Here is a 57,671-nt window from a genome sequence, read left to right on the forward strand (position 1 = left end):
GCCGGCATGGAGGAAAACCCCGTCAACCTCGACCCGCGCATGGCCAAGCTCGCCGGCGGCGTGCATCGCCTCGACGGCCAGCTCATGGTCGTCCTCGACATCGACCGTGTCCTCGATCTCGAAACCAGAGTGCAAATGGCGGCGTGAACTGACACCAAAGAACAACGAAGTCGGAGAGAAAAAATGAAGACTTGCTTGGTTGTTGACGATTCCAGCATCGTCCGAAAAGTTGCCCGCCGGATCGTCGAGGCGCTCGGCTTTCAGGTGATCGAAGCTGAAGATGGCGTCGAGGCTCTGGTTCACTGCAAGAAGGCGATGCCGGAGGCCATCCTGCTCGACTGGAACATGCCCGTCATGGACGGATTCCAGTTTCTAGGCACGCTGCGCCGCATGCCCGGCGGCGACGAGCCCATGGTCGTGTTCTGCACCACGGAAACCGGAATCGATCACATCACGAAGGCAATGGGCGGCGGCGCCAACGAGTACATCATGAAGCCCTTCGACAAGGACATCGTGATGGCGAAATTCCAGGAAGTCGGTCTGATCGCGCGGGACGAACAAACCGCCGCTTGAGACGCCTTCGTTAACTTCAAGAGGTCTTCCGTGAATCCGACCGAGTATGAGTATCTGCGTAAGTTCTTGAAGGACAATTCCGGTCTCGACCTGTCCGCAGACAAGCAATATCTGATCGAAAGCCGCCTGCTGCCGCTGGCCCGCAAGGCCGGGCTCTCCGGCATCGGTGAGCTCGTGCAGAAGCTGCAAGGCGGCGCGCGCACGGTGATCACAGACGTGGTCGAAGCCATGACCACCAACGAGACCTTCTTCTTCCGCGACAAGGTCCCGTTCGATCATTTCCGCGACCACATCATGCCGGAGATCATCAAGGCACGGGCAGCCAAACGCAGCATCCGGATCTGGTGCGCCGCCGGCTCGACCGGGCAGGAGCCCTATTCGCTGGCGATGTGCCTGAAGGACATGGGTGCGGCCCTCACCGGCTGGCGCATCGAGATCATCGCGACCGATCTGTCGCAGGAGGTGCTGGAGAAGGCCAAGGCCGGAATCTACAGCCAGTTCGAGGTGCAGCGCGGCCTGCCGATCCAGATGCTGATGAAATATTTCAAGCAGACCGGCGAGACCTGGCAGGTCAATCCCGAACTGCGGGCGATGATCCAGCACCGGCAGCTCAACCTGCTGCACGATTTCGCGCAGCTCGGCACCTTCGACGTCATCTTCTGCCGCAACGTGCTGATCTATTTCGACCAGGACACCAAGATCAACATCTTCAACCGGCTGGCGCGCCAGATCGAGCCCGACGGCTTCCTGGTGCTGGGCGCGGCCGAAACCGTGGTCGGCCTGACCGATACGTTCCGGCCGATTCCGGAGCGGCGCGGCCTCTACAAGCCGAACGATCCGCGTGCCGTAGCCGCCAAGCCGGCTCTCGCCGGCGCGACGCCGCGACTGGCGGTCATGGCAGGACGATAGAGATGGCCGAGGATGGCAAGGGTACGGAACGCGTGACTTTCAGTCGCGGCTATGATGTCTGCATCATGGCCATCGACGGCACCTGGCGCCGCGACTGCAAGCTCAACGCGATCTCCGATACCGACGCCATCCTCACGGTGGAAGGCTCGATCCAGGGGTTGAACCTGAAGGAGTTCTTCCTGCTGTTGTCGTCCACGGGACTCGCCTATCGCCGCTGCGAGCTGGTCCGCGTCAACGGCGCCGAAATGGACATCCAGTTCCTGCGCGGAAAGAACCGGAAGAAGCGCGGCGCGGCCGGCGGCCGTGACGAAGCGGCGTGATCCGCTCGTGTCCTTTCCGCTCCATTGCTTCACATTTTCTGAAAACATCCGAATGAATTCGCGATCGCGGCTTTACGTGGCCTAAGCGCGAACCGTGTATCCGTTGATGATCCCAATCTCAGGATACTGAAATGCCCAGAAGTTCTCTTTCCCCCATCTCCTCGAACCTGCCCGACGGCGCCGAGCGGCGCGCGCTTCAGCTCCTGGTGGTCGATGACGACGCCACGCAGCGCAGCCTGATCACGGTCGCCGCCAAGCAGGCCGGCCACGAAGTCACCGTGGCGCCGTCCGTGGCGGATGCGATCGAGAAGCTCCGCGCCGCGCGCTTCGACTGCGTGACGCTCGATCTCGTGCTGGAGGATGGGGACGGCATCGACGTGCTGCGCGAGATGGCGGCGGCGAAGTTCGGTGGCGCCGTGATCGTCATCAGCGGCATGGACGGCAAGCGCCGCAGCGCCGCGCGCAGCTTCGCCCGGTCTGTCGGGATCGAACTCCAGAGCCTGCCGAAGCCGCTCGACCTCGCGGCCCTGCGCATCAGCCTCGCCAATCTCGGCAAGACCGCGATGGGGCTTCCTGCGATTCACACCTGGGGCGGCGTCGCCACCGACGCGATCGTGGAACGGCACCGCGCTTAAGGCGTGCGGAGCTGCCATGCGATCGGGCGCGGCTGCTGCGCCGCGCCGATCTATGCTGCGTTGCCGGATTCCGATAGCGATTGCAGGGCGCGGCCAAGGCCCGCCCGGCAGGCATTGAGGGCGGCGCTCGCCGTGGCATAACGCGGCGTGACATCGTCCAGCACGAAAATTTCTGCGGAACCCGCGATAGCGCTATCGGGTACGGGCTCGTCGTCTTCCGGTTTCATCGCCGCGTCGATCAGACGCACACTGATGTCGATGCGCGCGATCAGCGAGCGAAGTTCGGCTTCGATCAACTGACGGCTGTCCGCGTCGGCCATCGCGGCGAGCGGGGGTGTGCCTGCGTAATTTAGCATGGATATTCTCCGTCCCCCGCAATAAGGCACTTCGTCGCTACTTGTGCGTTAAGTCCATGTCCCGTACAAATACGGGTGGGCCGAATCCGCGCCGAACGCCATAAAGGGAGGCGCGGACGCGAGTCCTTCATGCCAACTGGATGTGGCACATGGCCGAACAAAGTTCTCGCGGTGAAATCTTCGTGGTCGACGACGACCCTGCCGTTCGCGACACCCTGTCGATGGTGTTGAAAGCGGCGGGCTATGACGTGATCTGTTTTGCCGACGGCGCAGCGCTGCTTGCCGTCGCACGAAACCGCACACCGGCTGCGATCCTGCTCGACGTGCACATTCCCGGAAAGTCGGGCCTCGACATTCTGGAGGAGCTGCAGGGCGAGGACTATCCGGCGCCGATCTTCATGATCTCCGGACAGGGCGACATCGCGATGGCGGTTGGCGCGATCAAGAGCGGCGCGCTCGACTTCATCGAGAAGCCGTTCCGCGGCAGCGAGATCGTCGGCCGGCTCGACGAGGCGATCGGCGCCTATGCGCGCAGGCAGGCGGAGAACGCCTCGCCGAAATTCAACTCGCTGCATTTTCCCGGACGTGAGCCGCTGACGCGCAGGGAGCGCGAGGTGCTCGAGCAGTTCGCCTCCGGTGCGTCCAATAAGGAGGCTGGTCGCACCCTCGGCATCAGCCCGCGCACCATCGAGGATCACCGCGCCAACATCATGAAGAAGCTCGGTGCGCGCAACGCCGCCGATCTGATCCGCATCGTGATGACCGCGGCGCAGCGCGCGTCGTAAAATGGTCCTCGTGCCCCGGACGCAGTAATTCCGTCCCGGCTACGGGGACCTCAAGCGCTCAGCGCCTTGCGGATGATCCGCGCGAGATCCGATTTGCGGTAGGGCTTGGCCAGCAGCGTCACGCCGGAATCCAGCCGGCCGTGATGGATGATCGCATTCTCGGTATAGCCTGACGTGTAGACTACCCTGAGATCGGGCCGCGTCTTCATCAGCTCGTCGGCGAGCTGCCGTCCGTTCATCTTGCCGGGCATGATGACGTCGGTGAACAGCAGGTCGAACGGCTTGCCGGAGGCAACGATTGCCAGCGCCTCCGCCGCGTTCGCGGCCTGCAGGGTGACGTAACCCAGCGAGTGCAGCTGCGCCAGCACGTAGTCGCGCACCAGCCGGTCGTCCTCGACCACCAGGATCGTCTCGTGTCCGCCCTCGATCGTCGCGGGCGTCACGCCCTCGCTGACGGCTGTCGGCGTCTTGCCGGGCGGCAGGTACATCTTGATCGTGCTGCCGTGGCCTTCCTCGCTGTAGATCTTGATATGGCCCGCCGACTGCTTGATGAAGCCGTAGACCATCGACAGCCCGAGTCCGGTGCCCTTGCCCGGTCCCTTCGAGGTGAAGAAGGGGTCGAACACCCGGGTCAGCAGGTTCGCGGGGATCCCGGTGCCGGTGTCGCTCACGGCGATCAGCACGTAACGGCCGGGGCGGATGTCGTTGCCGCTGGCATAGACCTCGTCGAGATAGGCGGCGCCGGTCTCCACGATCAGCTTGCCGCCGCCGGGCATGGCGTCGCGGGCGTTGAGCGCGAGGTTGAGGATCGCGGTGGTGAGCTGGTTGGGATCGACGATCGCGACGCAACTCTCCTCCTCGAACACCGATTCGATCTGGATCTGCTCGCCCAGCGTCGGTCGCAGCAGCTTCGTAGTGTCGACGATCAGCGAGTTGATGTCGATCTCGCGCGGCTGGAGCGGCTGCTTGCGCGCGAAGGCGAGCAAATGCTGGGTCAGCTCGGCACCGCGCGCGGCGGCCTCGTCGATCATCTTCGTGATGGCCGCGAGCTGCGGCTCCTTCTCGACGGCCTCCGCGAGGATCTCGATCGTGCCGGTTATGACGGTGAGGATGTTGTTGAAATCGTGTGCCACGCCGCCGGTGAGCTGGCCGACGGCCTCCATCTTCTCGGCATGGCGGATGCGCTCATCGGCGGCGATCTTGTCGGTGAGGTCGCGATAGAACACGTTGAACAGCAGGCCCTCGCGGCGTTTCAGCGCGGTCAGGCTGACCTCGGCCCTGAATTCCTTGCCGTCGCGGCGGCGGCACATCAGCTCGCGGCGGCGGTTCAGTGTCCTGTCGTCCTCGTTCTCCAGGAAATCCTTCAGGCCTGCCTTGACCCTCTCGCGTTCGCTCTCGGCCACGATGAGGTCGATCGTACTCTTGCCGAGCACTTCGTCGCGCCGCCAGCCGAACAGCTGCTCGGCCTGCGAGTTCCAGTTCAGGATGCTGCTGGTCTCGTCGGTCTGGACGAAGGCGTCGAGCGAGGTCTCGACGATGTTGCGGGCGAGCCGTTCGCTCTCGCGCAGCGATTCCTGAGCGAGCCGAGCCTCCGTCATGTCGCGCCCGACGAAGAAGTAGCGTTGCGCCTGCTCGGACCAGCTGCCGAGCCAGGACAGCCAGACCTCGTGTCCATTGCGGTGGAAGCAGCGCGTGTCGGCGAGCTTGACGCGCTCGCCGCGGCGCAGCGCGCGCATCTCGACGCGGGCGTGCTCGAGATGATCCAGGTGAATGAAGTCGGTGCCGCTGCGGCCGATCATCTCATCCGGCCGATAGCCGAGAATGGTCTCGCTGCTCGGGCTGATCTGAGCGATGTTGCCTCGAGAGTTCATGACCATGATCAGGTCTTGCGAAGTGTCGAAGATCTGCCGGCGCTCTTCGAGCTGTTGCTGCACCTGCCGCTCGGCCCGCCGCGCCTCGGTCAGGCTGTGCGCGGTCCCGGAGACGCCTACGATTTCGCCCGACGACCCCCTGATCGGCGAAAGGCTGAGTGAGATCTCGATCGGCGTGCCGTCCTTGCGCAGGCGCACCGTCTCGAACCGTTCGATCGGCTCGCCTCGCGCGATCCGCCCCAGGATTTCCTTGCCCTGCACGCGGCGGTCGGGCGGGACGATGATCGCGGTGGATTTCCCGATCGCCTCACTCGCCGTATAGCCATAGAGCCGCTCGGCGGCCGGATTCCAGCCTGTGATGATGGCGTCGAGCGTCTGCATCACGATCGCATCGTCGGATGATTCGACGGCGGCGCTGAACAAGTGCTCGCGTGCCGCATGATGGTTTCGCGCCGCCTCGGTGCGGCGGTGCTCCCGGACCTCCTGCTCGAGAGCGGCTGTCTTCGCCCGCGTCTCTTCGACCATCCGGGCGAATGCCCGCGCCAGCACGCCCGTCTCGCCACCGGCGTCGACGGGGATGTCCGCTTGCCGTCCGCGGCCGATCGCCTCCACGGCCGCGGTCAGGCGGCCGATCGGGCGGGTCAGCGAGCGCGCCAACAGCACTGCGAGCGATGCCGCAGCGAGGATGGCCAGCACGCCGACCAGCAGGGAGGTCTTTTGAATGGCGGCCGGCACCCGGCCGAACACGGCCGGGGGGATGGTCATGATGATTGCTGTCCATTCCTTGCCGGCCAGCAGTGCCGGCGCGATCGCCGCGCCGTTCGGCTGGCCCGCCCCGTCGGTCATGAGCCGCGTGGATACCTCCGAGGTGCCGGCCAGGCCTGCGAAGAACGGAAAATCATTGCGCCAGTTGGTGGGGCGGCCGTGCAAGGAGCCGAATTCTTGCGTGCGATCGGGATGAACGAGATAATCGCCGCGCGAATTGACGACGTAGATCTCGCCACCCGCGTTCGCCGTCCCGCGCACGCGGTCCAGGGCCGGGCGCATGTCGATATTGGCGATGATGATGCCGAACGGCTTGCCATCCGGTGTGAACAGCGGCACCGCGACCCGCAGCGTCGGAACGTGCAGGGTCGTGGTGCCTCCCTGGCGGGTGGCGAGATCGATGGGCGAAACGTAAATCTCGCCCGGAGCCAGCCCTATCGTGTCCTGAAAGTAGGCTCGTTCGCCCTTGCGCTGGAGCTCGCTGTTGGGGGCGATCCGCACCGCCCCGTTCGGGCCGGAGCGGTCGACCCGAACCAGCTCGCGCTGATCGTCGTCGATGCCGATGATGCGAAACTGCGCGTAGCTGGGCTTGGCCTCGATCTCGGCCGCGAGCCGCGTCGCGATGCGGTCGCGCCAGGTTTGCTCCGAGACGCCGTCTGCGGGGTCAACACCGCCGGCGAGGTGAGCGCGGATCAGACCGTTGATGGCCGCGGCGGAGCGATAGCCGACCAGATCGCCGCGAGCGCCGGCAACATAGGATTCCAGACCGGTCGCGAGCAGGCGTGACTGGGCCTCGACCCGTTCGAGGACGCGCGGAATCACCGCTTGCGTGGTGTTGCGGAAACCCAGCCATCCGACTGCGGCCACGGTGACCGCCACCAGCAGGATCATCGCAATCGCCAACCGCGTTGCGAGCGTCATGCGGATGTTCGCAGGGCTTCCCGGACGACCGCGCATGGTCGGACCTGGAGCGGAGGCACCCCCGTCACCGGCGGCCGGAGCTGACATCGGACCCCTCGCCTGCTTTCAGGCAGCCATCGACCGCGGCGAGCAGGGCGTCGGGTCGGAACGGCTTCTGCAAACTTGCCACCGCTCCGAGCTTGGTCGCCATCTTCAGGAAGTCCGGCTCCGCATAGGCATCCGGCGTGACCGAGCGGCCGGAAATCACGATGATCGGAATGGCCGGAGCCAGCACCCGAATGTGACGCATCGTCTCCAGCCCGTCCATGCCGGGCATGAAGATATCGAGAAACAGGAGGTCGAACCGGTTGGCCTCGAACAGTGCAAGTCCCCTGCGGCCGTCGCCGGCGACGGTGACGTGATGACCGGCCCTCTCCAGGAGCAGCCGGATCGTGATCTGAACGGCCGGGTCGTCATCCACAATCAGGATGTTGGCCACGTCTGAATTCCTCCGGGCCGGATGGGGGGCCCCGCCGGCTGCAAATCAAACCATCAAAAATGAAATTGTTGCGCGGATTCCGTCCAGCCTGCAAGCACTTCGCGAGCGCCATCACCCCGTTCGAGCTAACCGATTGCGGCCAATATCATATGTCTGCCTTCGGGCATAAGGCGGGCCAGCCCGGGTTCCCTCTTAATCGGTCAGATACTCCGGGTAATGGCTTCGGATCGTGCCGAGTTCGCTCAACGTGCCCGACAGATGCTTGCGCAGATGCTGTCGCGCTGCGTCGGAATCGCCGGCCTCGATCGCGCGGGTGATCAGCCGGTGGTGACGGACGATATTCTGGGCCTTGCCGGGCGAGGGCAAATGCAGCCGTCGCAGCCGGTCGATATGTCCGCTGCGGCTGCGTACCAGCGTCCACAGCTCCTGCTTGCCGGCCGCGGCATAAAGCTGCGCGTGAAAATCATTGTCGGCGGCGATGAAGCTCTCGAAGTCTCCGGCCTTGGCGAATTGCTGCTGAAGCACCATCGCATGGTCGAGGCGGAGGACCAGGGCCTGGTCGTGCTGTTCCGCGAGCAGCCGAACGATTTCGAGTTCGAGTGCCTGGCGCAGGAAATGCGCCTGCTCGGCGCGGCCGACATCGACCCTGCTGACCACGGTCGCGTGCTGCGGAAACACGTCCACGAGCCCTTCTTCCTCGAGCCGCATCAGGGCGTCGCGGATCGGCGTCGAGCTGACGCCGAATTGCGTAGCGAGATCGGTCCTCGACAGCGGCGATCCCGGGGGCAATTCGAGCGCGAGAATGGCGTTGCGCAGCCGCTCGAACACCTGCGGCGCGGCCTGCCGGGCCCGGTCGAGCCGCGCGCCGGGGCGGACCGCGCGCGGCGCGGGATGGGCTGTTTCCATGGCGAGGGCTCCCGGCGGACTTGCCATTGATGCACTAATACATTAGTGCATCAACAGGATCGCTCGTCAATGGCGGCCGGAGGAAACGAACAACTATGATCAAGCAATTTCAGCGTGGCGTTGCCGCCATCGCCCTGGTCGCCACAACAATGCTGTCGGGTTCACCGGCCTTTGCGCAGCAGAAGTCGGAAATCTCGCTGTCGCGCCAGCCCGGCATTTTCTACATGCCGAGCCACATCATGGAAAAGCAGAAGCTGATCGAGAAGCACGCGGCTGCTCTCGGCGTTGCCGGCGTCACCACCAAATGGGTCACCTTCTCCGGCGGCGGGGCGCAGACCGATGCGTTGCTCGCGGGCGGCGTCGACATTCTCAATACCGGCACCGGCAACCTCCTGCTGCTGTGGGATCGCACCCGCGGCGGCGTGAAGGGCATCGTCGCCACGTCAGCCCAGCCGATGACGCTGATCAGCCGTGACGCCAACATCAAGTCGATCAGGGATTTCGGCCCCTCGGACAAGATCGCGGTGCCGACCGTGAAGGTCTCGACCCAGGCGATCGTGCTCCAGATCGCGGCGGCCGAGGCTTTTGGCGCCGACCAATGGTCGAAGCTCGATTCCAACACCGTGCAGCTTGGCCATCCCGACGCCTATGCGGCGTTGTCCAACCCCAAGCACGAGGTGCACACGCATTTCTCGATCCCGCCCTTCACCTTCCTGGAGCTCAAGAACGTGCCGGGCGCGCATGTCGTGCTGTCGTCGCCGGACGTGATGGGCGGGCCGCTCAGCCAGGCGCAATTCTTCACCACGACGAAGTTTGCGGACGCCAACCCAAAGATCATTCAGGCGGTCCGCGACGCGACCAAGGAGGCGCAGGACCTGATCCGCAGCGACACCAAGCAGGCGGTCGAGATCTACAAGGAGATCACCGGCGACAAGACCTCGGTCGAGGAGCTGCTCGCTCTCCTGAAGGAGCCCGGCATGATGGAGTGGAATCTGGAGCCGCAGGGCACGATGAAATTCGCCGCGCATCTGTTCAAGACCGGCACGCTGAAGAACCAGCCCAAGGCCTGGACGGATTACTATCTGCCCGTCGCGCACGATCTGAAGGGTAACTGATGGCGCTGCTCGACGTCAGCTCCGTGACGCTGCGCTACAAGACCTCCAGCGCCGTCGTCACCGCCACTGAGAGGGTGAGCTTCACGGTCGACAAGTCCGACCGCTTCGTGCTGCTAGGTCCCTCCGGCTGCGGCAAGTCGACCTTGCTCAAGGCCGTCGGGGGCTATATGAGCCCGAGCGAAGGCCGCATGACGATCGGCGACCGCGAAATCCGCGGTCCGGGTGCCGATCGCATGATGATCTTCCAGGAGTTTGATCAGCTACTGCCCTGGAAGAGCGTGCTCGCCAACGTGATGTTTCCGCTGCTGACCGCGCGAAAGCTCTCGCGCAAGGACGCCGAGGCGAAGGCGCGGTCTTACATCGAGAAGGTAGGCCTCACCCGCGTGGTCGATGCTTATCCGCATACGCTGTCCGGCGGGATGAAGCAGCGCGTCGCGATCGCGCGCGGCATGGCGATGGAGCCCGACATCCTCTTGATGGATGAGCCGTTCGCCGCGCTCGACGCGCTGACGCGGCGAACCTGCCAGGACGAATTGCTCCAGCTCTGGAGCGAGACAAAGTTTACCGTGCTGTTCGTGACCCATTCGATCGCGGAAGCGATCCGGATCGGCAACCGCATCCTCTTGCTGTCGCCGCATCCCGGCCGCGTCAAGGCCGAGGTGATCGACGTCGACAAGGTCGGCAACGAGGACGGCAGCGCCGGCCGGCTGGAGAAGGACATCCACGATCTCCTGTTCGCCGGCGAAGCCACCGCGCATTGAAGGAGCCGCCATGGGCGAGGCAAGGATTTTGTTGCGTGACGCGCCGGCCGCCGCCACGGGGGCGGCCGAAGTCGAGCGCAAGCTGAGCGTTCCCGAAATGTTGTGGAACGATGGCTTCGTCCGCAAGTCGGTCATCATTCTGTTCCTGGCGGCGGTCTGGGAAACCTACGGCGTCGCTCTCGACAATCCGCTGTTGTTCCCCACGCTGCACGATACGGCGATCACGCTGTTCGACCGCGTCAAGGACGGCACCATCCCGATGCGGGCCTGGGCTTCGCTGAAAGTGCTGTTCATGGGCTATTCCGCGGGCATCGTGCTCGCCGCGATCTTCACGGTGCTTGCGATCTCCACCCGTATCGGCACCGATTTCCTCGAGACCGTGACGGCGATGTTCAATCCGCTGCCGGCGATCGCGCTGCTGCCGCTGGCCTTGATCTGGTTCGGGCTCGGCAATGGCAGTCTCGTCTTCGTGTTGATCCATTCGGTGCTGTGGCCGGTCGCGCTCAACACCCATTCCGGCTTCAAGAGCGTGTCCAACACGCTGCGCATGGTCGGCCGCAATTACGGCCTGCGCGGACTGCCTTACGTGGCAAAGATCCTGATCCCTGCGGCCTTCGGCTCGATCCTCACCGGCCTCAAGATCGGCTGGGCGTTTGCATGGCGCACGCTGATCGCGGCCGAACTGGTGTTCGGTGTGTCCTCGGGGCAGGGCGGGCTCGGCTGGTTCATTTTCGAGAACCGCAACCTGCTCGACATACCCGGCGTGTTCGCGGGCCTCTTGACGGTGATTATCATCGGGCTTTTTGTCGAGAACCTGATCTTCCGCGCCATCGAGCGGAACACCGTGCAGAAATGGGGCACCCAATCATGACCAAGAAGAAAATAACGCCCGACCAGCTCCGCAGTGCGCGCTGGTTCGCGCCTGACGATCTGCGCTCGTTCGGCCATCGCTCCCGCGCCATGCAGATGGGTTACGCGCCGGAGGAGTGGAAGGACCGCCCGATCATCGCGATCCTCAACACTTGGTCGGATGCGCAGCCCTGCCACATGCATTTCAAGTCGCGCGTCGACGACGTCAAGCGCGGTATCCTGATGGCTGGCGGCCTGCCGATCGAACTGCCGGCGCTGTCGCTGTCGGAATCGCTGCTCAAGCCGACCACCATGCTCTATCGCAACCTGCTGGCGATGGACGCGGAAGAACTGCTGCGCAGCCATCCCGTCGACGGCGTGGTGCTGATGGGCGGCTGCGACAAGACGACGCCGGCGCTGCTGCTGGGCGCGACCTCGATGAACATTCCGGCGATCTATCTGCCGGCGGGTCCGATGCTGCGCGGCAACTGGAAGGGCAAGACGCTCGGCTCCGGCTCGGACGGCTGGAAATACTGGGACGAGCGCCGCGCCGGGAAGATCTCCGACAAGGATTGGCTCGACATCGAAGCCGGCATCGCCCGCAGCTACGGCACCTGCATGACCATGGGCACCGCCTCGACCATGACCGCGATCGCCGAGGCGATCGGCATGACACTGCCGGGTGCCTCCTCGATTCCCGCCGCTGACGCCAACCACATCCGCATGGCCAGCGAGTGCGGCCGCCGCATCGTCGAGATGGTGTGGGAGGATCTGACGCCGAAGGTGATCCAGACCCGGAAAGCTTTCGAGAACGCGATTGCGGTCGCGATGGCGATGGGCTGCTCGACCAACGCGATCATCCATCTGATCGCGCAGGCCCGCCGCGCCGGCCAGAACATCGGCCTCGACGATTTCGAGATCGCAAGCCGCAAGGTGCCCGTGATCGCCAATGTCCGTCCTAGCGGCGATGCGTACCTGATGGAGGACTTCTTCTACGCCGGCGGCCTGCCGGCGCTGATGGGCCAGATCAAGCCGCACCTGCATCTCGACTGCGTTACGGTCACCGGAAGGACCATCGGCGAGAATATAGAGGGTGCCGAAGTTCACAACGGCGACGTGATCCGCGGCATCGACAATCCCATCTACAAGGAGGGCGCGCTCGCCGTGCTCAAGGGCAATCTCGCGCCCGATGGCTGCGTCATCAAGCCTTCCGCCTGCGCGCCGCGCTTCCTCAAGCACACCGGGCCTGCGCTGGTGTTCGACGACTATCCCTCGATGAAGAAGGCGGTCGACGATCCCAACCTGGATGTCACCGAGGATCATATTCTCATTTTGCGCAATGCGGGGCCGCAGGGCGGACCGGGCATGCCGGAATGGGGCATGCTGCCGATTCCGACCAAGCTCGTGAAGCAGGGCGTGCGCGACATGGTGCGGATCTCGGACGCACGCATGAGCGGCACCAGCTACGGCGCCTGCATCCTGCACGTCTCGCCTGAATCCTATATCGGCGGCCCGCTGGCGCTGGTGCAGAACGGCGACCGCATCTCGCTCGACATCGCCGCGCGCACCATCAATCTCGACGTCAGCGAAGCCGAACTGGAAAAACGCCGCGCCGCCTGGAAGCAGCCCGAGCGCCGCTTCGAGCGCGGCTATGGCTGGATGTTCACCAAGCACATCAAGCAGGCCAACGAGGGCTGCGACTTCGACTTCCTCGAGACTGATTTCGGCGCGCCGATTGGTGAGCCGTCGATCTATTAGCCAGCTGTCATTCCGGGGCGCGCCACTTGGTGCGAGCCCGGAATCCATACTCCCGATCGTGGTTATGGATTCTCAGGTGCGCAATTGCGCACCATAGATCATCGCTTCGCGATGCCCCGGAATGACGATAAGAGAGAGCACGACATGACCAAACTTTCCGAACCCACCCGTACCAAGCTCAAATCCGTCTCCACCGCGACCGTCGCCACCGCCCTGTTCAAGCGCGGCCTGCGTATCCAGATGATCCAGGACGTGCATCCGCTCGGCGCGGATCAGCCGACCATGGTCGGCGAAGCCTTCACGCTGCGCTACATGCCGGCGCGTGAGGATCTCAACACCATCGACGTCTTCAAGGACCGTTCCCACCCGCAGCGCAAGGCGATCGAGGACTGCCCGCCGGGCGCGGTGCTGGTGATGGACAGCCGCAAGGACGCGCGCGCGGCGTCGGCCGGCGCGATCCTGGTGACGCGGTTGATGAAGCGTGGCGTTGCCGGCGTCGTCACCGACGGCGGCTTTCGTGATTCCGCCGAGATCGCAAAACTCGGCATTCCCGCCTACCACCATCGCCCGTCGGCGCCGACCAATCTGACGCTGCACCAGGCGATCGAGATCAACGTTCCGATCGGCTGTGGCGATGCCCCGGTGTTTCCCGGCGACATCGTCCTCGGCGATGCCGACGGCGTGATCGTGATCCCCGCCCATCTCGCCGACGAGATCGCCAACGAGACCTTCGAGATGACCGCGTTCGAGGATTTCGTCACCGATGAGGTCGGCAAGGGGCGCGGTATCTTCGGTCTCTATCCCGCCACCGATCCGCAGACGCTCACCGACTTTGCGGAATGGCGGAAGATCAACGGGCGCTGATAGATCCTGGGATCGCGCCAAACTCTGTCGTCCCGGACAAGCGAAGCGCAGATCCGGGACCCATAACCACAGGGAGTAGTTTGGCCAAGATTTGCAGTCAGGAAGCTGGCGTTGGTGCTGCTGCCTGCGTTTCTTCGATAGATCACGCGGTATGGGTCCCCGCCTTCGCGGGGACGACGAACTGAGGTGTAGCTGCGCGGGAGCCTTACACCCCGGCCTCCGCCATGCCCACCGCCCACAGCGCGAACGCATAAACGATTGCGACTTCATCCAGCCGGTCGAACCGACCCGACGCGCCGCCGTGCCCGGCGCCCATGTTGGTGCGCAGGAGAACAGGACCTCCGCCGCTCATGGTGGCGCGAAGGCGCGCGATCCACTTGGCCGGCTCCCAATAAGTAACGCGTGGATCGGTCAGGCCGCCCATCGCCAGGATCGCGGGATACTCCTTCGCCGCGACGTTGTCGTAAGGCGAGTAGGACAGGATCGTGCGAAAATCCTTCTCGCTCTCGATCGGGTTGCCCCATTCCGGCCATTCCGGCGGCGTCAGCGGCAGCGTGTCGTCGAGCATGGTGTTGAGCACGTCGACGAACGGCACTTCCGCTACGATGCCCGCGAATAATTCGCCGGCGCGGTTCGCCACCGCGCCCATCAGCATACCGCCGGCCGAGCCGCCATGGCCGACGATGCGCCTGGCGCTGGTGTAGTTCGCATCGATCAGCGCGCGGGCGCTGGCTGAGAAATCATCGAACGAATTCGTCTTCTTCTCGCGCTTGCCGTCGAGATACCAGCCCCAGCCCTTGTCGGCGCCGCCGCGGATATGGGCGATAGCGTAGACGAAGCCGCGGTCGACCAACGACAGGCGATTGGCGTTGAACGAGGCCGGCATCGCCATGCCGTAGGAGCCGTAGCCGTAGAGCAGCAGCGGCGCCGAGCCGTCGAGCTCCAGCCCGCGGCGATGAAGGATCGACACCGGCACCTCGGCGCCGTCCTGCGCCTTCGCCATAATGCGCGTGGTGACGTAATCGGCCGCGTCATGGCCGGACGGAATTTCCTGGCGCTTGCGCAAGGTGCGGGTGCGCTTGACCATGTCGTAATCGTAGACTTCCGACGGCGTCGTCATCGACGAATAGGCAAAGCGCAAATTCGTCGTCTCGAACTCGTAGGAGCCCATCGTATCAAGCGAATAGGCGGTCTCGTCGAAGGCGATGGCATGTTCCTCGTTCGAGACGAGATCGCGGATCACGATCGACGGCAGCGCATTGGCGCGCTCCAGCCGCACCAGATGGCCGGCGTAGAGATCGAGGTCGATGATGTAGATGCCGGGACGATACGGGATCAGATCGCGCCAATTCGAGCGGTCGGGCGCGGCAAGCGGCGCGGTAACGATCTTGAAATCGATGGCATCATCCGCATTGGTGAGGATGAAGAGCTGATCGCCGCGGTCGGTCAGTGAATATTGCACGCCCTCCTCGCGCGCCGCGACCAGACGCGGCGGCGCATTGGGATTGGCGAGATCGATCAGGCGCTGCTCTGAGGTCTCGTGGTCACCGCCCGAGATCACGCAGAAGCGGCCGCTGGTGCTCTCGTGCAGATGGGTGAACCAGCCGGCATCCTGCTCTTCAAAGACGAGCGTGTCGTCGGCCTGTTTGGTGCCGAGCCTGTGGCGCCACACCTGCATCGGCCGGTGGTTGTCGTCGAGCCGCACATAGAAGAAGCTCTTGCAATCCGCGGCCCAGACCACGCCGCCGTCGGTCTCCTCGACGAGGTCGTCGAAATCCTTGCCGCTCGCCCAGTCTCGGACGCGGATCGAGAAATATTCGGAACCCTTGGTGTCTGCGCTCCAGGCCTGCATCTTGTGATCGTGCGAATGGCGGCTGCCGCCGAACTTGAAATATTTTTGGTCCTCGGCGAGCGCATCGCCGTCGAGCACGATCTCACCGTCGCCGCCGTCGCGTGGCATGCGGCCAAACAGCTCGTGCTGTCCACCCTCGCGGAACCGGCGGAAATAAGCGTACGGCCCGTCCGGCGATGGTACGCTGGAATCGTCCTCTTTGATCCGTCCGCGCATCTCGCGCACCAGCGTCTTCTGGAGCGGCGCAGTATGGCCGAGCAGGCTCTCGGTGTAGACGTTCTCCTCGTCGAGATATCTGCGGATGTCAGGATCCAGCACTTTGGGATCGCGCAGCACCTCCTGCCATTTCGCGTCCTTCAACCAGGCATAGTCGTCGGTCACGGTGATACCGTGGCGCGTGAAGCTATGCGGGCGGCGCGGGGCGATTGGCTGCTTGGAAGGTGTCTTGGCTTGTGTCACTCGATCCTCGTTCGTCTCACAGAAACTCAACTCGTCATGCGCGGGCTTGACCCGCGCATCCATCAAAGATGAAATCTTTAGCGATGGATTGCCGGGTCAAGCCCGGCAATGACGGCCATAGAAGGCGGCGGGTCGCCCATCATATGGCGACAAGCGCACGAATTGCCAGCGCGGCAGTTCCGCGGACTGCGCCAAGGCGCCGGGTTGTTGATCCGCCCCTTGTGTGCTTTGAGGGACCAAATCCCCGCCGCCGGTCCAGCCTGATGCTGTTCAATTCCTACCCGTTCATCCTGCTGTTCCTCCCGGTCGTGCTGGCCGGATATTTCTGGCTCGGCCAGCGCAGCAATCGCGCCCCTGTGATCTGGCTGGCGCTGGCCTCGATCGCCTTCTACGCGATCGGCAGCTGGCAGTTCGTGGCGCTGCTGCTGCTGTCGATCGCGTTCAATTACGGCATCGGCCATCTCCTGATCGTGGCGAAGCTTGGCCCGTCACAACGCAAGGCCGCACTCGCCGCTGGCGTCGTTGGCGATCTGCTCGTGCTCGGCATCTTCAAATATGCCGGCTTTGCCACCGAGAACGTCAACGCGCTGCTCGGCACGCATTTTGCGGTCCACATCCTGCTGCCGGTCGGCATCTCCTTCTACACGTTCACGCAGATCGCGTTCCTGGTCGATGCCTATCGCGGCCAGGTCGCGGCCTATGCGCTGCCGCATTACGCGCTGTTCGTGACCTATTTTCCGCATCTGATCGCGGGGCCGATCCTCCACCACAAGGACATGATCCCGCAATTCGAGCGGGAGGCGACCAAGCGTCCGGACGGACATCTCATCTTGTGCGGGGTCATCATCTTCGCCATCGGCCTGTTCAAGAAGACCTGCCTTGCCGACGGAATCCAGCCGCTGGTCGCGCTCGCCTTCGAGGCGCGCTCGCCGAGCTTCGACCAGGCCTGGTGTGGCGCACTCGCCTACACCTTCCAGCTCTATTTCGATTTCTCCGGCTATTCCGACATGGCGATCGGGATCTCGCTGATGTTCGGCATCTTCCTGCCGGTAAATTTCAACTCGCCCTACAAGGCCACCAGCATCGTCGAGTTCTGGCGCCGCTGGCACATGACGCTGTCGCAATTCCTCCGCGACTATCTCTACATCCCGCTCGGCGGCAACCGCCACGGCCGCGTGCTGCGCTACGTCAATTTGCTGATCACGATGCTGCTCGGCGGGCTCTGGCACGGCGCGGCCTGGACTTTTGTCATTTGGGGCGCACTGCACGGGGCCTATCTCTGCGTCAATCACGCCTTCATTGCGGTGGTGCCAACCATCCCGTCGGCTCTTGCGCGCCCGGCTCGCATCGGCGGGGCCGTGCTGACGTTCCTCGCCGTCGTTGTCGCCTGGGTCTTTTTCCGCGCCGAGAGCGTTGCGTGGGCGCTGCGTGTTCTCCACGCCATGGCGGATCCCTCGAATATCGTGTTCGGCCGCGAGGAGATCGCGGCGCTGGTGATGATCGCCGTCTACGCCGCATTGGTCTGGCTGGCGCCGAACACGCAAACGCTCCTGGGATACGATCACGCCAACCGCAGGGTCGGCGAGAATTTGCGGGCAGGGCGCATGCGGCCGCTGTTTCTCTATGGCGCATCGCTGGTGCTTGCGTTCGGAATCCTGGGCATCCAGAGCCACAGCGAATTCATCTATTTCCGGTTCTGATGCGCGCTACGTTCACCAGTCTCAAGCGTCTTCTGCTCGCGAGCATCGCGTTCGTGCTCGGTGCGGCCGGGCTCACTTTTTTCGTCGATCCCCTGCAGCTGTTCCGCCCCTCGCGCTCCGCGTTCTATTCCGACGACACGCGCGTGCAGAATGCCGGGCTGATCCGCAGCCAGTCGTTCGACACCGCCTTCATGGGCACCTCGCTCGCGATTCACTTCCGCCAGAGCGACATCGACCGTGCGCTCGGCGTTCGCTCGCTGAAGCTGGCGATGACCGGCTCCAACTCGCGACAGCAGGGCTTCGTGCTGGAGCAGGCGATCGCGCGCGGCGCAAGGCGTGTGATCTGGGAGATGGACGATTTCATCTTCGTCGATGCCGCCGACATCGAGGCCGATCCTTATCTCTCGGTCGATCTCTATCGCGGGACGGCAAAGGGCATCGCGTCCTATCTGTTCAGCGCCGCGATGGCGAAAGAGTCCCTGTTCGCACTGCTGCGTTCGGTCCCGCCGCTACAGGGGCCGCTGACCCGCGCGGCGCCGTATCTCCCCGTCAAGTTCGCGCTGGCTGATGTCGACGACATCTACGCGCTGCCTCGGGATTTCGACATTGCTCGCGAGTACAATGCGAAGAAGGCGCTCGCCGCCTTTGCCTACATCACCAGCCCCGTGCGCAGCCGCTTTCTCGGCGAAGGCTATGGCTATGACGCCATGGTCAGGCATTTCGAGCGCGATGCCGTCGGCCTGATCGCGCGCTATCCGGACGTGACCTTCGACATCTACTTCCCGCCCTATTCGATCCTGCAGTTCGTCGCCATGCGCGATGCCTCGCCCGGGACGCTGAAGATCGTCACGGATCTGACAGCGGTCATCGCGCAGCGCCTGACGCAGCTTCCGAACGTCCGCCTGCACGATTTCCGCGCGATCAAGGCGGTGACGCATGATCTCGACAATTACGGCGACGTCATCCACCATTCGCCGGTGGTGGACGCGATGGTGCTGCAATGGCTGGCGAGCCGGGGGTATCGGGTCGATCCGAAGGCGCCGACGGCATCGCTGGAGGAGCTGAAGGCGCAGGTGGAAGCGTATCGCGTCGAGCACTGATCTTCCCCACTCCCCTTGCGGGAGAGGGTGGCTCGCCGCGAAGCGGCGAGACGGGTGAGGGTTCTCTCCGCGAGTCCATCTCGCAGTATGGATTGCGGAGACAACCCCTCATCCGGCGCTACGCGCCACCTTCTCCCACAAGGGGAGAAGGAAGAAACAAGCCCTGCGTTCGCGGGGACGACGGCGGTGTTTGCGGCTTGCGCCTACGCCGCCACCTCGTCGCCGAGATACGCCACCGCTGCCTCCAGCCCGCCTTTGCCGTGCGGGATCTTCAGCGCGTTGAGGCCGATCTCGATCACCCCGAGCGTGCCCAGCAGCATCGGTGCGTTGATATGGCCCATATGGGCGATGCGGAAGGCCTGGCCCGAGAGGTCGCCGATGCCGGTGCCGAGCACGACGCCGCACTTCTCCTTGCAATAGCGCTGCAGGATTGCCGGATCGTGGCCGTTGCTCATCGTCACCGTGGTCACGGTGTTGGAGCGCTCGCTGGCCTCCGCCACGTTGAAGCCGAGCACCTGGCCTTCCGACCATGCGCCGACCGCGCGTCGCGTGGCTTCGCCGAGCAGGCTGTGGCGGCGGAAGGCGTTCTCCAGGCCTTCCTCGTGCAGCAGGTCGATCGCCTGGCGCAAAGCGAACAAGAGATGCACCGGCGCGGTGCCGGCATATTTGCGATAATGCTCGCTGCCCTCGCGCTCGCTCCAGCTCCAATAGGGCGTCGACATGTTCGCCTTCTTGTGCACCTCGAGCGCACGCGCATTGGCGGCGACGAAGCCGAGGCCGGGCGGCGTCATCAGGCCCTTCTGCGAGCCGGACATCGCGACGTCGATGCCCCATTTGTCCATTTCAAATGTCATGCAACCGAGCGAGGCAACGGTGTCGACCATGTACAGCGCCGGATGGCCGGCCGCCTTGATCGCCTTGCCGATCGCCTCGATGTCGTTCTGCACGCCCGAGGCGGTGTCGACCTGGACCACGACGACGGCCTTGATGGTGTGCTCCTTGTCGCGGCGCAGGCGCTCCTCGACCTCGCTTGGCCGGACCGCGCGGCGCCAGTCGCCCTTGAGCACCTCGACCTCGGCGCCCATCAGCGCTGCCGCATTGCCCCAGCCGATCGCAAAGCGCCCGCTCTCCAGCACCAGCACCTTGTCGCCGCGCGACAGCACGTTGCTGAGCGCCGCTTCCCAGGCGCCGTGACCGTTGGCGATGTAGATGTAGGACTTGCCCTTGGTCGCAAACAGTTTCGAGATGTCGCTGAGCAGGCTCTCGGTCAGATCGGTCATCTGCTTGGAATAGATGTCGATCGCCGGACGGTGCATTGCCCGCAGCACTTCGTCGGGCATCGTGGTGGGCCCGGGGATGGCCAGAAATTCCCGGCCCGCGCGAACGGTCATTGCTTTTGGTCCTTATTGCTTGAGAGCGGACTGGTGGGTCGTTGATTCACTTTTACGCGGGGCGATGGCCTTGGAAAAGCGTCCAAAATGCAGGTCTGGTTATCGCTTGGTCTCGCGGCAGCCGGCGGCTTCCGCCTCCTCGACCGAGCAGAACCAGCGGGTGCCCTTGCTGATCTTCATCTTGATCTGGGTGTACCAGCGGCTGGTCGGCTGGTGAAAGATGCACTCTCCGGCGCTGTTGACGTTGCCCTTGATGGTGCAGTCCGGGGAGGGCGCCACCGGTCCCGAGGCCGAGGCGAGCAGCACCGCATGCGCCCCGTCGGGTGGCTTGGTCGCGCCCAGGATGTGAGTCTTCTTGTTGCGGACGCGCCAGTCCCAGGGCGCGATGAAGGCGCCCTGCCACATTCCGGCTTTTGCCTCGCGCGCAGCCGCCTCGTCGGACTCGTAGTCCTTGGAGATGCGGGTGTAGGCCAGCGCCCAGCCGCCGCGCACCAGCCATTTCTGGACGTCCTCGCCGCCGACCTCGCAGCGCGCCACGGTGCGGCCGCGCCGGTCGATCGAGCGGGTGTGGCAGACCCAGCTCTTGCCGTCGGCGTATTTGGCGAGCTCGTCGCGCGCCGCGATACCGCAGGTCCAGCGCTCGGTCTTGTTGTTGAGGCAGAGCTGGTCGACCGCGGGCGCGTCGATGCCGCCGAGGCGGATTCGCGTGTTGCCGATCACGACGGCATCGCCGGAGCGGACTTTTGCCGTGCCGGTGATGTCGGCGGCCTCGGCCAGCGAAGGCAGAGCGAGGAAAGACAGCGCAATCAGGACTTTTCGCAACATGCCGGCCCGTATGTTCAGGACAATTTCGATAGATCGCGCAATTGTGGTCGGCTTTTGGCCTGTCGGCCAGCTTATGCCTCACAGAGAGGCTTTCAACTTCCCGTCATTGATCGGCATCGGCCTCTCGTCTCGTGTCCCGGACGCGGTGCTGCTTGCAGCGCCGCTCCGCAGAGCCGGGCCCCAGAAACTCGCGGACACAATTCTTGGCGGCCTGGGCCCCGGCTCGGCAGCGCACCGCTGAAGAAGCGCTGCGCTGCGTCCGGGGCACGAGACCATCTCACCCCCGCGCCATCGCCCGCTTCGCCAATGCCAGCCCCATCAGCACGAACGCCGACGTCACCTCGGAACCGCCCACCAAGATCCGCGTCGGCGTCTTCATCTTGTTCCACTCATAGGCGCGGAACGGTCCGCGGCGGCCGCCCTCGCCGATGGCGCCGACGATCACGTTCAGCGCCGGTGCAAAGGCGCGCGGGTCGGCGCCGAGATGGCCGAGCGCGATCAGCGCCAGCGCCGCGTCGAACACGTTCATTTCCGCCGCCATCAGCTCGCCCTTGACGTAGGACAGCACGCGATGGCGGATGAAGTCGAAATCGCCGTTCGGGTCGATCGCGGCCTGCGCCGCCAGCGGCAGCGCCAGGAAGGCCGCATAGCAGCGGCCGAAATAGGCGCTGTAGAGCTCCGGCAGGTAATAGATGTGCGAGCGCGGATTGGCGAAGGCACCGCTCGCCGCCAGCCGCTTCTGGAAGCCGATGATACGGTGCACGGTGGCGAGCCGCGCCGGCGTCTCCAGGATTTTCCAGCGCGCCAAATTGCGGAAGCTCACCTCGAGAATGTCGAGATTGAGCGTCGGATCGAGATCGTTGCCGTAGGGACGCTCGCCCTTGAGGTTGTCGATCCAGGTCGCGACGCCGCCCTCGTAGTCGATATTGTCGTTGAGCGGCACGGTCACGCGCGGTTCGTTGACGCCGGCACGCACCTGGTAGCCGGCGTAGAAATCCAGCAGCGGCTGATCGATGATCGGATCGGTGCAGCCGGCCTGCGTCGCGGCCGAGATCGAGCAGGCCGTGGTGTCGCAATCCGGCACGTATATGCCGAAGCCGAGGTCCTGCTTGATCTGCGCGAAGTAGCGCGAAAAGCGCGGATGCGGCGGCGGCGCCAGCGCGGTGACGACGTTGAAGCGCGCGCCGTCGATGCCCTCGACCTCCTCGCGGCTGGTGTTGACGCAGAAATCCACCATGTCGGCGATGGCCCGCTCGGCCGCGATCTTGTCGGCCGGCGAGGCGAGCCCGGTCTCGCCATAGCTCAGCAGCGCTTCGATGAAGAACGCATCGTAATAGGCCGAGCGGTGCCGGATCTGCACCGGCTCCCACATCGGCTCGGCGATCCCGCGCCAGGGCGGATTGACCACGGCATGCGCGGGCGAGCGCGCGATGAAGACACGGGCAAGGTTGAACAGCAGCGAGGAATTCTTGTAGCCGCGGGCGTTCAGCCCCGTGAGCGCCATGATCAGCTCGCGGCCGCGGAAATCCGGATCGCCGATCAGGTTGAAGGCGGCGTAGGTCGGAAGGAAGCCGTTCTTGCGGTAGGAACCGAGCAGATGCTGCGCGCAGTCGCGGATCACGCCGTCGATCTGCGCCTCGGGCGGCGCCGAGCCCGTGAACATCGCCGGCGGCGGCTTGGGATGGTCGAGCGCAATGCTGTCGACGAGGTCGGCGACCGGCTGGCCGACCGCGGCCCAATCGGGCTCGGACTCGTCGCGGGCGCGCACCAGTGCCTGGCGCAGCGCCGTCAGCCTGGCCTCGTCGCGCAGCTCGGGCAGTCCGGCCCGCCGCAGCAGCACCCGCAGCGCGGGATTGCCGAGCGCGGTCTTGTAGAATTTGGCCAGATGCGGATCGCCGCTGGCCCGGCCCGATAATACGGGATCGCACACATCGTAAAGCGAGGGGCCGTCCTTCGGCGCCAGCAGCGCCCGGCAGGCGGCGCCGGCAAAATAATGGAAGCTCATGAAATACCTGGTCGCGGGCACTTTGGCGGGTCTTGGCCGGGGGCCCCAAGCGCGCTCCAGCCACGCGCCACCCCCAGCAAGTCGTTGAAAAAGCTACCCGGATTCGCAGGAAATACAAATGTGATGAAAATCACAGAAAAAGCCGGCATGAGGGCTGCATGATGAGCCCCCGGAAGGCTACGGAGAAGCCAGAAAATCCAGAAAATTGGCGGAGAAATTAAGTAACATTATCAGTGGCTTAGCTCAAATTTTGGGCAATCTATTGCCCGCCACCCCATATCCGGTTAAAGGTTTGTTTGGTGCGGCGCCGCAAATTGCGCGCAATTCGGGGGCACATCCCCGGCCAATCCCTCAAACCTAAAGACGCTATCGCGCTACTCAAACAGTGTGCGCGCGCTTGGCTGGTCTTTGGCACAGGAACGAACCGAGATGAATGTAAAGCAGCTCGACCTTTCCCGACGCACCATCGCGTTGGCTGCTGCCCTGATCGGCACGGTCTCGCTGGTGATCGGCGCCCATGCTGCTCTCAACATGCGCGCGATCGATGCTGCCAAGGCCGTCTCCACCGACCAGATCACCGGCTCGATCGGCCAGACCTCGCGCCTCGCGCTGGTCATCGGCAATGGACATTATCCCGACGCCAGCGCGCCGCTGACGCAGTCGATCAACGACGCCCGCGCGCTGTCCTCGTCGCTGCGCAAGAACGGTTTCGATGTCGACATGGTGGAAGACGCGACCAAGGACGACATGGTCCGCGCCGTCAACCGCCTGAAGTCCCGGATCAAGCGCGACACCGTCGTCATGCTGTTCTTCGGCGGCTACGGCGTGCAGGCCGGACGCGAGAGCTACATGCTCCCGGTCGATGCCGTAATCTGGAAGGAAAGCGACGTCCGCCGCCAGGGCGTCTCGATCGATGGCGTGATCGACATGATGAAGGAGCAGGGCGCCAAGGCCAAGCTCGTCGTCGTCGACGCCTCCCGCCGTAACCCTTACGAGCGCCGCTTCCGCTCCTACAGCCACGGCCTCGCGCCGATCAACGCGGCCGACAACGCGCTGATCCTGTCCTCGGCCTCGCCCGGCAAGGTCGTCGACGACGGCAAGGGGGAGCACAGCGTGCTGGTCAGCGAGTTCCTGAACAACCTCAGTGCGAAGGGCAGCGCCGAGAGCGTCTTCAACAAGACCCGCGTCGCCATCTCCCGCGCCAGCGAAGGCGATCAGGTCCCGACGGTGTCCTCCTCGCTGCTCGAAGACGTCCATTTCGACGCAGCCGGCGGCTAGTTCTTTATCAGATTTGCGATCTCCCGTGCCCCGGACGCGGCGCATCATGCAATGATGCGACGCTGAGCCGGGGCCGAGTTTTTAGGGCGCTCTGCCTCTCCATCGTCATTGCGAGGAGCTCTGGCGACGAAGCAATCCAGAATTTCTCCGCGGAGAGACTCTGGATTGCTTCGCTTCGCTCGCAATGACGATTGTGGCTCCTACTTCGCCGCTTCCGCAGCCATCACCGGGCGCACCGGGTCGCCTTCGCGCAGCAGCGCACCGGCGCGGGCGACGACGACATCGCCGTCGTTGAGGCCGTCGCGGACCTCGATATTGCCGCCCGACATCAATCCGACCTCGACACGCTTGGTCTCGACCCGGTTGCGGCGGATCACCTGCACCACGGTGCCGGCGGATGAATATTGCACGGCGGTCAGCGGCACCGCGACGTTGCAGCTCTGCCCGGTCTTGATCAGCGCACGCCCGCTCGCCTTCAGCAGCAGCCGCTTCTGCGAGGAGATGCCGATATAGACCATGCCCTGCTGGATGTTCGGCTCGACGGTCGGGCCGATGCGGCGCACCTTGCCGTCGATGTCGCCGGCGCCTGCGATCCGCACGGTTGCCGGCTGATTGACAGCGAGCTTGCGCATGTCGCTGGTCGCCACCAGGCCGATGAGATCGTATTCGCTGCGCGCCACGATCGTGAACAGGGCCTCGCCCTTGGCCGAGGCGAAATTGCCGATCTGGGCGGTCGACGTCGCGATCACGCCCGCCACCGGCGCGGCGATCTGCAGCGTGCCACCCTCGGGAAGCGCCAGCCGCGCCAGCACCTGGCCGGCGGTGGTGGTGTCGCCAGCTTCCGCCAGCACCTCGGTAACCTTCAGGCCCGGACGTTCGGGCCGCACCGACGTCTCCTCCCGCGCGATGATCGTGCCGGTGGCCTCGACGATGTCGGAGAAGCAGGATTTTGCGACCTTCAGCACCGTGACCGCCGGCCCCTTGGGCGCGTCTTCATCGGCTCCGGCCGGAGAGGGACCGAGGATGACCATACCGGCGATGGCGGCGGGACACAGGCTTCGAGCAACGGCGCGGGGCAAAAGACGCATCGGAAATTCCACGGGGGCTATGCCTCCAATCGATAGCAGATGGCAGGACTGCGGACTATGGCAGCGTTGCCCCAGAAAGGAAGGCCACACCATCTCAGGCCGTCGCAGCAAGTCTTTGATTAGTCGCGCGATTGGAGAACAGGTTCGCCTTTCTCTCGCAGCGCACCGCGGCCAGCTCTACTCCCAAAGTGCCGCAGCTCACGATCTTCTCATCTGGCCGGGCCGCCTGTATGGAACTAGGATCAGGATGACGCGGCATCGCGGTCGCACAACCCTTGGTCGTGGCGAGATGCAACGGTTTGTTTGCGAGCAGAATATCGTTCATTTCGAGCGGCTGCTCAACGAAGCCGCCGACCCGACGGTGCAGAGCACCGTGCGCGCGCTGCTGGCGTCGGCGAGGCGCCAGTTGGCGCTGCTGAACTCGGCGGCATCAGGGGCCGATACGACGCCGCTCGAACAGCGGCGGCGGCGGCATGCTGACGCCCACGCGATCGGGCAACAATTCCAGCCCGAATTCGATGCCTCACCGCATCCTTACATGCTGCTGGACCCGGGACCGGGCCTGCTGATCGTCGACGTCAATGATGCCTATGCAGCGGCGACCTTCACCGAGCGGGCCCACATCGTCGGCCGCTCGCTGTTCGAGATATTCCCTGACAATCCAGACGATCCTCTGGCCGATGGCGTCAGCAATCTCTACGCGAGCTTGAGGATCGTCGGCGAAACCGGGCGGGCGCATGCCATGGCAATCCAGCGCTACGACATCCGGGATCCCGCCGGCACCTTCGTCGAGCGTCATTGGCAACCGATCAACTCGCCGATCCACGACAGCACGGGCCATCTGGTTTACCTGCTGCACCACGTCGAGGACGTCACGGCGCAGGTCGCGATGCGGCGGTAAAACGCCAGTCAGCGGCCGCGATCACCCAGCAGCTTGCCGCTGGCCCGATCGATCAAATGCAGGCGCGTGCAGGCCGGACAGGACACCGACACATGCGTGCGGTCGCCCGGCTCTTCGCTGAGCCGATGCTGCACGTTCATCCCGGTTTGCGGGCACCTGAAGACGATATGACGGTCCATGACCGACATATGACGACAAGTCGCGACGTCGGAAATTACGGATGTTTACGTAGGTCGGCGGCGGCGCCCGTCACGGCAGTTTCAGGAACTCCACCCAGTTCGGCTTCTTGCCGGTGGGGTAGGATTTCAGCCTGGCCAGCGCGCCGCTACTCTGGTCGATCGCATAGACCGTCATGCTGTCGGAGAGCTCGCCGACCGCGGCGAGGTAGCGTCCCGAGGGATCGATGTGGAAGCCGCGCGGCTGCTTCTCGGTCGGCACGCTGCCGATCGTGGTCAGCTTTCCGCTTGATCCGTCGACCTTGTAGGCGGTGAGCGTGTTGGTGGTGCGCTCGGAGGCGTACAGGAAGCGACCGTCCAGGGTGATGTGGATGTCGGCGGCCCAGGGTTTACCAGTAAAGCCTTCCGGCAGCGCGGTGGTGCGCTGGATCTCGTCCCACGCGCCGCTCCTCGCCTCATAGGTGAACGCGGCGACGTCGCCGTTCAGCTCGTGGACGAGATAGACGAACTTGCCATTGGGGTGGAATACGAAGTGCCGCGGCCCGGATTTCTCCGGCACCTTGTGGGCCGGCGGATCGTTCGGCGTCAGCGTGCCGGCCGTGGCATCGAACGCGAAGGCCAGCACCTGGTCCGAGCCGAGATTGGTCGCGAATGCGAAGCGGTTGTCGGGCGAGGGTAGGAAGGCGTGGGCGTTCAGCCCGGTCGGGATCACCTGCTTCGGCTCGCCGGCGACGCCATCGGCGGAAAGCGGATTCAGTGCGACCTTGTTGCCGCCATAGGAGGCGCTGAGCAGGAATTTTCCGCTCCGGTCGACGGCGATGTTCGCCATGCTGTCGGCGAGCGGTCCGTTGCCGATGGGACTGAGCTGGCCCGTTTTGGGATCGATCGCAAAGCTCACCGCGAGATAGGGCTGCGAGCGGACGCCGGCAATCAGCACGCGGTGGTCCGGCGTGATCGCGAGCGGTGTCGAAGAGCCGGGCTTGTCGACGTCCTTGAAGGCGGCGGTCTGCACGGCAATCATTTCGCCGCTGTCATCCATCTTGAACACGCTGATGTCGTTGCTGTCGGCGTTGCCGACATAGGCGAAGGTCTCGGCCATGCCGGCGCGGACTCCAGAAATGAGGGCGAGGAAGGTGAGGGTGGTGGCGATCACAGCGCGTGGCGCTTCGGATGCGATGCGTCGTCGGGTCGGACTCAACATGGGGCTCCTCCTCGCGGGCCGTCGCGGCCTCCTCGTTTTGCAGGAGGATAGCGGGCGGCGCGCCGCCGGACCAAATTCCAATTGGGATCGATCGATGCCGAAATCGTATCGGTCGCACCGGGACGGCTGACGCGCCGTCGAGCCGGAGGACAGATGCGTTGCGCCGCGCTGGCGCGCGCCGGACATCCCGCACTGCAAAGGAGCGCGATCCCGTGAATCCGTAGACCGGGGCGAAAACAGCCGATGCGGCTGCGAACCAATGCCGCGCGAGCGCATTGAACCGGTATGCCCCGTGAAAACGATCTTGAAGGCAAGCCCGACATGGGCGGCAAGCATGGCGGACAAGCCGGCCAGCCCGAGTCGCCGCCTCGCCCGCGCGAAGGCGAGCGTGACGAGGACGTCGTGGCAAAGCGTCACACCGGCCAAACCGATCGCCCCCCGCCGCCGACCAAACCAAAATAGCCTCTTGCCGCGCGGTCGTGCCGCGCCTCGTATTGGGGAACGGGCACATCGCTTTGCCGTTACCCCGGTCCCGCAGGCCTGAGAAATGGAAATGGAGGCTGGCTCGTGTTTTGGATTTATTGGAACACCGCCTGGTCGCTGATCATCAGCGGCATCATGTTCGCCACCATCGTCAGCCATCCCGATTCCGAATTCGTCGAAGTGCAGGCCGACAGGCGGTAGGTGTGAACGGCCCGACCTCGCAGTGAGGTCTCGGCTTACGTCATGCAGGCAGACGTTTAGCGTCTGCAATTGGCCCATCGCGTCGGTAGTCGGATCCAGCAGATTTCAGGAATAGGGCAGAGCCGCGTGGCCGGCAGAAAGCCCTGAAGCCGAGTAGATCGAACGCGGCAAGAAGTCTTGCCGCGTTCGTCGTCGTCGAGATCGAGCGCTCGGGAATTACTGGGTCGGCGGCAGCACGGCCTGCGAGGTCTGCTGCGGCAAGTTGGTGTAAGTGGCGCTCTCCTTAGAGCAGATATCCTTGAACACCACGACGCCGGGCTGCGGGTATTCCTTCACGAGGCAATTGCAATTGTTGTTGACGACCGGAGCGGGGGCCGCCGCCAGGGCGGGCGCCGGCGTACTGTCAACCACAGTCGCGGGACGCTGAACGATGATCCTCTCCTTCACCACCGGTGCGGTCGGGACATACACCGGCCGGTTGATGACAACCGGCACCGGCCTGACGACGACCGGGGACGGCACATAGACCGGGGGCGGCGCGGGGCGGGGATAGACGACGACCTGAGGCGGCATCGGCCGCGGACCGGGAACCACGACGACGGGACGCTGGCCGCCGTTCCCGCCATATCCACCGAAGTGGGGACCAATTTGAGGGCGGCTCTGGGGTGCATTGCCATACTGTCCGTTCGGGCCCCAGCCGGCCTGCGCGGCGTTGCTCGTGACGCCTGCCGCAACGCTCATCAACACGATCGTCGCCGCCATCTTCGTGATCATCGCTGTCTTCGTCATGGTCCACCTGTTTGTTGGTTTTGTTTGCCGCAGATTGTTGCCGTGGGCTGAGTGATAGCCGGGCCTGACGCGCCCATCCGTGACGCTGCTCACACAAGCGGCGGCGGCCTCCTCCGATGGAATGAGGACGGCACAACATCGCGATGGAAAATGGCGCGTTCGCGAAGCGGTGCATGCCTGCATCGCGCGTCGCCTCATGGAGGACTCAGGGAAGGCTTTCCGCGGCTCTCGTTTGAAATCGCATCACGTCGCGTAAGACGCTTTGCCGAGTTGCCTGGCTACGGGGAGGCGCAGAATGACGATTGGCTAACCCGACCGCCGTTCGCTTGCGGAAACTGAGCCTGCTCCTGAACCGCAGGCGAAGTTGCCGCTGTCCGCTGCCAGGTCCGTTAACGGGGGCTTAGCCGACCCGTCGTACGTGCGGCGAGTCTTTACGTTGAGCGGCGCGAAAGGCTGGTTTCACCCGGTTCTCGCTCCCAAGTCTTCCGCAAAACGAAGGAGGTAGCCGTCTGGATCCTGCACCAGGAATTGCCTGTTGCCGCGCTCCTCACCGGCGATCCGATACCATGCGTCGTGACACTCTCGGACGAGTGCCCATTCGTGCTGCTTCAGTGCATCGAGGAGAGGAGCAACAGAGTCGACGAAGATTTGAAAATTGATACCGCGCCCCAGCGGTGACTCTAGAGCCCCGGTTTCCCAGTTGCCATTTCTCTGGTTCAGCATGACCTGCGCCCCCTGCAGCTCGATGTACACGAAGAGATTCTCAGGTCTTTGATAGGCAATCCGGAAGCCAAGTATATCGCACCAGAAAGTCTTGCTGCGTTCCAGGTCAAACACGTCGAGCTCCGGTACAAGCCGAGCGAAGCCGCCAGCAGGTAATCTATCCACCGTTATTCCCATGGCTCGGCAGTCCTCCCCGCTCTTCTCGCGAGGGGCTATCTAACACGGATTCTTTGCGACCGCTGACGGCTCGAAGCACACGAACGACTCGCCGGCGTTAAGCCGCCGCCGCCTGCGCGGCCAGCAACAGCTTCAGCTTCGCCGCCGGCACGGCCGGGCTGAACAGCCAGCCCTGCATCTGGCTGCATCCGAGCTTGCGCAGCACCTCGCGCTGGGCTTCGGTCTCGACGCCCTCGGCGGTCGTCGCCATGTGGCGCGCGGCGGCCATGTGCACCACGGCCTGCACGATCGGTGAGGAATCCTCGGGTTCGCCGATGTCGCTGATGAAGCTGCGGTCGATCTTGATCTTGTCGAACGGAAATCGGTGCAGATAGCTCAGGGAGGAGTAGCCGGTGCCGAAATCGTCGAGCGCGATGCGCACGCCGAGCTCGCGCAATTGCTGCAGGATCGTCAGCGCCTCTTCGTCGTCGCGGATCAGCACGGTCTCGGTGATCTCGAGCTCGAGCCGCCCGGGCGCGAGTCCCGACTCCGCGAGCGCGGCGGCGACCTTGAGCGCAAGCGTCCGCGAGCGGAACTGCACCGGCGAGACGTTGACGGCGATGTGGATCTGGCCGGGCCAGGAAGCGGCTTCATGGCAGGCCTCCTTCAGCACCCATTCGCCGATCTCCGCGATCAGTCCGGTCTCTTCCGCCACCGGTATGAAGTCGGCGGGCGAGACCATGCCGCGCTCGGGATGGCGCCAGCGCAGCAGCGCTTCGCAGCCGGTGACGACATTGGCCGCGAGATCGACCAGCGGCTGGTAATGCACCTCGAACTCGCCGCGAGCCAGCGCCTGGCGCAGATCGAGCTCGAGCTGGCGGCGCAGTCGCGCCTTGGCGTCGTATTCGGGCGCGAAGATGCGGTAGGTGCGGCGTCCCTCCGACTTCGCCGCATACATCGCGAGATCGGCGCGCTTGAGCAAATCGTCGAGATTGTCGCCGTGATCGGGTGCGATCGCGATGCCGATGCTGGCATCGGTCGGGATGTCCTGGCCCTTGCAATCCACCGGCGCACGCAACGCCTTGAGGATATCTTCCGCCAGCGCCGACAGCTCGGCCGGATCGCAGGTCGCAGCCGTGACGATGGCGAACTCGTCGCCGCCGAGCCGCGCGACGAGATCGTTGCCGCTGACGCAGGCGCGCAGGCGGTTCGCCACCTGCCGCAGCAATTCGTCGCCGACCTCATGTCCCAGCGAATCGTTGACGCCCTTGAACTCGTCGACGTCGATATAGAGGATGGCGAACGGCTTGCCCTGGCTGAGCTCGGCGACGCGCCGTTCCAGATGGCCGCGCAGCAGCACGCGATTGGGCAGGTCGGTCAGCGCGTCGTAATGCGCCATATGCGCGATGCGCTCGTCGGCGCGGATGCGCGCGGTGACGTCGTCATGGGTTGCAAGCCAGCCGCCGGCGGCGCTGGGCTCATTCTTGATCTCGATCAGGCGGCCGTCTGCGGTCTCGACGATGGAGCTCTGAGTGCGTCCGACATGGCTCAGGATGTCGTCGCAATAGGCCTCGACGTCGCCGTGGAACGAGCCGGTGTCATGGCGGTGCCGAATTACGTCGCGGAAATCGGCACCGGGCTTCACCACCTCGGCAGACAGGCCGTACATCTCGATGTAGCGCCGGTTGCAGACGATCAGCCGTTCGTCCTGATCGAACATCAGGAGCCCTTGCGTCATCGTGTTCATCGCTGTGTCGAGCCGCTGCTTTTCCAGCGAGAGCCGGTGCGTGACCTGGCGGAAGATCAGGAACAGCGTCAGCACCAGCAGGCCGATCGAGAGCACGGCGACCGTGACGAAGAATTTCGTCTGCGTACGCCATGTGGCGAGCGTCGCATCGAGCGACTTGGTGGCGACCACGACCAGCGGCTCGCCGGTCAACATGCGCGAGGCGACGATGCGGTCCTTGCCGTCTACCGGACTTGCAAGCTGCAACGTGACGAAGGTGCGGTCGAACACCGCCATCTGCTCCGGCGTGCCCTTGCGAAAGTTCTGGCCGATCATCGCATCGACGCGCGGAACGCGCGCCAGCAATTGGCCATTCTGGTGGTGCATCGCGATCGAGGATTCCTCGCCGAGTCCGGTCGAGGCAAAGAAGGATTCGAGTTGGTCGGGCGTGACCGCGCGGGAGACCAGTCCAAGGAACTCGCCATGCGGGCCGGACACCCGCCGGGCGAATACGATCGCCGGTCCGCCGCCGAACCGCCCGGGGACGACCTCCACCTCTTCCTGCACGGCAGGATCGTTCCTGAGGCGGTTGAAGTAGCCGCGGTCGGCGACCGAGATATCGGCAACCGGCCAGCGCCGCGACGAGTTGATCAGCACGCCCCTGGAGTCGAACAGATTTGCGCCGGCGACGTCGGTCCAGCCGCTCGCCTTTGCGCGCAGCACCTCGTGCACGGCAAGCGTGCCCATCTCGCTGCGGAATACATCTGCGGATTCGATGCCGCGGCTTTCGAGCTCCGCGATGATGCTCTTCTGCAGCACCGCGAAATCCTCGAACTCGCGGTCGAAATGCCGGGCCAGCAGGCGCACGGAGCTTTCAAGGCTGTCGCGGCCGCTCTCGATCGCGTTCTGCCGGAAGCGGTCGACAGTGAGCGCGGTGCCGATGGCCATTGCGACCATCAGCACGAAGCCGCCGGCGATCAACCATGTCAGCGGCGCTCCCCGCCAGCGACGGAGCAACGCGCGCGTGCGCGCGGTCCATCGGATCGATGTGCCCATGCAGCCCTCCCTTGGGACGCAAGGTGCAGCAAAACCGACAAGACCCCGTTACCAGCGAAGGTTAGGGAACCATGAATCGGAGTGGAATCAGTGGGTTGGTTCCGGTGCGGAGTTTCGTGGGCACACGAAAGCCTCCGCAGCGTCATGGCCGGGCTTGGTCACGGCCATCCATGTCCTTCGTCGCGGCACAAGAATGCGGATGCGCGGACAAGCCCGGGACATGGACGATCGCGGCGCCGTTTTCACCGCTTGATCTCCCAGTTCAGCGCTTCCGCATTGCTCTTGGCGAACTTCTTGGGGACGTCGAACTGGCCGGTCTTGAGGTCATAGCGGCATTTCCAGTCGGCCAGCCCCTTCACTGCGACGTCCCTCGGATGCTTGTCCATTTCGCCTGACAGCGAGATCAGCAAATAGCGGTTGTCAGGCCAGTCGACGCCGAGCCAGCGATAGGCGGTTTCGGTACCTTTCACCAGATTGGCCGAGATGTGGTAGTCGAGCTTCATCTTCCTGGTGTCGGGACGACTGTGGAAATAGGCCCAGGCGAGATCGCTGAGTGATTGCTTCGTCGCGCTGGCGAAGGCGCCGTTCTCGACGTGATAGAGAAACAGATCCTGCTCGCCGGAGCCGGTCTTCTGCATTCGCACCAGCCATTGCGAGTCGCTGGTGAAGCGGAAGCCGGCGCCGTAGCCCTGCTCGGGTTTCAACTCCGTCATCTGGTCGCCGCGTCGCGCCCAGACCTGCCATTTGACCTCGAAAAGGTCTTCACTGTCCTTCATGTACTGCTCGAGCTTGGTGGCACCGTCGGGCGAGGTGAAGCCGAGTTCGGCATCTTCGGAGAGGACGAAGCCGGGTGGCGGGCCGGAGGCCGCAAGGGCAGGGCCGGCGAGCGTCAGGGCAAGCGCCAGCCACCAGGCAGGACGGCGAAATGCGGTCACAGGAAAATTTCCTAAAGAATGCCGCGATGCGGCCTCGCATGATTTGACGCCGGCGCCGTGGTGCCGGTTCATCCTCGATAGGCGCCAGGGCGGGGCTATCATCCCATCGACCGTCTTGCTGCCGCAGCCAAATCGGCGCACTTTGCCGGCCACTGTTGATTTGCCACCCAAGGTTCTTTTCCGATGATGACCGCATCCAAGGCCTTCATTGCTCTTTGCCTGCTCGCACTGGTCGGCACGGTGCTGGTGATCGGTCCGACCGAGCTGCGACGCCTGCTGCCGGACGGGACCAAGACCGTCGTCGCCGCCAAGCCAGAGGCCAAGGTCGAGGCCAAGGCTGACCTCAAGGCTGACCTGAAGCCGGAATCGAAGTCGAAGCCGGAAGAGCCCAAGCCGCAAGAGCCCAAGCCGGACCAGCCGAAGCTGGCCGCCGTTACGCCGCCTGCGCCTGCATCCGCGCCGGCGGCGGTCCCGGCGCCCGAGCCCAAACCCGAGACCAAGTCCGAGACCAAGCCCGAGCCAGGCGCGCTGGCCGAGATCCAGAAACAGGTCGCGGCGCTGCCCGACCTCGCGCCGGCCAAGCCGCCGGCGGCGGTCGCGGACACCGGCCCCCGTTTCGACGTCGCCCGCGTCGACGATCACGGCGAGGCGGCGGTCATTGCGGGCCGGGCTGTACCGGGTGCGAAGGTCGAGTTGCTGCGCGACGGCAAGCCGCTCGATACGGTGGTCGCGGACGCCTCGGGTCAGTTCGTGATGACTCCACCGCAGCTTCCCGCCGGCTCCTATGAATTGACGCTGCGGGCGAGGGCGCCGGATGGCACGGTCACGCAGTCGGGCCGGACCATGCCGGTGACCATCGCCGAGGCGGCGCCGCCGCCCGCGCGCCCGTCACCCGTTGCAAGGCAAGAGCCGAAGCAGGCCGAGAAGCCGGACGACAAATCGGATGTCGTGGCGTCCCTGCCGTCGTCCGCGCCGCATCTCGCCTCGGCCTCCGACAGGTCCGCGGCCCGGCCGAGGTTGGTCGGCGCGCCGAAACCCCGGGTGATGGCGCGGGCACCCGCGGCGACGACGGTTGCCTCGGCCTCGCCCGCGGAAATCCTCAACGCCGCGCCCGCGGAGACGGGCAGCCGGGTGATCTCCCGCGGTGACAGCTTGTGGGCACTCAGCCGGCTCGCCTATGGCGACGGCTCCCGCTACGCTGTGATCTTCAAGGCCAACCGCGACAAGATCCACAATCCCAATCTGATCTATCCCGGCCAGACCTTCGTGATGCCGCAAAAGGCGGAGTGAGGCGCGTCTTTCCTTCCCGTCTTCCTGCAGGCCCGCCGCGTTTGAGAGAGCTTCGCTGCGGCGATCATTCCAGACGCCCGCGACGCTTTGCCCTGTGTCCTTTCGGAACGATCGGTTCCCTCGCGAGTCATCCCGATGCGGCGCAATGCGCGCGTGGGCAGCTGGGAGGAGGCCGAATTGGTCAGGTCAGCGGTCATGTCGGGACGCATGGGATTGGCGCTGACCGGCGCGACGATCCTGATCGCGGCGGTGCTGTTGCCTGCGAGAGCCGAGGCGCAATTCGGACTGCGCGGCGGTCCGCTTGGCGTCGCGCGCTTCGCCGTCGGCCATGTGCTCGGCATGTCGCGCCTGCGCCATTCCCGCATGGCGGTGCGGGGCAGCCGATACCGCTCCGCTGCATTGAGGTCACAAGATCCGCGCGGCGCCGAGCGCGCCCCGCTATCCAACCCCTACGTCGTGCGTGCGGCACTCACGGCGCAGGCTGCGCTCGCGGGCTGGCAGGGCGGTCGCCGCCCGCAGGGCTGGTGGCGCCATCCCGACGGCAGCTACGGCTGGGTCGGCCCGGTGTTCTGGCCGTTCGCGCATGACGACCTCACCTCGGCCGTCGTCTTCGGCGATGCGACCAGCCTCTCGCTCTACGGCTATGGCGACATCTATGCCGCGATCTTCGCGCCCTATGCGGCGACCGAGCTCGCGGCCTACGCTGCGCCGCCTGGCCGGCGTGCGCGGAGAATCCCGGCCTCGGAAACCCTCTGCGACGCCAGCGACACCGGCGGCTTGCCGGTCGAACGCATCGCGAGCGCTATCCAGCCGAACGAACTGCAGCGCTCCGCGCTCGACGAGCTCGCATCCGCCTGGAATGCTGCGCGCGACACCATTCGCGCGGCCTGTCCATCGCAGGCGCCTGTCACGGCCACGGACCGCCTCGGCCTGATGCGCGAGCGGCTCGAGGCCATGATCAAGGCTACCGACGCGGTCGCGCCGCCGCTGGCGAAATTCACAGGTCTGCTCGACGACGATCAGAAGGCGAAATTCGAAGCGCTCGGCAAGGGCCGCCGCGCCGCTCTCGTGGCCATGCAGCGCAAGGACGCGAAGGCTTCCAGCGCCTGCGATGCCGACAGCGATCCCCGCTATGACGAAAAGCTTCAGCGTCAGTATGAGCAGCTGGTGCAGCAGCAATGGCCCGCGAACGACATCGCCACCACGCTCCGCCTCGACGACACCGCCCGCGCCCGCTTCGAAGTGCTCCAGGACACCGCCCTGCGCACCATGCAAACGCTCAGCGCCTGTCCGTCACAGACGCCGGAGACACCGCAGGCCCGCCTCACCGCCGTGAAAGCGCGGCTGCAGACGATGCTGCAAGCGGTGAACGGCGTCACTGACGCGCTCGACGATTTCGAGGCCGACCTCAGCGACGAGCAGAAGGCCGGCTTCGAGGCGATCGGGCCGAAGCGGGGAGCGTGAGAGACGGAACGCCCCGCGATATCGGTCAGCCGATCTCCCGCCTGACCTTCGCCGCCGCATCACACATCGCCTTCAGCTTTCCGAACGCCGTCGCGCGCGGCATGTATTTCATGCCGCAATCGGGCGCGGCGATCAGGCGATCGGGCGACACGTGCTTGAGGCCGTTTCGGATGCGATCAGCAACAGTGTCGACGCTCTCGATTGCGGGGTCCGCGAGGTCGAGCACGCCGAGCATGATCTTCTTCGACGACAAATCCCTGAGCACGCCGAGGTCGATCTTCGGCTGCGCCGCCTCGATCGAGATCTGGTCGGCGATGGTGTCGTCGAGCTCGGCCAGGAAGGAATAGCCGGCCGGCTTGTTCGAGCCGGGCACCACGGCGGCGTAGCCGAAGCAGAGATGAACCACGGTCGGCACCGTGATGCCTTGCAGCGCGCGGTTGATCGCCTTGACCGCATAGCGCTTGGCGAGCTCCGGATTGTTGCGCACCCAGGGCTCGTCGAGCTGGATCACGTCGGCGCCGGCCTTTTGCAGATCGAGCGCCTCGGCATTGACCGCTTCGGCGAGCGCCATCGCCAGCTCTTCCTCGTCCTTGTAGTATTCGTTCTTGGCCTGCTGGCTCATCGTGAACGGGCCGGGCAGGGTGATTTTCGCCGCACGCTCCGTGTTCTTGCGCAGGAACTGCATGTCGTGCAGCTCGACCGTGCCCTTGCGTTTCACCGGGCCGACGACGCGTGGCACCGGCGTCTGCGTATTGCCGGTGCGGGCCACGATCATCGCGGGATTGTCGCCGTCGATGCCGTCGAGCGCGGTGGCGAAGCGATTGGAATAGCTCTCGCGGCGAATCTCGCCGTCCGTCACGATGTCGATGCCGGCGCGTTCCATGTCGCGGATCGCGACGATGGTGGCATCGTCCTGGGCTTCCTCCAGATGCTCCGCCGGCAACCGCCACATGTCGTGCAGCCGGGTGCGCGGCACCACCTTCGACAGCATGGCGCGATTCACCAGCCATTCCGGCTGCGGATAGCTGCCGACCACGGTGGTCGGCAGGATGTGCGTTGGCATGGGCATGGGGTTCTCCTTCTTATTGTTTTTGAACGCGAGAGTTCATGCGGCGCGCGTTGCCGCGACTGAACCTTCGTCCTTGACGGGATTACTGAGGATGCCGATGCCGGAGATCTCGATCTCGACGGTGTCGCCGCCCTTCATCCACAGTGGCGGCGTGCGATAGGCTCCGACGCCGCCGGTCGTGCCGGTCACGATCACGTCGCCGGGCACCAGCTCGGTGAAGGTCGAGCAATAGGCGATCAGGGCCTGTACGTCGAAGACGAGATCGGAGATCGGCGCCTTCTGCACCTCGACGCCGTTGAGCCGGGTGATCAGCGTCTGCTGGGTGACGTCGGTCAGCTCGTCGGTGGTGACCATCCACGGCCCGAAGCCGCCGGTGCCGGCAAAGTTCTTGCCCGGCGCGAATTGCGAGGTGTGGCGCTGCCAGTCGCGGATGCTGCCGTCATTGTAGCAGGCGTAGCCGGCGACATGGCCGAGCGCGGCTTCACGCGAGATGCGGCGGCCGGCCTTGCCGATGATGACGGCCATCTCGCCTTCATAGTCGAAACGCTCGGATTCCAGCGGCCGGATCATCGGCTGGCCATGGCCGACCTGGCTGTTGGCGAAGCGGGTGAAGATCATCGGATGCGCCGGCGTCGGATGGCCGCTCTCGGCCAGATGCGTGGCGTAATTGACGCCGATGCAGAATATCTTGTCGGGATCAGGCACCGTCGGAAGCAGCGCAACGTCCGCAAGCGCGTAGTCGGGTGTCTCGCCGGCGAGTTTCTTCAATTCGTCGAGCGAGCCCTTCGCCAGCAGCGCCTTCAGCGTCGGAGTGGCCTTGAGGCGCTTGCCGGCGTCGACGACACCCTTGTCGGTGACGATGCCGTAGCTCGCCGTGCCAGAGATGGTGAAGCTTGCGACTTTCATGGGTCAAACACTCTCTTCGATGGAGGAAACATAGTCGTTGATGGGAAGCGCGATCTCGCCGTTGCGGATCGGAACGCAGGCGGGCGGGAAGTCCTGGCGGAGGCGGGCGCCGGCTGCTTCGGCTGAGTCGAGAAAGCGATCGAGATGAGCCATCGCGCCGGTCGGCAGATCGTGCAGCACCATCAGCGTCCAGGGCTGCCGTCTGCATTGGTCGAGCGCGCGCTCGGTCCAGCCGTCGGGATCGGCCCAGTCGCGTGGAATGGAATTCCAGAGCACGCAGCTGTGTTTGTTGCGGGTGAGATGATCGACAACGGACGGCTTGAGCAGCCGCTGGTCCAGATTGCCGCCGCCACCGAACGGCCGGAACCAGCGATTGGGATGCGCGAGATCGCCGATCTCAGTTTGCGTGCGGCCGATCTCGTTTTCCGCGGTGTCGGGCGCGGATTGCTCGCCAAGCGGAATGCTGTGCGTAAAAGTGTGATTGCCGATCCAGTGTCCCTCGCCATGCGCGCGCTCCGCAAGCGCGCGACGCGCGGGGTCGGCCAGCTTCTCGCCGATGACGAAGAAGGTAGTCTTGATTCCGCGCGCGGCCAGAATATCGAGCACGCGCGGCGTCACATCGGGATCAGGGCCGTTGTCGAATGTCAGGGTCAGGTCGTACACGCAGCTACCTCAGGTCGCCGGCTGCATCGCGTTCACCGCGATCTCGTCATTGGCCTGGCCGGTGCGGGTGCCGGTCTGCCAGATCGCCGCCTTGCCCTCGATCCAGCGGATCACGGCGTTGAAGCCGATGGCGAGGAACAGCACCAGCAGCACGCCCGCAAACACGTGCGGGCTGTCGAGGATGGTGCGGTAGCGCGAAATGAGATAGCCGATGCCGGCCGAGGAGATCAGCATCTCCGAGACGACGACGCCGACGATGACAAGCGCGCCGCCGACGCGCAGGCCCGACAGCACCGTCGGGATCGCAGCCGGGATGATGACGCGGACCAGCCGCTGGCTCAACGTCGCGCCCATGCTGCGGGCGGCGAGCAGCAGCTGCGGGTCGATGGTCTGGATGCCGGCAGCGGTCGCGAGCATGGTCGGCAGGAAGCCGTAGATCGATGCGAACGCGATCTTGGACTCCGAGCCGATGCCGAGCCACACGGTGAAGACGGGATAGAGGATCACCAATGGCACCGCATACAGGCTCGACACCATCGGCATGATCAGGATTCGCGGCCGCGGCAGGCTGCCGACGATGGCGCCGAGCAGGATGCCGCCGCCGCAGGCGAAGGCCATGGAGACCACGACCTCGTAGAGCGTGACCGCGAGCGCATGACCGTATTCGCCCGCGTCGGTCCATCCGGCGATCAGCGTGGACGACAGCGAGGGCAGGAACAGCTCGGGAATCAGCCCGGCACGCGGCAGCCCTTCCCACAGCGCGATCAACCCGATCACGATCAGATATCGCAGCGTCTTTGCGCTTATCCTGGCACTCATGATCGTGTCACGCCGATTTGCGGATGTGGCGCCAGATGCGGTCGCGCAAGGTTCCGAACGCATCGCCGCTCAGCATCTCGTAGGTGCGGGGCCGCGGCAGCTGGACCTGGAGATGATCGACGATGCGGCCGGGCCGCGCCGACATCACGATCACCTCGTCGGCGAGATAGACCGCTTCGGTCAGGCTGTGCGTGACGAACACGACGGTCTTGCCGGTCGCCGCCCAGATCCGCAGCAGCTCGTCGCCCATGGTCATGCGCGTCTGCTCGTCGAGTGCGGCGAACGGCTCGTCCATCAGCAGCACCGGTGGATCCTGCACCAGCCCGCGCGCGATCGAGACGCGCTGCTTCATGCCGCCGGAAAGCTCGTGCGGATGGCGCCTGCCGAAACCGTCCAGCCCGACCAGCTTGAGCGCATCCTGCGCCTTGGCGCGCCGCTCGGCCTTCGGCACGCCGCGCAGCGCCAGCGGAAACTCGACATTGTCCTCGGCCGTCAGCCACGGAAACAGGCTCGCCTCCTGGAACACCACGCCCACTCTATCAGGGTCTGGCTGCAGGATCGGCGCGCCGCTGATGGTGATGGTGCCCGCGGTCTGCTGGCGCAGGCCCGCCATCATCATCAGCAGCGTGGACTTGCCGCAGCCGCTGGGGCCGACCAGCACGACGAAGCGGCCGGGCTTGACCTCGAGCGAGACGTCCTCCAGCGCGACGACGTCCTGCGACCGGGTCTTGAACACCTGGCCGACATTCTTCACCTCGATCGCGCCGGCGCGCGCGGCGGGCTTCAATTGGGTCACGTTCGCCAATGGCTGCATCGCGTTTCCACCCATCTGACAAGTTCGTTGAAAGTCATGGCGATCGCGGCGACCATCACGACGCCGGCGAGGAGCTGCTTCATCTGGAAATTCTCGCCCCAGGTCGCGATCTGATGGCCGATGCCGTCGCGCGAGGCATACATCTCGGCGAGGATCACGCCGGTGAGGTTGAAGATCATGGAGATCCGCAACGCTTCCAGCAGCACCGGCAGCATGCTCGGCAGATAGACGCGGAGCGCGGTCTGCCACGGCGTGGCGCCATAGGAGCGCGCCACCGTGAGATGCTCGACCTTGACCGATTCCACCGCCGTCGTGGTCGACATGATCACGATGAAGATCGTGGAGAAGAAGCCGAAGCCGACCTTTTGGGCAAAGCCGACGCCGAACACCAGGATGAACATCGGCAGGAAGATCGATTTCGGGATGCTGAAGGCGAAGAACAGCAGCGGCTTGGCGACATCCGCGAAGTAGCGGTTCTCCGCGACCAAAAAGCCGATCAGGGCGCCGAACGGCACGGCCAGCGCGAACGCCGTGAGCACTTCGGTCGCGGTGACCATCAGATCCTTCTGCACCGCGGCGCGCTGCAGGAGATCGCCGAGCGTCGCGAACGTGTCGGACGCCGACGGCAGCAGGCGGGGATTGACGATGCCGGTGCGCGACAGCACCTCCCATAGCGCCAGGACCGCGAGGATGATCGCGATCCGAGCGAGGTTGACGGCAAGCGAGCCCTGCATCGTTACGGCTTGGTCGGGACAGGCTTGAACTTGGTCGAGATCACGTCCTCGACCGGCACGATGTCCTTGAGGCCACCGAGCTTGGCGAGATCGAGCGAGAGCTGCACGGCGGCATTCACGTTGGCCGCGCCCATGTCGCCGCTGGTCTCGAGCTTCATGATGGTGTTGTCGTATTCGAGGGCTGCGATCTCCGGCGGCATTTCGTAGAGCTCGGCGATCAGCTTGACGGTGACGTCGCGGTTGGCGCGCATGAAGGCGACCGCGCCGTACAGCGCGTTCACGGCCTTCTGCACCAGCTGGGGCTTCGCCTCCGCGAGCTTGTCGAGCACGATCCAGCCCGCCGTGAGGTTCGGCGGCACCGCGGTCGAATAGTCGAGGATGGACTTGGCTTCGCCGGATTTCGAGATCTGGAAGCTCAGCGGCGAATAGACCACGGCGGCCTCGACATTGCCGGCGAGCAGGTTCGGCACCAGGCCGCCGCCGCCGACCGGAACGCGCGTGAAGTCGATCTTCTTGTCCTGGAGGGTCCACAGCGCTAGCAGGTCCGAGCCCGAGCCGGCCGCGGTGATCGCCACCTTCTTGCCGTTGAGATCCTTGACCTCGAGCGTCGATTTGGTCGGCACCATCAGCTGCCAGCCGAAATTGCCCATCGCGGCGTTGGCGACGATGCGCGACATCACGCCCTTCTTGCGTCCCGCGGAGACCAGCGACGGCGGATCGAGGATGATGTCGGCAGCGCCCGCTGCCATGCCCTCGAAGGTCTCGGCGCCGCTGCGATAGATCGTCAGCTCCGCCTGGATGCCTTCCTTCTCGAACAGCTTCTGCCGCACCGCCGTCTCGGCGATCGTCGTCGGCCAATATGTCTTGGTGGGCAGGCCGACGCGGATGGTGTCGGCGGCGCTCGCAGGGCCGGCCAGAAGTGTGGCGGCAACCAGCGACAGGAGCGCGTGGCGTCGATTGATCTTCATTGTTTTCTCCCCGTGTCTGTTTTTTGCGTGCCGGATTTGTCCGGATCGTCAAATCGTGCGGCTCACCTCCGCGATGCGCGAGGCGGCGAGCTCGACGAACTCCTTGGTGGTGCCGAAATGCTTTGACAAGGCGCGAACTGCCGCATCGGCATCGCGCTTCGTCACGGCGGCGACGATCGCTTCGTGCTCGGCCTCGACGTCACGCGGCTTGACGCCGGGCTCGCGGCGGATCGACAGGCGGCGATATCGCTCGCTCTGCTCGTGCAGCACGTCGCGGAAGCCGAGCAGCCATGGCGAGCCGCAGGCATTGACCAGCGCACGGTGGAAAATGCGGTGACGGATCACCCATTCCTCGTAATGCGCCGTGGGATCGTCGGGATAGTGATAGGGCACGGCTTTCAGGGCCGACCAGGTCGATTTCACCGATGCGAGCCAGGCATCGTCGCCGCGCTCGATCGAGCGCCGCAGCGCAAGCCCCTCGATGTCGATCCGCGTCTGCGTCACGTCGGCGAGATCGGCCAGCGACACCGGGCTGACGCGAAAGCCGCGCTGGTCCGAGGCCTGCACCAGGCCGTCGGCGACGAGGCGCGACAGCGCTTCGCGGACCGCGGCAAGGCTCACCGAAAACTGCTTGGCGAGGCCTGCGATATGCAGCTTCTGCGCCGGCAGCAGCCGCGCGGCCAGGATATCGGCGCGCAACCGCTCGTGCAGCGCCGAGGTCAGGCTGCGCGGACCGTCGCCCGGGCTCCCGGACATATCGAATTGAAGCGGACCCATGGGCCGATGATCGCAAGGCGTCGCCGCGCGGTCAACAGAAAATCGATTTTCGATTTTCTACAGTTCTGGTTGAGCGCTGGTGGGAGCCGCACGCTCGAAGCGATCACCCGCAGGCCCAGTCGAACTTCATCTCCTTGAAATCGAGCTGCGCGTTGCCGCCGCCGAAATTGTAGCCGCCGAAATATTCCTCGAATTCGATGTAGAACGGGCTCATCTCCGGCACGGCCTGGCATGGCCGCATGGTTCCGCCGAGATGGTTGGGCGCGTGATCCTTCGCCCAATCATGCAGGCGGAAATTATCGCGGCCGGGCTTGTCGCCTTCATAATAGTAATAAGGCTGATAGCCGGTCGGCGGTTTGTCGCGCGTGTGCTCGTCCTGCGGACCCTTGCCGGCGTTGGGATCGCAGGCGCGCGGCGTCATGCCGATCGCGCGGGTCTCGCCGAGATCGGCGCGTGGCGATGCGCCGAGCATCTTCCTGGCAAAAGGGGGCGCCGCCTCGAAGAAGGCGCAGGCGCCGCCGACATCGAGCCAGCGCGGCCGCTCCGCCGTCGCCAGCGCAAGCGGCGCCGGCGGTGTCGCGAACGGACCTTCATATTCCGCGCGCATCAGCAGCAGCGCGGCATATCCGTAGTCGAGAATGTCCGTCATGCGCGACAGCCGCGGATGGGAAGGTCGAGCCATCACCGCCTCGCGCACTTCAGGATCATCAGGCGCGCCGCCGTCATTGTGATCGGGCGCGGTGGCAAAGAACGACAACGCGACGATGTCCTCGCCATGCACGCGATAATCCTCCGGCAGCAGCAGCGTGAAGCCATGCATCAGCGGATAACCGGTGACCGGATCGAGCGGCCATTGCTCGCTCGCAATGCCCGGCGGCAGGCCATAGACCCAGCCCTGGTCGCGCGCACGATCGACGGGACGGTCGAGCATCTGCAGATCATAAGCATGCGAAGGCAAGGCAAACGCCACGGGTGGTCTCCGTACGGATCGTTGCCTCGCCGTTGAGGCGAGAGTTAGTCGCGGAGAGCGGAGATCGGGTTCGGGCGGGGAGGCGAAGTAAAGCGCTCCCTCGGTGTTTTGCCCGACGTGTCAAACAGCCGTGCAAGCGAGCGTCCAAAGGCCCGTTGTAACTCGTTGATCTTGCAGGCCCCGTCTACTGTGCATGGGGTTGTTTTCGCGTTTTTTGCCAGCAGCTATCCGCGCCGCCGCGCCACCGACGCATCCACCATGGTCTCGACTTCCTCGCGCCAGCTCAGGATCTCCATCGCTAGCACGGGGTGATTGAACCCCTTGAGCTGGAGATCGTCGAGCGCGGCGGCCTCGACCCAGGGCTCGACGATGCCGTAGACGCGGCGGCTGACCACGATCTGGTTGGGCTTGGCTTCGCCGCACAGGCGCGAGGCGAGGTTGGTGACGCTGCCGATCGCGGCATATTCCAGCCGCTGCTCGAAGCCGACCTGGCCGAGCGTGGCATAGCCGACCGCGATGCCGATGCCGAAGCCGAGGCTGTGTCCGCGGTTGCGCCAGCGCTCGGTCAGGGGGCCGATGGTCTCGCGCATCTCCACCGCCATCTTCACGGCGCGCTGGGTGTGGTCCTCGAACTGGATCGGCGCGTTGAACAGGATCATCACGCCATCGCCAGCATATTTGTCGAGCGTGCCCTCGTATTTGAAGATCAGCTTGCCGAGTGCTGCGTGATATTCGCGCAGCACGTTCATCGCCTCTTCCGGCTCGGTCGCTTCCGTGAACGCGGTGAAGCCGCGCAGATCGCAGAACACCACGGTGACCTCGCGGCGCTGGCTGGTGAGCAATCCTTCCGGGCTGTCGGATGAGGCGATCAGCTGCGCCACCTGCGGCGCCAGGAAACGCTCGAGCTTGCGGATGCGCTCGATCTCGCCGAGCTGGGTCTTGACACGCTCCTCCAGCGACTTGTTCCAGTCCTTCAATTGCTCGGTCTGCGTCTGCAGCTTGTCGGCCTGGGCGCGCACGGTCTCGTTTGCGGTTTCCAGCGCGTGGCTCTTGTGGTCGACTTCGGTGAACAGCCGCGCGTTGCGCATCGCCAGCACGGCCTGGTTGGCGAAGGTGCGCATCAGGCCGATGATGCTGTCGGCGAACTCGCCGCTCGCGCGCCGCAGCACGACCAGCGCGCCGAGCGTGCCCTGCTGGTCGACCAGCGGAACGACCAGCACCGAGTGGAAGCCGGCCGCGATCGCGGCCTCGCGCAACGGCTGCTCGCTGGCCAGGTCGATGTCGGCAAGCGCGATCGGCTCGCCGTTTCTAGCGGCATCGCTGAGGATGTTCTCGCCTTGGTCGATGGTGACGTGGGCGCCGTCGGCTGATCTGTCGATGCCGCCGGCCTCGACCAGGTTGAAGCGGCGCGTCTCGGCATCGAAGCCGTAGATCAGCACGGCGTCGGCATGGGTGATCTCGATCGCGCGCGCGGCGATCGTCGGCAGCACGGCGTTGAGATCGAGGGAGGAGGCGACGGCGCGGCCGACTTCCTCCAGCACCTTCAGTTCGTTGATCGACTGCGCCAGATCGCGCGTGCGCTCCTCGACCTTGGTCTCCAGGTTCGAATAGGTCTCCTGGATCTGGTCGGCCATGCGGTTGAACTGGCCGGCGAGATCTTCCAGCTCGTCCGAGGTCTTCACCTCGATGCGGTGGCTGAAGTCGCCTTCGCCGAGCCTGTGCGCGCCGTCGCGCAGGGCCGTGATCGGGATGATCATGCGGCGCGCGAGCAGCGTGCCGGCGAGGATCGCGACCATCAGCCCCATCCCGATCAGCAGCGCGATGCGCACCAGCTGGTCGCGGATCGGCATCAGGGCCTGCGTGGTCGGCTGCTCGAACAGCACGCTCCAGCCGAGCTTCGGCACGGTGCTGGCGGCGCTCATCACCGATTGGCCGTTGAAGTCGGTGCCCGAACTGTCGCCCTCATGGCCGGGCGCGATCGCGGCCGCGACCTGCGGCAGCTTCGACAAATCCTTGCCGATTTCGGGTCCCTTCGACGACGTCGCCAGCACGCGGCCGCGGGGATCGACGACATAGGCAAAGGCCGCCTTGCCGACCTGCGCATCTGACAAATACTCGGAGAGGAAGCCGAGATCGATCTCGGCCACGGTGACGCCGGCATTGAAGCCGGAATGCGCCACCGAGATCGACATCAGCGGCGTCCCGTCGGCGAACCAGGCCGGCGCATAGCTGACGCCGCGGGCGACCGTGTCGGTGAAGCGCATGTCGCGGGAGAGGTCGGCATTGCTGCCGGTCGTGGTCGACTGGCGCGAGACGCGCAGCACCTCGCGGCCCTCGCCGTTGAGCTGGAACAGCTGGTTGACGACCGCGACCTGGTGCAGCAGCGAGGCATAGTCGGCGCGGCGCTTTTCGAGCGTGTCCTGGCTCGCCCGCGTCACCCAGCTGATCTGGCGGTCGAGTTCGGAGATCGACTGCTCGATCCGCCGGGCGGCGGCTTGCGCCTTGTCCTCGAGGCCGTCGGTCAGCTGCGTTCTTGTGGCGCGGTAGGAGATCCAGGTCTCCATCGCGCCGTTGACGGCGAGCACGAACACGACGAGGCCGACGAGGGAGACGACGTATTTGGCGAACAGGCCCTCGCGCAGAAACCGTGTCTTGTCGTTCGCTCCTGACATCCCGATCCTCTCGCGCCGCCATCGACGCCGGCGCTGCGGGGTCCTTCTATCACAATTCGGGCCAAAGGACCGCCGAGCAGCCGGCGTGGTTACTCGCCGTGGGACGCTATGGCAGGTAAAAAGGGACGGATTGCCCCTGCCTCCTCCGTTCGGAGGAAGCCGGAAGCGGGGCGGCTGTTGTAAGCGGATGGCCTTGGAGCCAAGCCCGCGAATCCGCCCATCACCGGTTGAAAAGTTGCCGCAGCACGTCGTTCATTGGCTGACTGTCCTGCTGCGCCACCGGCGGATCGTCGAGGGCGGGAGCTGCGGGCGAGGCCTGCGGCGCCGGTGTAGAAGGCACCGCCGGCAGGCTGCGGCTGCGGCCAGTGCCTGGCGCGGCGCCGGTGCTGCTTCCCGCGCCATTGGACAGCCCCTGCTGGATCAAATTGCCGATCGCCGCTCCCAGCGGGCCGCCGAGCAGATCGTTCTGGCCCGGCTGCTGGGTTTGCGGATTGGCGCTTCCGGGGGCATTGCCGCCGCCGGGTGGAGTGGCTCCGCCGAGACCAAGATTGCTACCAAGGCTGCCCAGGATGTTGCCGAGCCCGGCGCCGTCGGGGCCGAACAGGCCCTTGCCCATCTCGCGCAGCCTGGCATAGGCGGCATCCGGATTGTCCAGCATGCCGGCCATGTCAGGATAGATCTTCGGCTGCGACCAGGGACCCTGGATCATCACGGGAATGCCGAAGCCGACCGGCTCGTTGGCGCGGCCCTGACCTTCGGTCGTCATCACCAGCTTCGGCTCGACGCGAAAGCCCATCATCTTGGTGTCGAGGGCGATGGTGCCGGCGCCGGTGACGCGCACCAGCGGTCCGATCAGCTTGAGATCGGTCGTTACCGCCTGGCCCTTGTCGATGCGGAACGAGGCCGAGAGCTGCGACAAATCCGTGCTCTGCTCCTGGCCGGCGCTCTGGCTGTCCTGCCAGCCGGACAGCGTGCCCGATGTCAGCGAGCGGATCATCTGTGCGACGTTGATGCCGCGGATGGCGCCGTCCTGGAAATTGACGAACGCCGTGCCCTGCATGTTCGCCATCAGCGCGCGCTGGCTGGTGCCGGCGCTGCGCAAAGCGAGCTTGGCCTGCAGCTTGCCGTCGATGCGGTCGAATTCGGCGAGGCCCTGCAGCAGCGGCAATGCGCGCACGCCGACGAGGTCGGAATGCATGGCAAAGCTCGGCGCGCCGGTGGTCGCGTCCAGGATCACCTCGCCCGACACCTGGCCGCCATAGGCGCCGAGATTGGCGGTGCCGGCCTTCAGCACGCCGCCGGCAAGCTTGGCATCGAGCGCCAGCGGCGCGATGCGGGCATCGCCGATCACAGCCTCGTTCGCGGAGATCCGCACCTGCGCATCGACGTAATTGAGCCCGGACACGTCGATCGGCGCATTGCTCCAGGGCTGTCCGGACGCGCCCTCCGGCGTTTTCGCCAGCGGGACAGCCAGCCGCTGGAAGTCGAGGTCGAGCTTGACCAGCGGCTTGCTGGCAATATCGACCGAAGCCCAGCCGTTGAAGGTGCCGTCGCCGAGCCGGCCGTTCACGCCGTTGATCATTACGACGTCGCCGTTCATCCGCATCTCGGCATGACCGGTGAGTTGCGACTTCAGCACGCTGGGCATGTCGATGGCGAAATCCACCGGGATCGTCGGCCGGTCGGCGGGCGGCGCCGGCGTGGTCGCCTTGATGTCGAACTTGGTCGGGTGGTCGCCGACACGCGCGGTGCCGGTGATGCCGACCTTGCGGTCGCGGCCGATGGTCGCGTCGGCGTTGATGGCGCTGATGCGGCCCTCGACGCGATCGCGCGTGCGCGCGAAGGCGACTTCGCCGTCGGTGACCGTGACGCGGCCGATGGACGCGCCGTCGACGTCGAGCGCCAGCGGCTTCGACGAGCCTCCCGCATTCGGCAGGCGTTCACGCAGCAGCGGCTGGTAGAGCACGGGATGGGTGACGATCAGCTCCTTGATCTCGGGGCGGCCCGACCACACGCTGGAGAGCGACATGTCGGCTTGAACGCTGTCGACCGTCAGGCGCGTGATGCCGCTGCGGTCCTTGGGATCGGACAGCGTGAGATCGTTGAGGGTGACATTGAGCGTCGGCCACAGGCTGATCTTCGTGGTGCCGTCGATCGCCAGGCGATAGCCCGTAGCGCTCTCGACGCGCGAGGCGATCGTCGAGGTCAGGAAGCCCGAGGGGATCCCGATCACCAGCAGGATTGCGATCACGATGATGACGGCGGCCAAAGCCGCGCCGGCGAATTTCACAGCTCTCATATCGACTTTCCACTGATGGACAATCGGCGCCGAATCCCGCCGGCTGACCATCCTTCGCGCCCGAGTTTATCCCCGGACGGGAAGCGGCTCCAAGCGCGTAAAAATAGTCAGGGGGTGCTGCAAAGTTATGTGACTTATGACACACTTCCCCGGCGCGGTTTTACGCGATCCTGATGGTGATGGTTTCAAGCGATTTGCCAACAAGACTGACCAGGACGTTCACAAGGACATTGAAATGAGCAAGCAGGCCGAATTTGCGGTCATTCTGAAGATGAACGCCATGTTCGCTGATCTCGGTACAGACGAGCTCCAGCGCCTGGCCAATCTTTGCCACACCCAGCATCTGGGGAACGGCGAGGTGCTGTTCCAGAAGGGCGATGCCGGCGACGCGCTGTTCGGCGTGCGCCGCGGCCAGGTCCGCATCGAGACCGGCGCGTCCGACGGCAGCCGGCTGACGCTGAATTTCATGGGACCGGGCGACCTGTTCGGTGAAGTCGCGGTGCTGGACGGCCAGAATCGCACCGCGGATGCGACCGCGGGCGAGGCCAGCGAATTGTTCGTGCTGCGGCGCGAAGATTTTCTCGCCTTTCTCGAACGCGAGCCGAAGGTCGCGATCAAGATCATTGCATTGCTGTGCCAGCGCATCCGCTGGCAGAGCGAGCGCATGGAGGAATCCATGCTGCAGCCGCTGCCGGTGCGGCTGGCGCGGCGGCTCTGCGCGCTCGCCGCCGATTTCGGTTCCGAGGTGCACATCTCGCAGGAGCAGCTCGGCGTCTTCGTCGGTGCCGCCCGCGAGAGCGTCAACCGCCAGCTGCAGGCCTGGCGCAAGGAAGCGATCCTCGATCTGCAGCGCGGCCGGATATTGCTGCGGAACATGACCAAGCTGACCGCGATCGCGCGGAACGAATAGAGGCTCAACCGATCGGCAGCTTGTCTGCAAGGCTTTGCCGATGCAGATCGCAAGGTCGGTGGTGATCCGCACGAAAGTCATTGAGGTGACAGGATGCGTCGAGGGCGCCCTTCGTTAGTGCGCCCTCTGGCCGCTGGCCCGAAATCCTACTCCGCAGCGCGGTGCGCTACGTCTTTTGGTGCCGGCGCCGCTCCGTGATGAGCGTCCGCCTCGGCATCCTCGCTGTGCACGATCAGCCGCCTGGCGAAGCGCCAGATCAGGGCGCCGAGATCGTCCATCACCATGAACATCGCGGGCACGAACACCAGCGAAAGGATGGTCGAGAAGATCAGGCCGCCGATCACTGCGAGCGCCATCGGCGAGCGGAACTCGCCGCCGGCGCCGACCGCGAGCGCGCTCGGCATCATGCCCGCGGCCATCGCGATGGTGGTCATCACGATCGGGCGGGCGCGCTTCATGCCGGCGTCGATCATGGCCTCGTCGCGCGGCTTGCCGGCGTGAATCGCTTCGATCGCAAATTCCACCAGCATGATCGCGTTCTTCGTGACGATGCCCATCAGCATCAGGATGCCGATCCACACCGGCGTGGTCAGCTGCTTGCCGGTGAGGAGCAGGGCGGCGATGGCGCCACCGATCGAGAGGGGCAGCGAGAACAGGATGGTGATCGGCTGCAGGAAGGTGCCGAACAGCAGCACCAGCACGGCGTAGACCATCATCAGGCCCGCCGTGATCGCGGTGGCGAAGCCGTCGGACAGCTCGTTGAGGCTTTCGGCATCGCCGGAGGGAGAGACCTTCACGCCCTTCGGCCGGCTCTTCATCACCGGCAGGTCGTAGATCTTCTTGGTCGCGTCGCCTAGCGCGGCGGATCCGACGAGGTCGGCGGCGACGGTCGCCTGCCGCTCACGATCGTAGCGGTTGATGCTGGTCGGACCCTGGTCGAGCTTGACGTCGGCGATGACCGAGAGCGGCACGCCGCCCTTCTCGCCGTGCTCACCGAGCGGCACGCGCAACTGTTCCAGCGTCTTCAGATTGCCGCGCGCGGCATCCTCAAGCTGTACGCGGATCGGCACCAGACGGTCGCCGACGTCGAACTTGGCGAGCGCGGGTCCGACGTCGCCGATGGTGGCGACGCGGATGGTCTGCGACAGGCTTTCGGTCGAGACGCCGAGCCGCGCGGCGAGATCGGCGCGCGGTTCGACGCGCAGCTCCGGCCGCTCCAGCGTGGTTTCAGAGATCACGTTGGAGATGGTGGGAATGCGCTTCATCTGCGTCGCGAGCTCGCTCGCGAAATTGTTGACGATGTTGGCATCGACCCCGGTTACCACCAGCGAGATGGCGCGCAGGCCGTTCTCGTCCAGGAACCAGAAGCGGATGTCCGGGATGTTCTCCAGTTCCTGGCTGATCGAGAATTCGAGCTCGCGCTGGGTGATGTCGCGGGCATCCTTGGGTGTGTAATTGATGATCAGCGAGGCACGGCGCACTTCCTGGGTGCCCGGCGGGACGCGCCCGCCGTCGACGAAGATGCTCTTCACCTCCGGCCGCTTGCGCAGGCGCGCGACGATGTCCTCGGTGACCTTCTCCGTGTAGGCGAGCTGAGTGCCCGGCGGCAGCTCAAGCGCCAGCAGCGAGCGTGCGCTGTCCTGCGCCGGCAGGAATCCCTGCGGCAGCAGCGTGATGCTCCAGATCGAGGCAGCGAACACGCCGAAGCCGATCAGCACCGTGATGAAATAATGCTTCACCGACCAGGCCACGAGCCGATGATAGGACCGCAATATGCGGCCGGGCGGCGGCTCCTCGTGCGTATGGTGTTTGAGGAAGTAGGCCGCCAGCACCGGTGTGACGAAGCGAGCGGCGAGCAGCGAGAAGAACACCTGCACCGAGACGGTGATGCCGAACTGCTTGAAGAACTGTCCGGCGATGCCCGACATGAAGCTTGCGGGTGCGAAGATCGCGATGATCGTCAGCGAGATCGCGATCACCGCGAGGCCGATCTCGTCGGCGGCTTCGAGGGCGGCGCGATAGGGCGATTTGCCCATGTTCATGTGCCGGACGATGTTCTCGATCTCGACGATGGCGTCGTCGACGAGAATACCTGTCGACAGCGTGATGGCGAGGAAGCTGACGAGGTTCAGCGAGAAGCCGAGCAGGTCCATCGCCCAGAACGCCGGGAAGATCGACAGGGGCAGCGATATCGCGGCAATGATGGTCGCGCGCAGGTCGCGCAGGAAAAGCAGCACGATGATGACGGCAAGGATGGCGCCCTCGAACAGGGTCGAGATCGCCGCGTGGTAATTGCCGTTGGTGTATTCGACCGAGGTGTCAATCACCTTGAGGTCGACGTCGGGATAGGCGGCCTTGAGCGCGTCGACGCGCTTCTGCACGGCCTCGGCCACCTTCACGTCGCTGGCGCCCTTGGAGCGCTTGATGCCGAGCGCGACGATGGGCTCGCCGTTGAAGCGGGCGAAGGTGCGGCGGTCGGCGATGGTGTCGGTGACGGTGCCGAGATCGTCGAGCCGGACTTCGCCGCCGCCGAACAGCGGGATCATGGTGCCGGCGAGGTCGCCCAGCGTCTTGGCCCCGGCGAGCGTGCGGATCGCCTGGTCGTTCTTGCCGATCTCGGCGCGGCCGCCGGCGACGTCGACATTGGTGCCGCGCAGGCTCTGGCTGACATTGACGGCAGTCAGGCCCATCGCCTGCAGGCGATCGGGATCGAGCGAGACCAGGATCTCGCGCTCGACACCGCCGATGCGCTCGACCTGGGCAACGCCGCGGACGCCTTGCAGGGCGCGCTTGACCACGTCGTCGACGAAATAGGAGAGCTGCTCCGGCGTCTTGCCGGGCGAGATCGCGGCATAGGTGACGATGGGCAGGCCGATCACGTCGACGCGCTGGATCAGCGGCTCGGTGACGTTCTGCGGCAGGTTGGAGCGCACGCGCGTCACCGCGTCCTTGACGTCGTTGAGGGCGCGGTCGGTGTTGGTCTCCAGCGCGAACTGGATCGTGGTGACCGACACGCCGTCGGTGATCTGTGAGGTGATGTGCCGCACGCCCTCGACGCCAGAGACCGCGTCTTCGACCGTCTTGGTGACCTGCGATTCGAGTTCGGCGGGCGCCGCGCCGAATTGCGAGACCACGACCGAGATCACGGGAATGTCGGCCGACGGCAGCCGAGTCACGGCGAGCTTGGTGAAGGAGACCCAGCCGAGAACCAGCAGGATGATCGAGAAGACGACCGACGGCAGCGGATTACGAATCGACCATGCCGAGATATTGAGTGCCATCAGCGTACCCGCGTGCGATCGAGTTCATCGGCGAACATGGTTTTGATCTGGTCGCCGTCATGGAGCGAAGAGCCGGCATCAGCTACGACGATTTCGCCGACCTCGAGCCCTTCCAGGATTTCCGTGGCGCTGTCGGACGACAGTCCGACCCGCACCTTGCGCGTCTCGATCGTGTTGCCCTTGACGACCTGAATGGTGAGATGGTCGATCGCGGTCTTGGGGATCGAGACGCCGCAGCTTCGCTTGGCGTCGATCGAGGCGCGGGCGAACACGCCGACCTTCAGCGAGGGATTGTTGGTGACGCTGATGCGGACGCGGCCGAGCTGCGTGGCGCGGTCGATCTCGGGCGCAACCAGCCGGACCCGGCCGATCAGATCGGGCGCGTCGTCTCGGCTGATGCGGACGGTGGCGCCGGCGCTGAGCTTTGGCATGTGCACCGCCGGGACCTGGGCATCGAGCTCGATCTCGTTGTTGACGGCGATGCGGAACATCGGGCCGGCCTGCGGCGAAGCGGGCGCGCCGACGATGGTGCGGATCTCGGTGACGAGGCCCGGCGCGGGTGCCTTCAGCGAGACCGGACCTTGCGGGCCGGGTCGTTGCGGCTGGCCGGGAATCTGCGGCGGCGCGGTCAGGCGCGCCAGCTCCTGGTTGTCGGTGACGACGGCGCCCTCGGTGACAAAGAGATCGGTGACCCTGGATCCCTCCTGATCGGCGATGACCACGGCCTCGCGGCGCGGCACGAAAAAGCCGGTCACGCGCACGAGGTCGGAGAAGCAGGCGTTGGTCGACTTCGTCACTATGACGAGCGCCTCGGTCTGCGTCTCTTTCGGCTCGGGACGCTTGCGATGCTCGAACAGGTAATAGCCGACGCCGAGCGCGACGACGAACAGCACAGTTCCGGCGGGCTTGAGATATTCGGAGAGGTTCATCGCCGGATCATCCTGGCCTGGCTCACGGCCGTCCGCGCGAGGCCCATGAAAAGCGTTTCCCTGAAACAAAGCGGCGTCCCGCAAGGCTGCGGGACGCGCTCTGGAAGCGAGACTTTACACCACATCACGACTTGTCACTTCAAAGGATTACGTCGTGCTCACTTCGATGCGGTGGTCTTGTTTTCCATGTTGACGACCTGGACGCGGCGGTTGGCCTCGGCCATCGGCTGGCTAGGATCCTTCAGCTTGCTCTTGCCATAGCCGACGGTGACGAGGTCGGTCGCGGAGATGCTGTATTTGTCGACGAGGTAACGCTTGATCGCATCCGCGCGGCGTTCCGACAGATCCTGGTTGTAGGCTTCGCCCCCGGCGGCATCGGTATGACCGGCGACCACGAAGGTGGAGCCCTTCAGGTCGGGACTGGTCAGCGCGCGGCCGAGCGCCTGCACTGAGGCAAGCGACTTGGCGCTGATATTTGAGGAGTTGTAGTCGAACGTGATCTCGAGATCGATGTTCGGCTTGTCCTTGGCGACCGAGGCGATCTCCTCGCGCTCGGTCGACGACAGCGAACGCGTCGAGCGGCCGCGCACCGACTGGATCAGCTTGGTCTCCGCCGCGTTCGGCGCGGGATCGGCCTGCGGAGCGATCGAGAGGCCGCGGGTCAGAGGCTTCTTCTGCGCGGGCGCCAGCGCGCGGACGATGTCGTCCTCGGTGACGTTCTTGCTGTTGCCGTCGTCGCCGGCGAAGGCGGACGAGGCCGGCAGCGCGGCGCCAAGAGTCATGCCAAGAGCGATGATCGACAGGATCGCGGTAAGTCCCCTTGCAGTCGATTTCATAGCCAGTCCCTCCCTGCGCAGCCAGCGCGCGCGGTTCCAAAATTCCTGCCAGAACTTCTGCAGTGAGCCCCCCGGGGAAGGCCGCCTGCGGCATCCGTTCGTTAGTCTTCCCGGGGCCACCAAGGGTTCGAGGCGCCGCCTGCCTCAATTCAAAAAAATACTAGCGCACTCCGTAGCTTGCGAATTCCTGAACGATGTTCGGATCCATCGCCTTGGCATTGGCGATATCGAGCGCGCCTTCCTGGGCGGAGCCGTTGCGCTGCTTGGCGAGGCCGCGTCCGTAGAGCGAGGAGGTCAGGCGCGGGTTGATCTTCAGGGCCGCATCGAAATCGGCGATGGCATTCTTGACCGCGCCCGATTTGAGGTTGACGAGCCCGCGGCTGTCCAGCGCGTCGACGAAGTTCGGCCGCAGCCGCAGCGCCTCGTTGCAATCCTTCAGCGCGCCCTGGAGGTCGCCCACCACGGTGCGGGTCCAGCAGCGATTGTTCAGCGCCTCGACATCCTTGGTGTTGATTCGGAGCGTGTCGTCGAAATCCTTGATGGCGAGGCTGTAGGCGCCCTTGCTGGCATAGACCTGGCCGCGCCGGTACAGCGCGTTCACGTCGTCCGGATTGGCCGCGATCTTGGTGGTCAGGCTCTTGATCGTGGGATCGTCAGCCAGCGCGGCAGCGCTCGGGCCGCTGTCCATGCTCGGCGCCGGGGCAGTCTCGATCGGCAATACCGGCGGGGGCGGTGGCGGTGGCGGCAAGGCGGCTTCGACCTGCGGCTTCGGCGCCGGCGCAGGCGGTGGAGGAGGCGCAGGTGCCGCAGCGGTGTCGGCCGGCTTTGACGGCGGCGGCGGTGTCGGCGGGGCGGGCGGCGGGTTCTTGGCGACGACCGGCGGCGGGGCGGGAGGCGCAGGCGGCGCGCCAGGTGCCGGACGCGATCCGCCACCTCCCGGACTGAAGGAGAAATCTTCGGCCAATGAAGAGGATATCCACGGCACCTGCTCGCCACGCGAAGCGCGGGTGACGCCCATCTTGGTCCGATTCAACGTCTCCTCGGCCATCAGGTCGGGGACCCGGATCTCCTTCAGGAGTTCCTGGACGAACAGGCTGTGCTCGCCGCCGGCGTCGGAGACCACCGAAGCCAGCGCTGCCGAATACATCACCAGCGTGCCGTTCGGCGCGATCACCGGGGTCAGGCCGGCCGAGAAGCTGCGGAACCGGCGCTCGAACGGGTTGCGCCTGGAGGCGTCGATCAGCGCGATCTTGACGCCGGCGCCGCGGGTGTTGAGCTCGCCGAGGACGGTCTCGAGGCTGAAACCGTCACGGCGCACGTCGGATTCGGTCCAGATTTGCGCATCGATCGGCAGCATGTAGCTCTGGCGCGCCGACTGGATGCCGAAGCCGCTGAAGAACACCAGCGCCACCGATCCCGGCTTGATCTTGCCGTAGAGCTTGTCGAAGGCGCGGCGCATGCCGTCGCCGGTCAGATTCTCGGCGATCTCGACCGAAAAGCCATCGCGCTTGAGCTCGTCGGCGACGTCACGGGCATCGTTGATCGGTTCCTTCAGCGGGGCATCCGCGTCCGGATATTTGGCGTTGCCGATGACCAGCGCGAAGCGATCACCGGCCGCAAGCGACGGGGCAGTCGGGACGAGCGAGACGAGCAAGGACAGAAGAAAGAAGAAGCGAATTTTCATAATCAGCGCGGTCCAGCCAAAAAGGCGCCGTTACCAGCTTGCGCCGCGGCGACCTTAACTTACGCTTCCTGCATTATCAAACCGGGGACGGATGGCGTCAACCGCTTGGAGATTCGGCGTAATCGCGACGATTGACCGCAATGCCCGGGCGTGCCGCAAGGGGAATAAACGGGATGTCATGTTTGCGCTCGACGTGGTCCGGCTCGATCTTACCGGCGGCACGTTAGGGCCTCCATGACGCGAAAAATGTGATTGGTCTCACATTGAGAGCATAGCTCCGTCGCGCCGCGAGGCGTTTGACCTTTGCACCGGACAATGGCTTGGTGCGCAGGATCCTCCCGGCAGGTCCACTCAGAAAAGCAAAGCAAAAGCAAGAATCATGGGAAACGCCTACGAAATCTACGCCCTGCGCTATGCTACGATGTCGCCGCGCACCCCCAGCATGAACTTCCTTCAGCCCGATCCGCATGACAGTGCGGCGCAGGATCTCGACTATTTCGTCTGGCTGATCCGAGGGCACGGCCGCGACATCCTGGTCGACACCGGCTTCAATGCCGAGGAGGCGAGCGCGCGGGCGCGCAAGCTGACGCTCAATCCGGTCGACGCGCTGGAGCGTTTTGGCGTCGCGGCCTCGAGCATTCGCGACGTCATCGTGACGCATCTGCATTACGATCA

Annotated in this window: 48 protein-coding genes and 1 pseudogene (1 of these 49 running past the window's edge); 19 read left to right on the plus strand and 30 right to left on the minus strand. The window is 65.0% G+C overall.

The genetic code is table 11. From position 1 onward, the window contains the following. The 5 genes and pseudogenes from C7G42_RS36050 to C7G42_RS33545 form a co-directional block, all read left to right on the plus strand. Nucleotides 1-147, plus strand: a pseudogene (locus C7G42_RS36050) (chemotaxis protein CheW); the annotation flags it as partial. A 36-nt stretch (nucleotides 148-183) separates the two neighbouring features. After that, on the plus strand, nucleotides 184-573 hold the full coding sequence (locus tag C7G42_RS33530; RefSeq protein WP_106953103.1) for a response regulator: 390 nt from the start codon (nucleotides 184-186) through the stop codon (nucleotides 571-573). Between the two features lie 30 nt (nucleotides 574-603). Beyond that, the gene (locus C7G42_RS33535; protein ID WP_106953104.1) at nucleotides 604-1,482 is read left to right on the plus strand and encodes a CheR family methyltransferase; all 879 of its coding nucleotides are present in this window, start codon (nucleotides 604-606) and stop codon (nucleotides 1,480-1,482) included. A 2-nt stretch (nucleotides 1,483-1,484) separates the two neighbouring features. Then, nucleotides 1,485-1,802, plus strand: coding sequence for a hypothetical protein (locus C7G42_RS33540; RefSeq protein ID WP_018321617.1), 318 nt, complete (start codon nucleotides 1,485-1,487; stop codon nucleotides 1,800-1,802). A gap of 131 nt (nucleotides 1,803-1,933) precedes the next feature. Then, nucleotides 1,934-2,437, plus strand: a complete 504-nt coding sequence (locus C7G42_RS33545) for a response regulator (protein ID WP_018321616.1) — start codon at nucleotides 1,934-1,936, stop codon at nucleotides 2,435-2,437. Nucleotides 2,438-2,487: 50 nt separating this feature from the next. Here C7G42_RS33545 and C7G42_RS33550 read toward each other — a convergent pair whose 3' ends face one another. After that, a complete protein-coding gene (locus C7G42_RS33550; protein ID WP_106953105.1) occupies nucleotides 2,488-2,793 on the minus strand; it encodes a hypothetical protein in 306 nt (101 codons plus the stop codon). A 149-nt stretch (nucleotides 2,794-2,942) separates the two neighbouring features. On the opposite strand from C7G42_RS33550, the gene C7G42_RS33555 reads away from it, so the two are divergent. Further along, on the plus strand, nucleotides 2,943-3,578 hold the full coding sequence (locus C7G42_RS33555; RefSeq protein WP_106953106.1) for a response regulator transcription factor: 636 nt from the start codon (nucleotides 2,943-2,945) through the stop codon (nucleotides 3,576-3,578). A gap of 50 nt (nucleotides 3,579-3,628) precedes the next feature. On the opposite strand, the gene C7G42_RS33560 is transcribed toward C7G42_RS33555, so the two are convergent. From C7G42_RS33560 to C7G42_RS33570, 3 genes are all read right to left on the minus strand, one after another. After that, nucleotides 3,629-7,222 (minus strand): PAS domain S-box protein, encoded by a 3,594-nt coding sequence (locus C7G42_RS33560; protein ID WP_106953107.1) that lies wholly within the window; start codon nucleotides 7,220-7,222, stop codon nucleotides 3,629-3,631. Then, nucleotides 7,200-7,613, minus strand: coding sequence for a response regulator (locus C7G42_RS33565; protein ID WP_106953108.1), 414 nt, complete (start codon nucleotides 7,611-7,613; stop codon nucleotides 7,200-7,202). The genes C7G42_RS33560 and C7G42_RS33565 overlap by 23 nt, the downstream gene beginning before the upstream one ends. 192 nt (nucleotides 7,614-7,805) lie before the next feature. Next, complete coding sequence (locus C7G42_RS33570; protein WP_106953109.1) at nucleotides 7,806-8,519, minus strand: GntR family transcriptional regulator; 714 nt, start codon at nucleotides 8,517-8,519, stop codon at nucleotides 7,806-7,808. Nucleotides 8,520-8,614: 95 nt separating this feature from the next. Between C7G42_RS33570 and C7G42_RS33575 the strand changes: the two genes are divergently transcribed. From C7G42_RS33575 to C7G42_RS33595, 5 genes are all read left to right on the plus strand, one after another. After that, entirely contained in the window at nucleotides 8,615-9,634 is a 1,020-nt protein-coding gene (locus tag C7G42_RS33575) for an ABC transporter substrate-binding protein (RefSeq protein WP_106953110.1), read from the plus strand. Continuing rightward, nucleotides 9,634-10,395: an ABC transporter ATP-binding protein gene (locus C7G42_RS33580; protein ID WP_106953111.1), complete on the plus strand. Its 762-nt coding sequence runs from the start codon at nucleotides 9,634-9,636 to the stop codon at nucleotides 10,393-10,395. The genes C7G42_RS33575 and C7G42_RS33580 overlap by 1 nt, the downstream gene beginning before the upstream one ends. A 10-nt stretch (nucleotides 10,396-10,405) precedes the next feature. Continuing rightward, nucleotides 10,406-11,266 (plus strand): ABC transporter permease, encoded by an 861-nt coding sequence (locus C7G42_RS33585; RefSeq protein WP_106953112.1) that lies wholly within the window; start codon nucleotides 10,406-10,408, stop codon nucleotides 11,264-11,266. Beyond that, nucleotides 11,263-13,002: an L-arabinonate dehydratase gene (gene araD / locus C7G42_RS33590; protein WP_106953113.1), complete on the plus strand. Its 1,740-nt coding sequence runs from the start codon at nucleotides 11,263-11,265 to the stop codon at nucleotides 13,000-13,002. The genes C7G42_RS33585 and araD overlap by 4 nt, the downstream gene beginning before the upstream one ends. Before the next feature lie 144 nt (nucleotides 13,003-13,146). Beyond that, on the plus strand, nucleotides 13,147-13,866 hold the full coding sequence (locus C7G42_RS33595; RefSeq protein ID WP_106953114.1) for a ribonuclease activity regulator RraA: 720 nt from the start codon (nucleotides 13,147-13,149) through the stop codon (nucleotides 13,864-13,866). Nucleotides 13,867-14,071: 205 nt separating this feature from the next. Here C7G42_RS33595 and C7G42_RS33600 read toward each other — a convergent pair whose 3' ends face one another. Next, nucleotides 14,072-16,177, minus strand: coding sequence for a S9 family peptidase (locus tag C7G42_RS33600; protein WP_106953156.1), 2,106 nt, complete (start codon nucleotides 16,175-16,177; stop codon nucleotides 14,072-14,074). 263 nt (nucleotides 16,178-16,440) lie between these two features. Here C7G42_RS33600 and C7G42_RS33605 point away from each other — a divergent pair, with 263 nt between their 5' ends. Next, nucleotides 16,441-17,877, plus strand: coding sequence for an MBOAT family O-acyltransferase (locus C7G42_RS33605; RefSeq protein WP_106953115.1), 1,437 nt, complete (start codon nucleotides 16,441-16,443; stop codon nucleotides 17,875-17,877). Next, entirely contained in the window at nucleotides 17,877-18,977 is a 1,101-nt protein-coding gene (locus C7G42_RS33610; RefSeq protein ID WP_106953116.1) for a hypothetical protein, read from the plus strand. Before C7G42_RS33605 ends, C7G42_RS33610 begins: the two co-directional genes overlap by 1 nt. A 203-nt stretch (nucleotides 18,978-19,180) precedes the next feature. Here C7G42_RS33610 and C7G42_RS33615 read toward each other — a convergent pair whose 3' ends face one another. From C7G42_RS33615 to C7G42_RS33630, 3 genes are all read right to left on the minus strand, one after another. Next, nucleotides 19,181-20,368, minus strand: coding sequence for a pyridoxal-phosphate-dependent aminotransferase family protein (locus tag C7G42_RS33615; RefSeq protein WP_094973846.1), 1,188 nt, complete (start codon nucleotides 20,366-20,368; stop codon nucleotides 19,181-19,183). 99 nt (nucleotides 20,369-20,467) lie between these two features. Continuing rightward, nucleotides 20,468-21,193 (minus strand): thermonuclease family protein, encoded by a 726-nt coding sequence (locus C7G42_RS33620; RefSeq protein ID WP_106953117.1) that lies wholly within the window; start codon nucleotides 21,191-21,193, stop codon nucleotides 20,468-20,470. A gap of 277 nt (nucleotides 21,194-21,470) precedes the next feature. Beyond that, complete coding sequence (locus tag C7G42_RS33630; RefSeq protein WP_106953119.1) at nucleotides 21,471-23,198, minus strand: hypothetical protein; 1,728 nt, start codon at nucleotides 23,196-23,198, stop codon at nucleotides 21,471-21,473. Between the two features lie 429 nt (nucleotides 23,199-23,627). Between C7G42_RS33630 and C7G42_RS33635 the strand changes: the two genes are divergently transcribed. After that, entirely contained in the window at nucleotides 23,628-24,476 is an 849-nt protein-coding gene (locus tag C7G42_RS33635) for a caspase family protein (protein WP_106953120.1), read from the plus strand. A 200-nt stretch (nucleotides 24,477-24,676) separates the two neighbouring features. On the opposite strand, the gene C7G42_RS33640 is transcribed toward C7G42_RS33635, so the two are convergent. Continuing rightward, nucleotides 24,677-25,564, minus strand: a complete 888-nt coding sequence (locus C7G42_RS33640) for an efflux RND transporter periplasmic adaptor subunit (RefSeq protein ID WP_199581275.1) — start codon at nucleotides 25,562-25,564, stop codon at nucleotides 24,677-24,679. 289 nt (nucleotides 25,565-25,853) lie between these two features. On the opposite strand from C7G42_RS33640, the gene C7G42_RS33645 reads away from it, so the two are divergent. Beyond that, on the plus strand, nucleotides 25,854-26,465 hold the full coding sequence (locus tag C7G42_RS33645) for a PAS domain-containing protein (protein ID WP_106953122.1): 612 nt from the start codon (nucleotides 25,854-25,856) through the stop codon (nucleotides 26,463-26,465). Nucleotides 26,466-26,473: 8 nt separating this feature from the next. Here the strand turns inward: C7G42_RS33645 and C7G42_RS36210 are convergent, their stop codons facing one another. From C7G42_RS36210 to C7G42_RS33675, 6 genes are all read right to left on the minus strand, one after another. Further along, nucleotides 26,474-26,605, minus strand: a complete 132-nt coding sequence (locus C7G42_RS36210) for a hypothetical protein (protein WP_283809878.1) — start codon at nucleotides 26,603-26,605, stop codon at nucleotides 26,474-26,476. Nucleotides 26,606-26,714: 109 nt separating this feature from the next. Beyond that, nucleotides 26,715-27,842 (minus strand): lactonase family protein, encoded by a 1,128-nt coding sequence (locus tag C7G42_RS33655; RefSeq protein WP_106953123.1) that lies wholly within the window; start codon nucleotides 27,840-27,842, stop codon nucleotides 26,715-26,717. A 900-nt stretch (nucleotides 27,843-28,742) separates the two neighbouring features. Beyond that, nucleotides 28,743-29,315, minus strand: a complete 573-nt coding sequence (locus C7G42_RS33660; protein WP_106953124.1) for a hypothetical protein — start codon at nucleotides 29,313-29,315, stop codon at nucleotides 28,743-28,745. A 459-nt stretch (nucleotides 29,316-29,774) separates the two neighbouring features. Further along, entirely contained in the window at nucleotides 29,775-30,152 is a 378-nt protein-coding gene (locus tag C7G42_RS33665; protein ID WP_349627541.1) for a bleomycin resistance protein, read from the minus strand. A 160-nt stretch (nucleotides 30,153-30,312) separates the two neighbouring features. Next, nucleotides 30,313-32,976 carry a bifunctional diguanylate cyclase/phosphodiesterase gene (locus tag C7G42_RS33670; RefSeq protein ID WP_106953126.1) on the minus strand — a complete coding sequence of 888 codons (2,664 nt, stop codon included), beginning with the start codon at nucleotides 32,974-32,976 and terminating at the stop codon, nucleotides 30,313-30,315. A gap of 242 nt (nucleotides 32,977-33,218) precedes the next feature. Then, a complete protein-coding gene (locus C7G42_RS33675) occupies nucleotides 33,219-33,911 on the minus strand; it encodes a hypothetical protein (RefSeq protein ID WP_106953127.1) in 693 nt (230 codons plus the stop codon). Between the two features lie 183 nt (nucleotides 33,912-34,094). Between C7G42_RS33675 and C7G42_RS33680 the strand changes: the two genes are divergently transcribed. Continuing rightward, the gene (locus tag C7G42_RS33680) at nucleotides 34,095-35,201 is read left to right on the plus strand and encodes a LysM peptidoglycan-binding domain-containing protein (RefSeq protein ID WP_106953128.1); all 1,107 of its coding nucleotides are present in this window, start codon (nucleotides 34,095-34,097) and stop codon (nucleotides 35,199-35,201) included. A 195-nt stretch (nucleotides 35,202-35,396) separates the two neighbouring features. Continuing rightward, a complete protein-coding gene (locus C7G42_RS33685) occupies nucleotides 35,397-36,665 on the plus strand; it encodes a Spy/CpxP family protein refolding chaperone (protein ID WP_106953158.1) in 1,269 nt (422 codons plus the stop codon). A gap of 25 nt (nucleotides 36,666-36,690) precedes the next feature. Here C7G42_RS33685 and C7G42_RS33690 read toward each other — a convergent pair whose 3' ends face one another. The 11 genes from C7G42_RS33690 to C7G42_RS33740 all read right to left on the minus strand — a co-directional run bounded on the left by C7G42_RS33690 (nucleotide 36,691) and on the right by C7G42_RS33740 (nucleotide 49,356). Beyond that, nucleotides 36,691-37,734: a uroporphyrinogen decarboxylase family protein gene (locus C7G42_RS33690; protein ID WP_199581276.1), complete on the minus strand. Its 1,044-nt coding sequence runs from the start codon at nucleotides 37,732-37,734 to the stop codon at nucleotides 36,691-36,693. A 36-nt stretch (nucleotides 37,735-37,770) separates the two neighbouring features. Beyond that, nucleotides 37,771-38,640, minus strand: a complete 870-nt coding sequence (locus C7G42_RS33695) for a fumarylacetoacetate hydrolase family protein (RefSeq protein WP_106953129.1) — start codon at nucleotides 38,638-38,640, stop codon at nucleotides 37,771-37,773. A 3-nt stretch (nucleotides 38,641-38,643) separates the two neighbouring features. Next, nucleotides 38,644-39,303, minus strand: a complete 660-nt coding sequence (locus tag C7G42_RS33700; RefSeq protein ID WP_106953130.1) for a polysaccharide deacetylase family protein — start codon at nucleotides 39,301-39,303, stop codon at nucleotides 38,644-38,646. 9 nt (nucleotides 39,304-39,312) lie between these two features. Next, a complete protein-coding gene (locus C7G42_RS33705) occupies nucleotides 39,313-40,122 on the minus strand; it encodes an ABC transporter permease (protein WP_106953131.1) in 810 nt (269 codons plus the stop codon). A gap of 7 nt (nucleotides 40,123-40,129) precedes the next feature. Next, on the minus strand, nucleotides 40,130-40,936 hold the full coding sequence (locus C7G42_RS33710) for an ABC transporter ATP-binding protein (protein WP_245428141.1): 807 nt from the start codon (nucleotides 40,934-40,936) through the stop codon (nucleotides 40,130-40,132). After that, a complete protein-coding gene (locus tag C7G42_RS33715; protein ID WP_106953133.1) occupies nucleotides 40,915-41,670 on the minus strand; it encodes an ABC transporter permease in 756 nt (251 codons plus the stop codon). The genes C7G42_RS33710 and C7G42_RS33715 overlap by 22 nt, the downstream gene beginning before the upstream one ends. A 2-nt stretch (nucleotides 41,671-41,672) precedes the next feature. Beyond that, nucleotides 41,673-42,638, minus strand: a complete 966-nt coding sequence (locus C7G42_RS33720; protein ID WP_106953134.1) for an ABC transporter substrate-binding protein — start codon at nucleotides 42,636-42,638, stop codon at nucleotides 41,673-41,675. Between the two features lie 48 nt (nucleotides 42,639-42,686). After that, nucleotides 42,687-43,394, minus strand: coding sequence for a GntR family transcriptional regulator (locus tag C7G42_RS33725; RefSeq protein ID WP_245428143.1), 708 nt, complete (start codon nucleotides 43,392-43,394; stop codon nucleotides 42,687-42,689). A gap of 124 nt (nucleotides 43,395-43,518) precedes the next feature. Continuing rightward, nucleotides 43,519-44,385 (minus strand): hypothetical protein, encoded by an 867-nt coding sequence (locus C7G42_RS33730; RefSeq protein ID WP_106953136.1) that lies wholly within the window; start codon nucleotides 44,383-44,385, stop codon nucleotides 43,519-43,521. Between the two features lie 224 nt (nucleotides 44,386-44,609). Next, nucleotides 44,610-47,057, minus strand: coding sequence for an adenylate/guanylate cyclase domain-containing protein (locus C7G42_RS33735; RefSeq protein WP_106953137.1), 2,448 nt, complete (start codon nucleotides 47,055-47,057; stop codon nucleotides 44,610-44,612). A gap of 220 nt (nucleotides 47,058-47,277) precedes the next feature. Next, nucleotides 47,278-49,356, minus strand: coding sequence for an AsmA family protein (locus tag C7G42_RS33740; protein ID WP_106953160.1), 2,079 nt, complete (start codon nucleotides 49,354-49,356; stop codon nucleotides 47,278-47,280). 235 nt (nucleotides 49,357-49,591) lie between these two features. Here C7G42_RS33740 and C7G42_RS33745 point away from each other — a divergent pair, with 235 nt between their 5' ends. Next, entirely contained in the window at nucleotides 49,592-50,266 is a 675-nt protein-coding gene (locus C7G42_RS33745; RefSeq protein ID WP_106953138.1) for a Crp/Fnr family transcriptional regulator, read from the plus strand. Nucleotides 50,267-50,412: 146 nt separating this feature from the next. Here C7G42_RS33745 and C7G42_RS33750 read toward each other — a convergent pair whose 3' ends face one another. The 4 genes from C7G42_RS33750 to C7G42_RS33765 all read right to left on the minus strand — a co-directional run bounded on the left by C7G42_RS33750 (nucleotide 50,413) and on the right by C7G42_RS33765 (nucleotide 56,996). Continuing rightward, a complete protein-coding gene (locus tag C7G42_RS33750) occupies nucleotides 50,413-53,547 on the minus strand; it encodes an efflux RND transporter permease subunit (protein WP_106953139.1) in 3,135 nt (1,044 codons plus the stop codon). Continuing rightward, nucleotides 53,547-54,476: an RND family efflux transporter gene (locus tag C7G42_RS33755; RefSeq protein ID WP_106953140.1), complete on the minus strand. Its 930-nt coding sequence runs from the start codon at nucleotides 54,474-54,476 to the stop codon at nucleotides 53,547-53,549. The genes C7G42_RS33750 and C7G42_RS33755 overlap by 1 nt, the downstream gene beginning before the upstream one ends. Nucleotides 54,477-54,634: 158 nt before the next feature. Beyond that, nucleotides 54,635-55,312, minus strand: coding sequence for an OmpA family protein (locus tag C7G42_RS33760; protein ID WP_106953141.1), 678 nt, complete (start codon nucleotides 55,310-55,312; stop codon nucleotides 54,635-54,637). Nucleotides 55,313-55,472: 160 nt separating this feature from the next. Further along, nucleotides 55,473-56,996, minus strand: coding sequence for a caspase family protein (locus C7G42_RS33765; RefSeq protein ID WP_106953142.1), 1,524 nt, complete (start codon nucleotides 56,994-56,996; stop codon nucleotides 55,473-55,475). Between the two features lie 379 nt (nucleotides 56,997-57,375). On the opposite strand from C7G42_RS33765, the gene C7G42_RS33770 reads away from it, so the two are divergent. Further along, nucleotides 57,376-57,671: the 5' portion of an N-acyl homoserine lactonase family protein gene (locus C7G42_RS33770; protein ID WP_106953143.1), read on the plus strand. 511 nt of this gene lie beyond the right edge of the window; 296 of the gene's 807 nt are visible here — the first part of the coding sequence; its start codon is at nucleotides 57,376-57,378; its stop codon lies beyond the right edge, outside the window.

It is taken from the genome of Bradyrhizobium sp. MOS003 (assembly GCF_003020125.1).
Taxonomy (GTDB): Bacteria; Pseudomonadota; Alphaproteobacteria; order Rhizobiales; family Xanthobacteraceae; genus Bradyrhizobium.

Bases quoted from the DNA above. Each gene is read 5' to 3' on its own strand.
- C7G42_RS33530 (WP_106953103.1), top strand. From the start codon at position 184: ATGAAGACTTGCTTGGTTGTTGACGATTCCAGCATCGTCCGAAAAGTT.
- C7G42_RS33540 (WP_018321617.1), top strand. From the start codon at position 1,485: ATGGCCGAGGATGGCAAGGGTACGGAACGCGTGACTTTCAGTCGCGGC.
- C7G42_RS33545 (WP_018321616.1), top strand. From the start codon at position 1,934: ATGCCCAGAAGTTCTCTTTCCCCCATCTCCTCGAACCTGCCCGACGGC.
- C7G42_RS33550 (WP_106953105.1), bottom strand. From the start codon at position 2,793: ATGCTAAATTACGCAGGCACACCCCCGCTCGCCGCGATGGCCGACGCG.
- C7G42_RS33555 (WP_106953106.1), top strand. From the start codon at position 2,943: ATGGCCGAACAAAGTTCTCGCGGTGAAATCTTCGTGGTCGACGACGAC.
- C7G42_RS33560 (WP_106953107.1), bottom strand. From the start codon at position 7,222: ATGTCAGCTCCGGCCGCCGGTGACGGGGGTGCCTCCGCTCCAGGTCCG.
- C7G42_RS33570 (WP_106953109.1), bottom strand. From the start codon at position 8,519: ATGGAAACAGCCCATCCCGCGCCGCGCGCGGTCCGCCCCGGCGCGCGG.
- C7G42_RS33575 (WP_106953110.1), top strand. From the start codon at position 8,615: ATGATCAAGCAATTTCAGCGTGGCGTTGCCGCCATCGCCCTGGTCGCC.
- C7G42_RS33580 (WP_106953111.1), top strand. From the start codon at position 9,634: ATGGCGCTGCTCGACGTCAGCTCCGTGACGCTGCGCTACAAGACCTCC.
- C7G42_RS33585 (WP_106953112.1), top strand. From the start codon at position 10,406: ATGGGCGAGGCAAGGATTTTGTTGCGTGACGCGCCGGCCGCCGCCACG.
- araD (WP_106953113.1), top strand. From the start codon at position 11,263: ATGACCAAGAAGAAAATAACGCCCGACCAGCTCCGCAGTGCGCGCTGG.
- C7G42_RS33595 (WP_106953114.1), top strand. From the start codon at position 13,147: ATGACCAAACTTTCCGAACCCACCCGTACCAAGCTCAAATCCGTCTCC.
- C7G42_RS33605 (WP_106953115.1), top strand. From the start codon at position 16,441: ATGCTGTTCAATTCCTACCCGTTCATCCTGCTGTTCCTCCCGGTCGTG.
- C7G42_RS33610 (WP_106953116.1), top strand. From the start codon at position 17,877: ATGCGCGCTACGTTCACCAGTCTCAAGCGTCTTCTGCTCGCGAGCATC.
- C7G42_RS33615 (WP_094973846.1), bottom strand. From the start codon at position 20,368: ATGACCGTTCGCGCGGGCCGGGAATTTCTGGCCATCCCCGGGCCCACC.
- C7G42_RS33620 (WP_106953117.1), bottom strand. From the start codon at position 21,193: ATGTTGCGAAAAGTCCTGATTGCGCTGTCTTTCCTCGCTCTGCCTTCG.
- C7G42_RS33630 (WP_106953119.1), bottom strand. From the start codon at position 23,198: ATGAGCTTCCATTATTTTGCCGGCGCCGCCTGCCGGGCGCTGCTGGCG.
- C7G42_RS33635 (WP_106953120.1), top strand. From the start codon at position 23,628: ATGAATGTAAAGCAGCTCGACCTTTCCCGACGCACCATCGCGTTGGCT.
- C7G42_RS33640 (WP_199581275.1), bottom strand. From the start codon at position 25,564: ATGCGTCTTTTGCCCCGCGCCGTTGCTCGAAGCCTGTGTCCCGCCGCC.
- C7G42_RS33645 (WP_106953122.1), top strand. From the start codon at position 25,854: ATGCAACGGTTTGTTTGCGAGCAGAATATCGTTCATTTCGAGCGGCTG.
- C7G42_RS36210 (WP_283809878.1), bottom strand. From the start codon at position 26,605: ATGAACGTGCAGCATCGGCTCAGCGAAGAGCCGGGCGACCGCACGCAT.
- C7G42_RS33655 (WP_106953123.1), bottom strand. From the start codon at position 27,842: ATGTTGAGTCCGACCCGACGACGCATCGCATCCGAAGCGCCACGCGCT.
- C7G42_RS33660 (WP_106953124.1), bottom strand. From the start codon at position 29,315: ATGACGAAGACAGCGATGATCACGAAGATGGCGGCGACGATCGTGTTG.
- C7G42_RS33670 (WP_106953126.1), bottom strand. From the start codon at position 32,976: ATGGGCACATCGATCCGATGGACCGCGCGCACGCGCGCGTTGCTCCGT.
- C7G42_RS33680 (WP_106953128.1), top strand. From the start codon at position 34,095: ATGATGACCGCATCCAAGGCCTTCATTGCTCTTTGCCTGCTCGCACTG.
- C7G42_RS33685 (WP_106953158.1), top strand. From the start codon at position 35,397: ATGTCGGGACGCATGGGATTGGCGCTGACCGGCGCGACGATCCTGATC.
- C7G42_RS33690 (WP_199581276.1), bottom strand. From the start codon at position 37,734: ATGCCCATGCCAACGCACATCCTGCCGACCACCGTGGTCGGCAGCTAT.
- C7G42_RS33695 (WP_106953129.1), bottom strand. From the start codon at position 38,640: ATGAAAGTCGCAAGCTTCACCATCTCTGGCACGGCGAGCTACGGCATC.
- C7G42_RS33705 (WP_106953131.1), bottom strand. From the start codon at position 40,122: ATGAGTGCCAGGATAAGCGCAAAGACGCTGCGATATCTGATCGTGATC.
- C7G42_RS33710 (WP_245428141.1), bottom strand. From the start codon at position 40,936: ATGCAGCCATTGGCGAACGTGACCCAATTGAAGCCCGCCGCGCGCGCC.
- C7G42_RS33715 (WP_106953133.1), bottom strand. From the start codon at position 41,670: ATGCAGGGCTCGCTTGCCGTCAACCTCGCTCGGATCGCGATCATCCTC.
- C7G42_RS33720 (WP_106953134.1), bottom strand. From the start codon at position 42,638: ATGAAGATCAATCGACGCCACGCGCTCCTGTCGCTGGTTGCCGCCACA.
- C7G42_RS33725 (WP_245428143.1), bottom strand. From the start codon at position 43,394: ATGTCCGGGAGCCCGGGCGACGGTCCGCGCAGCCTGACCTCGGCGCTG.
- C7G42_RS33735 (WP_106953137.1), bottom strand. From the start codon at position 47,057: ATGTCAGGAGCGAACGACAAGACACGGTTTCTGCGCGAGGGCCTGTTC.
- C7G42_RS33740 (WP_106953160.1), bottom strand. From the start codon at position 49,356: ATGAGAGCTGTGAAATTCGCCGGCGCGGCTTTGGCCGCCGTCATCATC.
- C7G42_RS33745 (WP_106953138.1), top strand. From the start codon at position 49,592: ATGAGCAAGCAGGCCGAATTTGCGGTCATTCTGAAGATGAACGCCATG.
- C7G42_RS33750 (WP_106953139.1), bottom strand. From the start codon at position 53,547: ATGGCACTCAATATCTCGGCATGGTCGATTCGTAATCCGCTGCCGTCG.
- C7G42_RS33755 (WP_106953140.1), bottom strand. From the start codon at position 54,476: ATGAACCTCTCCGAATATCTCAAGCCCGCCGGAACTGTGCTGTTCGTC.
- C7G42_RS33760 (WP_106953141.1), bottom strand. From the start codon at position 55,312: ATGAAATCGACTGCAAGGGGACTTACCGCGATCCTGTCGATCATCGCT.
- C7G42_RS33765 (WP_106953142.1), bottom strand. From the start codon at position 56,996: ATGAAAATTCGCTTCTTCTTTCTTCTGTCCTTGCTCGTCTCGCTCGTC.